The sequence below is a fragment of the Demequina pelophila genome (assembly GCF_000971175.1).
GTDB classification, from domain to species: Bacteria; Actinomycetota; Actinomycetes; order Actinomycetales; family Demequinaceae; genus Demequina; species Demequina pelophila.
This window is the reverse complement of the sequence record NZ_BBLY01000006.1, coordinates 135143-177087: the sequence shown is the minus strand read 5'-3', so window position 1 is coordinate 177087 and position 41945 is coordinate 135143. Positions and strand designations below refer to the sequence as shown.

Genomic DNA, 41945 nt, shown 5'->3' with positions numbered 1-41945 from the left:
CCGGGACCGTCGCCGCCTCCGCGACGGCGTCGGCGATGCGCACCGGGCCCGTCACGACCTCCCACTGGTGGCCGGCGGACTTGGGCTGGCGCAGCACCTCCGCGATGACCCGCGCGAGGTCCGGCCGCGGGAGGGTCGACCGCGGGACCTTCTCCGCGAGGTGGACGCGGCCGGTGCCGGGCCCGTCGCTCAGCGGGCCGGGGCGCAGGATGGTCCAGTCGAGGCCGGAGTCGCGCACCGCGTGGTCCGAGTCGCGCTTGGCCTTGACGTACGCGGCCCACACGTCGCCGCGCTCGGGGTCCGGGTCCTTGTCCACGCCGATAGCCGACACCTGAACGAGGCGCTTGATGCCCCGGAGCTTCGCGGCCTCGATGGTCATGAGCGCGCCCAGGTAGTCGACCGTGTGCTTGCGCTCGATCGAGCCGTCGGGTCCGCCGCCGGCCGCGAACACGACCGCCTGGCAGCCCGCGAGCTGGGTGGCGAGCTCGTGCGCGTCGGCCACCTCGAGGTCGAGGTGGCGCGGGATCGCGCCCATGCCGGACAGCGCGCCCAGCTGATCGTTCTTGCGCGCGAGCGCGACCACCTCCTGCCCGTGGTCGATCAGGCGCGGGATGAGCTTGCGGGCGACCTTGCCGTACCCGCCGACGATGGCGACGCGATGGGGAATGCTCATGCTTCTAGCCTGGCGCACATCGCGCCGCCCTGCCTAGTGAGCGGCGCGATGTCAGGGGTAATCCTCGCCACACCGCAGAGCGTCCGCTGACAAACGGCGCGAATCGAGCCCGGCGGCGGGGCCGCGGGGCCGCCGGCCCCCCGGTCAGCCCTTGGGGTCGGGGCCGTACTGGTTGGGACCCCGCGCGCCGGGAATGAGGCCGATGATGTTCACCGCGAGCGGGACCAGCAGCCCCAGCAGCGCGACCGGCCCCGGGATCCCCACGTCCTGGCAGCGGCGCCAGCCGAGCGCGAGCGTGGGGATGAACAGCAGCAGGCCCATGAGGCCGGCGAGGACGAGCGCGGCGATCGACAGCGCGCCGATGCTCACGTCGCCGGCGTTCGTGAGGTCCGCGGGTCCGCCGCCGGCCGCGTAGAGGATCGCGACGATGATCGCGAGCGCCCACACGGTGAGCGTGTAGCCCCAGTACTCGCGCCGGGTGGACCGGCCGGAGAACGTCGCGTACTTGCCGAGCGCCGTGGTGAATCCGTTCATGATCTCCCTCGTCTCCCCGGCGGTCGCCGGAAACTATCGGGTCGCAGGTGCCACGGACGGCGCGCCCGTGGGGTCCGGCCCGAACCGATTGGAGCCGCGCTGGCCGGGCACCAGGCACAGGACCAGCGGGACGATGCTCAGGCCCACGAGGTGGAGCAGCATCCACAGCGCGGGCATGCCGGCGTCGTGCAGGCGGCGTGCCTGCACCGCGAGCAGCGGCACGCCCAGCACCAGGAACTGCGCGAGCAGGAGCAGCAGCCCGGCCGACAGCCAGCCGGTGTTCACCACGTCGGGGTTGATCGAGGGGTCGTCGGCGGGTCCGGACAGCGAGCCGTCGAACGCCAGGCCCCACATCACGGCGAAGGCGATCGCGACCGGGATCGCGACGGCCCAGGTGAAGCCGGCGAACCACCAGAACTCGGAGCGGCGCGCGCGGCCGCCGAACGTGCCCCACTGACGCAGGCACCGCCCGATCGCGGCTCCGGGACCCATCGACCCTCCTGTTCGGCGCTTCGCGCCCCTCCGGCGCCGTGCCTGGCACGGCCTGCCCCTGGGGCACACTCTACGACGCGCCGCTCCGCACGGGAGGCCTCATCCCCAGGGTGATCGCGCATCGTCCCTTGTCACCTGGGCCCCGGGAAGGGCCCGGCCCGGGACGATGCACGCCTAGGCTGACCGCGTGAGCCTCGCCCGCGACCTCAGCCGCCTCTGGCACGCCCGGGGCTTCCGCCGCCTCACCTACGCGCGCGTGCTCGCGCAGGGCGGGGACGGGATGCTGCAGGTGGGCATCGCGACCGCCTTCTTCTTCGACCCCACCCAGGCGGCGACGCCGCGCGACATCGCCGTGGGATTTGCGGTGCTGCTCGCGCCGTTCACGCTGGTGGGGCCGTTCGTGGGGCCGCTGATCGACCGGTGGCAGCGCCAGCGGATCATCCTGGTCGCGAACCTGGTGCGCGTGGTGCTCGCCGCGATGATCATCACGGTGCTCGCCCTCGACGGGCCGCTGTGGTCGCTGTACGCGCTCGCGCTGCTCACCCTGTCCGTCAACCGCTTCCTGCTCGCCGCGATGAGCGCCGGCATCCCCAAGGTGGTGCCGGCCGACGAGCTGCTCACCGCGAACGCGATCATGCCCACGCTGGGCACCATCGCGGCCTCCGTGGGCGCGGCGATCGGCGGCGTGGTGACGTTCGTGGCCCCCACCGCGTCGGACACGAGCCTCGCGTTCGCGGCGCTGTGCTGCGCGGGCGTCGCGTTCGGGCTCAGCGCGTGGGCCGCGACGCTGCTGGGCCGTCGCGAGCTGGGTCCCGACCACCCGCTCGAGGCGCTCGCCGTGGTCGCGCAGCTGCGGGCGCTGACGGCGGAGCTCGCGAGCGGCGTGCGGTACCTCCACGCCCGGGTGACCCCGTTCCACGCGCTGGGCGTGATGTCCGCGCAACGCCTGCTCTACGGGATCATGTTCGTCGCGTCGATCCTGGTCTCGCGGCACCTGCTGGGCGATCCCGATCACCCGGAGCAGTCGCTCGGGGCGTTCACCGTGGTGCTGGGATTCGCGGCGGTGGGCTTCGGCCTCGCGGCCGTGCTGACGCCGCTGTTCCGCGAGCGCATCTCCCGCCACCGGTGGATCATCCTGTGCCTGCTCGTGGGGGCGGTGGGCCAGGGGCTGCTGGCGCTGTCCGGCGAGGTGTGGGCGCTGCTCGCCGCGGCCGTGATCGTGAGCTTCGCGGTGCAGGGCGGCAAGATCGCCGTCGACACCATCGTCCAGCGCGACACCGCCGACCACATGCGCGGCCGCGCCTTCACCCTCTACGACATGGCGTACAACGTCGCGTTCATCTCCTCCGCGGTGATCGGCGCGCTGGTGCTGCCGCCCACCGGGTACTCGACGTTCGTGATGACGGGCGTGGCCATCGCCTACCTCGCTGTCGCGGCCATCTACGCCCAGATGCCGGTGCGGCCGGCTGTGGTTGACGCGGAGCGCCCCCACCCCCCTTCTGTTCGGGACACTGAGGACCGCTGAATCGGCTGGCGCGCGCGGTTCGGGACACTGAGGACCGCTCCATTCATAGCCGCGCGGTCCGGAGTGTCCCGCAGCATACGACACGCGCGATCTGGCGGTCCTCAGTGTCCCGGGCCAAAGACGCCTCCACGGCGCCAGCCACTGCCTAGCGGGCGAAGTCGGCACGGCGCCGGGCGACCGTGGCCTCGGCGATCCGTCGGCACCACTCCGGGCGGCCGGTGGTGTCCTCGAAGGTGAAGCGCAGCGTCTGGATCCCGACCGACGCGAGGCGTGCGTCGCGCATCGAGTCCGCCCGGCGCTGCTCCGGATCGTCGTGGGAGCCGCCGTCAAACTCCAGCGCGGTGAGCGATGCGGGGTCGAAGGCGTCGAGCCGATACGGGTATCCCTCCACGACGACGCGATGCTGCCGCACCACGGATCCAAGCAAGGGCCCCTGGAGCACGTGCGCGCCGCCCTCCTCCTCGAGGAAGCTCTCGGCACCCAGGTCAGCATGCTCGAGCCTGCGCAGGAGCTCGCGCCGCCCGCGAACCTTCGCCATGCGCTCGGCCTCGTACGCAATCTGCTCCGCCGTGACCAGCCGACGACGTATGGGCCGGTAGACGGCCTCCGCTCGCGACCCGGGCGGCAGCAGAGAATGAGCAACCACGACGGCAGCCGCCGGCTCCATCGCGCGCAAGGCTCCCCGCTCGCGCATGGCCGGCAGGCGGACGAACCTGCGGACCTGCACCCATCGGGGCCCGCGCAGGCGTTGCTCCCACGGCGCGGCGACGGTGATCGGTGGCACCCGGTCGGCTCCGTCCCACAGCGCGAGCGCGCTCAGGCCCGCGAGCATCGACGTCGGCCCTGCCCAACTCGTGGCGGTCCTGGCGCGCGTCTCCCACGACTCGGCGTGGATGCCCGACACGTAGCGGTCGGGCAGCAGGCGCACGAGTCGACCGCTCGCGATCTCGCCGTCGATGGCGGTGCGCGTGGCGATCGCGAGCAGCTCCGTGCGAGTCCACGGATCGAGGCGATGCGGCAGTGCGGCACGAAGGTCGGACACGCTCATGCCGCGACGGTGGCTCGTCTCCCGGCACTGTCGCACGGATCGGGACCGCGGCTGGGGAGATCCTTCCGGTTCATGGTCGGGGGACATCGCCCTCGCCCGCAGCTCTCGCGCCCCTGAGATCCGTGTGCCCCGCCTGCGTCGTGGTCCGGGCCCCCTGTGGTCCGGGCCCCGTGTGGTCCGGGACACTGAGGACCGCCAGAGGCGCGATCTGGCGTGCTGCGGGACAATCCGGACCGCCAACCCCATACTCGTGCGGTCCTCGCTGTCCCGCAGGAAGCGACGGCGCCGATTCACCGGTCCACATTGTCCCGGACCAAAAGCGACAGGCGCGCGGCGGGGGACTCCCAGAGCCAGGCGCGATCAGCCCTGCCGGGCCTCCCACCAGGCGCGCAGTTCGGCCTCGGCGCGCTCCGGGCCCAGCGGACCGTGCTCCATGCGCAGCTCGAGCAGGTGCTTGTAGGCGACGCCCACCTCGCGGCCGGGCGCGATGCCCAGGATCGCCATGATCTGGGTGCCGTCGAGGTCGGGGCGGATCGCGTCGATCTCCTCCTGCTCGCGCAGCTCGGCGATGCGGTGCTCGAGGTCGTCGTACGCGTGGGACAGGCGGTCCGCCTTGCGCCGGTTGCGGGTGGTGACGTCCGCGCGGGTGAGGCGGTGGAGCCGCTCGAGCTCGTCGCCCGCGTCGACCACGTAGCGGCGCACGGCCGAGTCCGACCAGCGCGCGTCCGCGTACCCGTGGAAGCGCAGGTGCAGGGCCACCAGGTGGTCGACCGCCTTGATGGTGTCCTTGTCGAAGCGCAGCTCCTTGAGCCGGCGGCGCGCCATCTTCGCGCCCACGACCTCGTGGTGGTGGAAGGAGACGCCGCCGCCCGGCTCGAGCCGGCGCGTGGGCGGCTTGCCGATGTCGTGCAGCAGCGACGCCAGGCGCAGCACCAGGTCCGGGCCGGGCACGGGCCCGTCGGGGCCGGTCTCCAGGTCGATGGCCTGCTCGACCACCGTGAGCGTGTGGTCGTAGACGTCCTTGTGGTGATGGTGCTCGTCGACCTCGAGCTTGAGCGCGGGCAGCTCGGGCAGCACGTGCTCCGCGATGCCGGAGTCCACGAGCGCCGCGAGACCCGCGCGCACCCAGCCGCCCAGCAGCAGCTTGACCAGCTCGTCGCGGACGCGCTCGGCGGAGACGATCGAGATCCGCTCCGCCATCGCGGCCATGGCCGCAAAGGTCGCCGGCTCGATGTCGAAGCCCAGCTGCGACGCGAAGCGCGCGGCGCGCATCATCCGCAGGGGATCGTCCCCGAAGGACACGGCCGGGTCCACCGGGGTCCGCAGCAGCCCGCCCGCGAGATCCTCGAGCCCGCCGAACGGGTCGACGAACTCCGCCTGGGGCAGCCGCACCGCCATCGCATTGACGGTGAAGTCGCGCCGCGCGAGGTCGCCCTCGAGCGAGTCGCCGAAGGCCACCACGGGCTTGCGGGTCGCGCCGTCGTACTCGTCCGCGCGGTAGGTGGTGATCTCGACCACCAGGTCCCCGCGGCGGCCGCCGATGGTCCCGAACTCCCGCCCCATGTCCCACGTGGCGCGCGTCCACGCCTTGAGCAGGCGCTCGATGTCGTCAGGCCGCGCCGAGGTCGCGAAGTCGAGGTCCGCGCTGGAGCGCCCCAGGAACGCGTCGCGCACCGGCCCGCCGACCAGCGCCAGCTCGTGACCGGCCGCCGCGAACGCCTCCGCGAGCTCGCCCACCTCGGGCGGCAGCGCGCCCCAGAGTCCCTGCGCGCGGGCGCGCAGGACGGCGATGTCGGGCAGTTCGAGGGTGGGAGTCACGCGCTCCAGTGTCCCAGATGCCCTGGGGGACGATGCGGTGGCCGGGTCGGGCGAGCCAGGACCGGGGTCCCTCGCGCGGTCGCTAAAGTTGGCCCATGCCCAAGCCGTCCGCACCCGTCCCCGGCCCGGTGCCGCACCCCCCCACGGTGGTGCAGCCCCGGCGCAGGCGCGAGGGCTCGGGACGGACGGCGTCGCTGCCGGTGAGTAACGAGACCTCGGCCGGAGGCATCGCCATCCGGATCGAGGACGGCATCGCGTACGCCGCGTGCATCGGGCGTCGCAACCGCGCCGGCCGGCTCGAGTGGTGCCTGCCCAAGGGCCACATCGAGGAGGGCGAGACGCCGGAGATCGCGGCGGTGCGCGAGGTGGCCGAGGAGACCGGCATCGACGCGGAGATCATCCAGCCGCTGGGCGTCATCGACTACTGGTTCACGGGCGACGACCGCCGCGTGCACAAGGTGGTGCACCACTACCTCCTCGAGGCCAAGGGCGGCTACATCACCACCGAGAACGATCCCGACCACGAGGCCGAGGTCGCCCGCTGGATCCAGGTCGCGACGCTCGCGTCCGAGCTCGCGTTCCCCAACGAGCGGAAGATGGCGGTGGCGGCGGCGCGCCTGCTCGCCATCGAGTCCTGACGCGGGCACCCGTGCGAGCGATCGGAGCGCTGCTGGCGGCCGCCGTGGTCGCGGCGCCCCTCGTGGCACTCGGGCCCGCGGTCGCCCCCGCGACGGCGGCCGACGATCCCGCCGAGCCCGCGGCCACGGCCTCTCCCGCCGCACCATCGCCGGCCACCCCGTCGCCCGCCACCACCGCGGACCCGGGAGAGGACCAGGCCCAGGACCCGGCGGACGATGCGGCCGAGGACGAGGCGGTCGTCGCCGCCCAGCTGCTCGCCTACCCGGCGGCCACGGTCGGACCCCGCGACCTGCTGTCCGCGCGCGTGCGCGTCGACAACGGCGAGGACCTCCCGCTCGAGGACGCGCGCGTCCTCGTGTCGCTCACGGCCGCGCCGCTCACCACGTCCGCGCAGATCGACGCCTTCCTCGCGGCCCCGGGCGGCCGCATGCTGTCGGTCGCGAGCGCGGACGTGGGCGAGTCCATCGAGGTGCCGGTGGACGATGCGCCCGGAACCTCCGCGAGCCCCGCGCCCGAGGAGGTGCCCACCCCGGACGCGAGCGCGGCCCCCGAGGAGGAGCCCGAGACCCGGACCGTGCATCGGCTCGCCGCGGGCGCCTCGACCGTGGTCTCGGCCAACGTCCGGGGGTCGGACCTGGGACTCGGCGAGTCGTGGGGCGTGCGAGGACTGACCATCGCGCTCGAGACCGCCGACGGCACCATCCCGGTGGAGACCGGGGTCGTCACGTGGACCGGCGCGGGCATCCCCCAGATGGAGCTCGCCGCCGTCGTCAGCGCGACCGGCTCGAGCACCCGCGTGCGCACCGTGGCGGAGGCGTCCGACGCGGCCGGTGTCACGCTCCTGCTCGATGCGTCGCAGCTGGGCACGGCCGGCGCGGCGAGCATCCCCCTGGGCGACCGCGACGTGTACCGCCTCCCGGCCCAGGACCCGGACCTCGCGTCGCTCGCGCACGCCCAGGACGAGTCCCTGCTCGCCTTCGCCCTCGACCGCTCCGAGTCCACCGCGACCGGCGTGGTGCGGGCGCTCCCGTGGCTCGCGGTGTCGCCCACCCTCGACCAGGCCACCGTGGACTTCGCGGCCGCGCACGGCGCCGCGGCCATGCTGCTCGACGGCGAGGCCGCCGCGGGCGACGCGGCCCCGGACGCGGCGGTGACGCTGGCGTCCACCGGCGCCGGCACGCTCGCGGTCATCGCCCCGGACCTCGAGCTGTCGGCCGCGGTGGCGCAGGCCCGGCCCGGATCGCTCTCGGCGCCCGCGCGGGCCGTGGCGGAGGCCGCGCTGCTGGCCGAGTCCGGCACCGCCGTGGTCTCCACGGGCAGCACCTGGCTCTCGTCCGTCGGCGGTGACGCCCAGACCCTCGAGGCGGTGCTCGCGGCCCCCTTCGTGACCCCGGTGACGGTGGCGGACCTGGTGGCCGGCGCATCGTCCGAGGCCACCGTCCCCGGCGAGGCCCGCACGTCGGGCGACCTGGCCGCCGAGAGCGTCGCGGAACTAGCGAGTCGACTGACTGGGCTGGAGCGGCTCGCCACCACCGCCTCGGAGCCGGACGCGATCATGGATCCGGGCGCGGACGCGCTCCTCGCGCCGCTCGCGCGCCCCCTGCGCGCCGACCCCGACCTCCGAGCCGCGCGCCTCGGGTCCTCGCTGACGGAGCTCGACGCGACGCTGGGCGCGCTGTACCTGCCGGCCGGATCGGACATCAACCTCATCGCCGCCTCCGGGTCCGTGCCGGTGGCCGTGCGCAACGACCTGCCCGTGGAGGCGACCGTCCGGGTGGAGATGCTGTCCTTCAGCCCCAACCTCCAGGTGCGCGAGTCGCCGGTGGTGACGGTGGCGGCCGGCGCGACGCAGTCCGTGCTGGTGCCGGTGGAGGCGGTGTCGACCGCGGACGTCACCGCGGCGATCGTGCTGCGCAACGATGCGGGTGAGCCGGTGAGCGACCGGGTCACCCTCACGGTCCGCGTGCGTGCCGACTGGGGCAACGCGGTGACCGCCGTCTTCACGGTGGGACTGGTCCTGCTGCTCGTGGCCGGCGTCTACCGAACCATCCGCCGCGGCCGCAAGGACACGCGCACGGGACCTCGGCAGGGCACTGCCGCGCCGGGTCCCGGCGACAATGGCTGACATGACCGACGCCCCGCGCCCCTCCGACGACGTCTCCGGGGAGGGTGGGGAGCCGATGCCGCCGCGCAAGTCGCTGCGCCGCAACACCATGGTGATGGCGTCCGGGACGCTCGTCTCGCGCGGCCTGGGCTTCATCCGCAACGCGATGCTCGCGGCCGCGATCGGCGCCACCGGCATCGCCGCGAACTCCTACGACGTCGCCAACAAGATCCCCAACACGCTGTACGCGATCGTCGCGGCCGGCGTGCTCAACGCGGTGCTGGTCCCGCAGATCGTCCGCGCCTTCCGGCGCGCCGACGGCAAGCGGACGGTCGACCGCATCGTCACCCTCGGGGTGTTCGGCTCGCTCGCCATCACGCTGGTGTTCACGCTCGCGGCACCCGTCTTCGTCGGGATCTACACGCAGGGCTGGGGCGCGGAGCAGCGCGACCTCGCCACGGCGTTCGCGTTCTGGTGCATCCCCCAGCTGTTCTTCTACAGCGTCTACACGATCCTGGGCCAGGTGCTCAACGCGCGCGAGCAGTTCGGGCCCTACATGTGGGCGCCCGTGCTCAACAACGTCGTGTCCGTGGCCGGGCTCGCAGCCTTCCTCGCGCTGTACGGCGGCTACCGGCCCGAGATCGACCAGCCGGACTGGTGGACCCCGGGGTCCACGTGGCTCATCGCGGGCACGGCCACGCTGGGAATCGCGGCGCAGGCGCTCATCCTCGTGTGGCCGCTCATGCGCGGCGGCTACCGCTGGCGCCCGGTCTGGCGCGGCCCCAAGGGGGAGCTGTCCGGCGTCACCACCGTCGCGGGCTGGGCGCTCGGCGCCGTGCTCCTGGACCAGGTGGGCGTCATCGCGGTCACCCGCGTCGCCTCCGAGGCCGGCGCCGTGGGCCACGACCTGGGCGACGCCTCGATCGCCGGCAACGCCGCCTACTTCAACGCGATGATGCTGTACCTGCTGCCGCACTCGCTCATCATCGTGTCGCTGCTCACCGCGCTCGCCACCACCATGTCGCGCCACGCGGCCGCCCAGGACATGGCCGCGCTGCGCGCGACCGTGGCGCGCGGGATGCGCATCGTCACCGTCTTCGGGCTGTGGTCCACGGCGGTGCTCGTCGCGCTCGCGCCCATGATCGTCCGCCTCGCGCTGCCCACCGTGCCCGCCGACGTGGTCCAGTCCATCGCGTACGTGCTCATGGCGCTCGCCGTGGGCGGCGCGCCGCTGGCCTTGCTGGGCGTGTTCAAGAACGTGTTCTTCGCCCTCGAGGACGCGAAGGCGGTCTTCTACATCCAGATCCCCGTCACCCTCGTGTGGGTGCTCGGGATGCTCGGCCTCCAGCGCGTGCTCGACCCGTACTGGTGGACCGCGGGCACCGCGCTGGCGCTGTCGCTCGCGAACGTGGTCTGCGTGGTCCTGCGCGGCGTGGGCGTGCGCCGGCGCATCGGCGGCCTCGACGGACGCCGCTACCCCGCCCTCGCGGCGCGCGCGCTGCTCGCCGCGCTCGTCTCGGGCGCCGTCGGCTGGGCGCTCCTGCGCCTGGTCCCCGAGGCCGGCGGCGACGACGTGCTGCACAGCCTCATGGTCGCTGGCGTCTCGCTGGCCGTCCTGGTCCCGGTGATGGGCCTCGTGTACTGGGCGCTGCTGCGGCTCCTGCGCGTGCCCGAGGCCAACGAGCTCGTGGCCCCTGTGGTGAGCCGTCTGAGGCGCCGCGTACGATGAACCTCACATTCGAGACATCGAGGGAGGACGCGTGCACGCTGGCACGACGGTAGGCGGACGCTTCGCCCTCATCGAGTCGCTGCCTCACGACGTCCCCGGAATCGCCCGCTTCAGGGCGCACGATGCACGGCTCGGCCGGGACACGCTCGTGGACGTGGTGAGCGGGGCCAGGAGCGAGGCGGTCCGGGCGGAGGCCACGCGCGCCTCCCGGCTGCACGATCCTCGGCTCGCACGCGTCGTGGGGGTCGGCCGCCACGAGGACGCCGCGTACGTCGCGACCGAACACGTCGAGGGCGTGCGCCTCACCGACGTGCTCGCCGACCGTCGCCTGGACTCCCGCCGCGCGCTCGCCGCGGTCGGCGGCGTGGGCCGCGCGCTCGTCGCCGCCCGCACCTCCGGCCTCCACCACGGCATGCTGCGGCCCGCCGCCGTGACCATCACCCCGCGCGGACGCGTGGTCCTGTCGGGCATCGGCGTCGACGGCCCCGCCCAGGAGGACGCGGACGCTCCTCCAGCCGCGGCCGATGCGCCCACGCGGCCCGACGACGAGGCGGCGGCGATCGCCGCCCGCGCCCGCGCATCGTCCCTGGCCGAGGCCGTCGACGCGAAGGCCCTCGCCGCCCTGCTGGTGCGCTGCCTGACCGGCGGCCCGGCCGCCGACGCGACCCCGGACGACCTTCCCGAGGACCTGCCGACCCAGGCGCGCGCCCTGTGCGAGGACGTGCTGGCCGGCCACTCGCCCGAGCGGCTCGATGCGGTCGTCCGGGCGCTGAGCCCGTTCGATCCGCGTGCCCTCGCGGGCCTGAGCGAGGCCTTGGACACACTCGAGCCCAGCGTCGCCCGGGCTCGGGAGCTCGAGCACGCGCGCCGCGCCGAGCAGGAGCGCGCCGAGCGCGAGGCGCGCGAGCAGGCCGAGATCGAGGCGCGCGAGCGTGCCGCCCGTGAGGCCTGGGAGCAGGCCGCCCACGAGGAGGCGCAGCGTCAATCCCGGCTCGGTGCGGGCGCGGCCGCGGGCGCCGCGGCGGCGGGGGCGACCACCGCGGCCTCGTCCCTGGTCACGCCAGAGACGCTCGAGCACGCCCGCCACGAGGCCGACGAGGTCGCCGCGGAGGCGGTCGCGAGCCCGGACCTGCGCGAGCAGCTGCGCGAGGCGGAGGAGGAGCTCTATGAGACGCCCGCCCAGCGCGAGGCGCCGCCCGAGCCCACCGGCCCCGCGGACAAGTACGAGGCCGGCTTCGACACGCTCGAGGTCATGGTCACCGAGCAGACCGAGGCGCGCGGACCGTCGACGTGGGAGCTGGTGCTCGAGCGGCTGCACCGCCGCTGGCCCCGCTCCGTGTCCATCACGCGCAGCCTCGACCGCGCGCGCGACCGGGCCCAGAACGGCGGGCCGCTCAACGGCACCCGCCTCACGGTCGTGGTCGCGATCCTCGCGCTCATCGGCGCGGTGTGGATCGCGATGGCCGGATTCAGAGCGCCCCTGGACGACTCGATCGTGATCGAGCAGGACCCCGAGCCCACGACGTCCTCCCCGGCACCCATCGACCCCACTCCCAGCCCGGCCACCCAACCCTCGAGCTGACCGGTCCGAACAGGAACAAGTTGGCCCCCACCGGCCGTTTCCCCGTCCGGACACCCGAAGTACGCACCGCACCCGAAGGAAGCAACGTGAGCGAGACCCGCAACCTGATCATCGTCGGCTCCGGCCCCGCCGGCTACACCGCCGCCATCTACGCCGCCCGCGCCGGCCTGCAGCCGCTCGTCGTGGCGGGCTCCGTCACCGCCGGCGGCGCGCTCATGAACACGACCGAGGTGGAGAACTTCCCCGGCTTCGTCGAGGGCATCCAGGGCCCCGAGCTCATGGAGGTGCTCCAGGCGCAGGCCGAGCGCTTCGGCGCGGAGGTCATGTTCGACGATGCGACCGAGCTTGAGCTCGAGGGCGCCACCAAGCGCGTGGTCACCGGCATGGGCAAGGAGTTCACTGCCCCGGCCGTCATCCTCGCCACCGGCTCCGCGTACCGCGAGCTAGGCCTCGAGGACGAGCGCCGCCTGTCCGGCAAGGGCGTGTCCTGGTGCGCGACGTGCGACGGCTTCTTCTTCCGCGACCAGACGGTCGTCGTCGTGGGCGGCGGCGACTCCGCCGTCGAGGAGGCGACCTTCCTCACCCGCTTCGCCTCGAAGGTCTACCTGGTGCACCGCCGCGACGAGCTGCGCGCGTCGAAGATCATGGCCGACCGTGCGAAGGCCGACCCCAAGATCGAGTTCGTGTGGAACTCGCAGGTGGTGGGCCTCGACGGCGCCGACAAGCTCGCGGGCGTGCGCGTGAAGAACACCGTCTCCGGCGAGGAGTCGACGCTCGAGGCGACCGGCCTGTTCGTGGCGATCGGCCACGACCCGCGCTCGGAGCTGGTCAAGGGCGTGGTCGACACGGACGAGGCCGGCTACGTGCAGGTCATCGGCCGCACCACGGCCACCAACGTCGACGGCGTGTTCGCGTGCGGCGACCTGGTCGACTCGCGCTACCGCCAGGCGATCACCGCCGCGGGCTCGGGCTGCGCCGCCGCGCTGGACGCCCAGCACTTCCTGGACGGGCTGGCGGAGGCCGATGCGGAGGGCGCCTCCGAGGAGGCCCCGGCCGAGGCGTCGGCACCGGTCGTGCACACGGCCCCCGTCGCCGCGACGAACGACACGTTCAAGGCCGAGGTGCTCGAGGCCGACGTCCCCGTGGTCGTCGACTTCTGGGCGGCCTGGTGCGGCCCGTGCCGCGCGGTCGCGCCGCTGCTCGACGAGCTCGCGGAGCAGTACGCGGGCAGGCTCAAGGTGGTCAAGGTGGACACCGACGACAACCCCGAGCTCGCGCGCGCCTACGGCGTGACCTCGATCCCGACCATGGCGTTCTTCAAGGACGGCGAGGTCGTCAAGTCGGTGGTGGGCGCCCGTCCCAAGCCGGCCCTCACCGAACTTTTCGACGAGGCGCTCGCCTGACCCGCCCATCGTCCCCGTGCAGGCGCCCTGGCGCCTGACCCGACCGCAGCCCCCCCGCCTGACCGCGGGGGGCTGCGTCGTCGTGCGAGACTTGCCCCCATGACGGACGCCACCCCCACCCCCCGCGAGGGCACGCGGCTCGATCCCTGGTACGGCTCGTATGCGCAGCGCGCGCACCAGATGCGGGCCTCGGAGATCCGGGCGCTGTTCGCGGTGGCCAGCCGGCCCGAGGTGGTATCGCTCGCCGGGGGCATGCCGTTCATCGGCGGGCTGCCGCTCGAGCAGCTGGGCGAGATGACGCGCCGGATCATCGTCGAGCAGGGCGAGGTGGCGCTCCAGTACGGCTCCGGCCAGGGCGACCCGATGCTGCGCGAGCAGATCCTCGACGTCATGGCGCTCGAGGGGATCCGCGCGCATCCGGACGATGTGGTGGTCACCACCGGTTCGCAGCAGGCCCTCGACCTGGTCACCAACATCTTCATCGATCCGGGCGACGTGATCGTGGCCGAGGCGCCGTCCTATGTGGGCGCGCTGGGCGTGTTCCGCGCGCACGAGGCCGACGTGGTGCACGTTCCCATGGACGCGCACGGGCTCGTGCCGGAGGCGCTCGAGCGCACGCTCGCGCACCTCAAGGCGGAGGGTCGGCGGGTGAAGTTCCTCTACACGGTGCCCAACTTCCACAATCCGGGCGGCGTCACGCTGTCGCTCGAGCGGCGCCCGCGGGTGCTCGAGATCTGCGCGCGGTACGGCGTGCTGGTGCTCGAGGACAACCCGTACGGACTCTTGGGCTTCGACAAGGATCCGCTGCCGGCGATGCGCTCTATGAGCGAGGAAGGCGTCATCTACCTGGGGTCTTTCTCCAAGACGTTTGCGCCGGGATACCGCGTGGGATGGGCGGTCGCGCCGCACGCCGTGCGCGAGAAGTTGGTGCTGGCGTCCGAGGCGGCGATCCTCAGCCCGTCCAACGCGTCGCAGATGGCCATCGGCGCCTACCTGGACCAGTTCGACTGGCAGGGTCAGATCAAGAACTTCCAGGTGCAGTACAGGGAGCGGCGGGACTCGATGATCTCCGCGCTGTCCGAGCACATCCCCGACGCGACGTGGAACGTGCCCGACGGCGGCTTCTACGTCTGGGTGAGGCTGCCCGACGGCCTCGACGCCAAGTCGATGCTGCCTCGCGCCATCACGGCCCGCGTCGCGTACGTGTCCGGTTCCGCCTTCTACATCGACGGCTCGGGCACCGACCACCTGCGGCTGTCGTACTGCTTCCCCACGCCCGAGCGCATCCGGGAGGGCGTGCGGCGCCTCGCGACCGTGGTGGACGCGGAGCTCGAGACGGTGCGGATCTTCGGCACCTCCGGCGGGCGGGCCGGCACCACCGTCGACTTCCCATCCCCGGACCTGTACTGACATGGCTTCGCCTGTTCTGAGACGACCGAGAACGCCGAGGGGGCTTTCATGCACGCACTGATCCTGGCCGGCGGGCTGTCGCACGAGCGGGACGTCTCCATCCGCTCGGGGCGGCGCGTCCACGAGTTCCTGCGCGGTCGCTTTGACAAGGTCTCCCTGCTCGACGTGGACTCGGAGTTGGTGCCCACGCTGCGATTCGGCGACGTGGACGTCGTCTGGCCGCTGCTGCACGGCGCATCCGGGGAGGACGGCTCCCTTCAGGCGCTGCTCGAGCTCGTGGGCGTGCCGTTCGTGGGCACCGGGTCGAAGGAGGCGCGCGTCGCCTGGAACAAGGCCGTGGCCAAGGCGGTGCTGCTGCGCGAGGGCATCGCGACACCCGACTATGTCACGCTGCCGCAGTCGCTGTTCCGTGAGGTGGGCGCCGAGCACATCCTCGACCTCATCGTCGATCGCTTCTCGCTGCCCGTCGTGGTGAAGCCCGTCAGGGGCGGCTCGGCGCTGGGCGTGTCCGTGGTCCAGTCGCGCGAGGACCTCGCCAGCGCGATGGTGCACTGCTTCGCGTACGGCGACACCGCGCTCATCGAGAAGGCGGTCATCGGCACGGAGGTGGCGATGAGCGTACTGGGCACGGGGGACGCTGCCAGGGTGCTGCCGGCGGTCGAGATGGTGACCGACAACGGTGACTACGACTTCGATGCGCGGTACAACCCCGGCCGGGTGGAGTACTTCGCGCCGGCCCGACTGAGCGACGCTGCGAGGGAGGCGGCCGAGCGGACCGCTCTCCAGGTGCACCGCGTGATGGGCCTGCGGGACCTCAGCAGGGTGGACATCATCCTCGACGGCGAGGGCGTGCCTCAGGTCATCGATATCAACATCGTCCCTGGTATGACCGAGACTTCCCTGTTCCCGCAGGCCGCCGAGGCCGCGGGTCTCGACCTCGCTGCGGTGTACGGGGAGCTCGTCGACGAGGCCTTCGCGCGGCATTCCGCGAGGTAGTTCTCTCGGGCGCGCCATGGCTCCGTAGCGCCCCTGGAGCGCGCTGCCGCGGCGCAGGGATGCCTGACCGAGGGTCGTCGGACCGCCGGGCGTAGAATCGGAGTGTGCGGGGTTGCCGCGCGGAGGGACTGCGCGGGGCGCTGCGGTGCGGGGGTCGGTTCCCATGCGAAGGCGCGGTGCATGGTGCGGGGCCGTCACGGGACTGCTCCTGACGGCCGGCTGTGGTGCCGACAGCGACTCGTCCGGCGTGCCCAGCGCCTCCGGGGCACCGGCGGCGAGCCCCTCCGTCGAGGCTGCGGAGCCTGCCGTCACCGCTCCGATCATCACTCCCGGTCCCGCGGAGGACCCGTCCGTGCCGTCCGCAGATTCGGACGCTCCCTCGCCCGTCCCATCGACGTCGGCGTCACCGGAGGCTTCACCCTCCCCGACCGTGTCGTCTGTTCCGGACTCCGCGGATCTCCCTGGTGAGGTTGTCGCGGAGGGGCCGGCCGAGGGCGACGTTCTTGGGGTGGTGGGAATCCCTCACGACGAGGCGCTGCGGTTGCGTTCGTCGCCCGGTGGTGACGGAGTCGCCGTGGCTGAGCTCGGCCCCCTCGCCGACGACGTGATCGCGGTGGGACGCACTCGACTGGTGGACGGGTCGCTGTGGCACGAGGTGGCGGCCGGCGGCACCACGGGTTGGGCCGAGGGCTCACATCTGATGTACCTGGGCGGTGTCGACGATGCCACCTCCGCGGTCGTCGACGCGATCGGCTCCCGACCGACGGTGTCGACGATGCCCGAGTTGGGAATCCTCGTCGCACAGCAATTCGCGAGCTCAGATCCTCTCTCCGTTGTTTCCTTGACGGTGCCGGCCACCGTCGGCGACCTCGGAGAGATCACCTACGACGTGCTGGGGCTCGGCGACGACTCCGTGGGTGGCATGCGACTGCACGTCTTCGGCACGCCGAGCAATGGCGGCTTCGTGCTCATGTCCGTGGAGCGGACGGCACTGTGCCTTCGAGGCGTCGTCGACGAGGCCTGCGTCTGAGTCGAAAGCCCGCGCTTGACAGGGAGGGCCCCGCGCTAGGGTCGTTGTTCCACGTGAAACATGTGGTGGCGCTGCGCCGGCAGGGATCGTCAGGCTTGACGCGGCAGTTCGGATTGCGCCCGCATGCACACCGGCGTCCGGGTTTCACGTGAAACATCGGCGTGGGTCGCGTGTGGCGCGTCCGTCGCGTGTGCTGCGTGTGGTGCGTCGTTCTCGTGGCCCGCGGCCGCCATCGGTCATCGGTCATCCGGCATCGACCGCAGGGGTCACCAGAAGCCGCCCCTCGCATGGGCAAGGCCCGCTTGATTGGCAGATGTGAACGGATTCGACGAGGTCGCCACAGCCACCGAGCCCTAGGTGGGTCTGAAGGCTCCGTCGAGGCTCCGTCAAGGCCACGCCGGCCAGCGCGGAAGCGCACCCCGCGCCCATCCTGCGATCACGAGGACATGGAGCTTCTGTGTGCCGCACACCACGAGCGCGCGCTTGGCGGCTCGGTGAGGCGCTCGCTCGACCTGGCCCGCGGATCGCCCGGGCACCACTCCAGGGTTCAGCCGCGACGCCCCGCATGGATGGTCAACGTTTCACGTGAAACACGTGGCCACCATCCCACCCCATCCCGCTCGACGTGCAAGGACGAATGCCCGTAGCGCCCCCACTCCAGGGGATGGCCACGGGCAACTGGGCGCGTGTACCGCCGGCCTGCGCGTTCCGCGTGGGCCGGTGGGACGGTCCGCCACGCAAGTCGGCCCCGCGGGGCCCGGTACAGGTTTCACGTGAAACATCTGCGGCGGGGACATCCGCCTTCGACCGCCACCTGTCACCTCAAGAACCAAGTTCCGGTGCCGGCCGCGGGCAACCACGCACCCGCGCGCCCGGTTCGCCCGGTTGACCAAACCCACGCTCATCACCGACGCGGCACTGTTTCACGTGAAACAGCCCGCGCAGGTGGTCCTCAAGCGCGGCAGTTGAGCCTACTGCTGTGCGGGCAGCACGCCGGGATCCGCGGGATCCAGAATTCCCACGAGCCGGTTGAGGTCGTCGACCGAACCGAACTCGATCGTGATGGACCCCTTCGACCGCCCCAGTTTGACCTTCACCCGGGTGTCGAAGTGGTCGCCCAGGCGCGATCCGAGCTCGTCGAGCGCCTCGGTGCGTCCACCCGGCCGTGCGACCGGGCGGCGCTTGCGAGGTGCCTGCACGCCGACGGCGACAATCTCCTCGGTGGCGCGGACGGACAGTCCCTCCGCCACGATGCGGTTGGCAAGGTGCTCCATCTCCTCCGGAGTCTCCAGGCCCAGCAACGCGCGAGCGTGGCCGGCGGAGAGCACGCCAGCGGCAACACGCCGCTGCACGGGAGCCGGCAGGCGCAGGAGCCGGAGGGTGTTCGAGATCTGCGGGCGCGAGCGCGAGATTCGCGCGGCAAGCTGCTCGTGCGTGATCCCGAAGTCCTCGAGAAGCTGCTGGTACGCGGCCGCCTCCTCGAGGGGGTTCAGTTGGCTGCGGTGCAGGTTCTCGACGAGCGCGTCGCGAAGAAGGTCGTCGTCCTCGGTGGACCTGATGATCGCGGGAATCTCGGTGAGCCCCGCATCCTTCGACGCGCGCAGACGCCGCTCGCCCATGATGAGCTCGTAGCCCCCGCCGGCGGGGTTCGGGCGCACCACGATCGGCTGCAGGATGCCGATCTCCAGGATCGAACCCACGAGCTCCTGCATCGCCTCCTCGTCGAAGACGGTGCGGGGCTGGCGCGGGTTGGGCACCACCGCGTGAGGATCGATGTGTGCGAACGTTGCTCCGGGCACCGCCACGAGGCCCGTGTCGTCGGGGTCGCCGGCGACCGAGAGGGGGATCTCAGCGGAGACCACGTCGGCAACTGCCTCCGCGGGAGCGGTGGGAATGGCGGCCGTCGCGGTGTCCGAGAAGAACATGTGGTGAGGGCGGTCCTCCTCGTCCTTCGCCGACTGCGTAGGAATCGCCTCGGTGGGGATCAACGCGCCCAGGCCGCGTCCCAGGCCGCGCTTCGGCTTGCTCACTTCTGCTTCTCCGCTTCTGCGGCGCCGCGCACCGCGATGTCTCGTGCCACAGCCAGGTAGGCGACCGCCCCGCTCGATCGAGGATCGTGGGTGATGACGGTCTTGCCGAAGCCCGGCGCCTCCGATACACGCACCGACCTGGGCACCGTCTGCTCCAATGTCTGCGACGGGAAGTGCGTGCGCACCTCGTTCGCGACCTCACGCGCCAGGTTGGTCCGCTGGTCGTACATGGTGAGCACGATGGTCGAGATGTGCAGTTCCGGATTGAGGTGCTTGGTCACCATGTCGATGGTGTGGATCAGCTGCGTGAGTCCCTCGAGCGCGTAGTACTCGCACTGGATCGGGATCAGGACCTCCGACGCTACGACGAGGGCATTCAGCGTCAGGAGTCCAAGACTGGGAGGGCAGTCGATCAGGATGTAGTCCAGATCGTCGCCGCGGGTCTCCAACAACCGTGTGACGGCGTCGCGCAACCGGTACTCGCGACGGTTCAGGGACACCAGCTCGACGTCCGCACCCGCGAGGTCGATGGTCGCGGGGACGCACCACAACGTGGGGATGTCGGGGCAGACCTGTGCCGCATCCTCGATCGGCATGTCCTCGAGCAGCACGTCGTAGATCGACGGGGTTCCGGAACGGTGCTCCGCACCCAGCGCGGTCGAGGCATTGCCCTGAGGATCCGAGTCGATCACGAGGACATGGGCGCCTTGGCTCGCCAGCGCGGCGGCCACGTTGACCGTCGACGTGGTCTTTCCGACGCCACCCTTCTGGTTGGTGACGGCGAAGACCCTGGTCTTGCGAGGGCGGGGGAAGTCCTGACTCTCGAGCGAGCGCCGCTTGCGTTCCGTGCTGATCATCTCGGCAGCCAGTGGACTGCCCTCGTCGATCCCCAGTCCGGCGAACGCGTCGTCGGGTCCCGGGCGGAGCGGGTCGACCACGGCGTCGCGGTCCGTCGCCTGGTCGTTCTCGAGTGCCACTCGTGTCCCTTCGTCCTTCGTCCGCGCACCAGCACGGGTTCCCGGTTTCACGTGAAACCACGCTCCACTCGGCGCCATCTCGAGCACGTCGCGCGACACCCCGAGGGCCGCGACGGCGCGTCCGACTCTACCGGACCACGTTCGGGATCCGGTGGAGCGGGATGCCTGTTTGTGAAGATCGGCACGCAAAACGGGCTGTGGATAACAGTGTCGGAATCGGACGAACCACGCACGGGCCACTGTGGACAGTTGTGGGGAAATCGAGGGTGCGCCCGTGCGACCGGATACTCACGGCCGTGCGGTGCGCACGCGGGTCATGCCGGTCACCGGTGCGGGACCTGACCGGCACTGCATCCGTCGAGGCGCAGTCCTCCGGTTCAGGAACCGCTGCGAGACAGCACTACGACGGTCGTCGGTTCGACGCCCGGCAGGGTCGGAGCCTCGTGGACTTCGCCTGTGAACCGGTGCTTGCGCAGCGTGTACTTCGCGCGCTCGAGCTCATCGGGAGCGCTGCGTCCCTTGAGCAGCACCATCCGGCCCTGGGCGCTCAGCAGGGGCGAGCACCACTTCACCAGTTTGTCGATGGATGCCACCGCGCGGGCCGTGACCACGTCGGCCTCGACGGACTCGGCGACCTCCTCGGCGCGGCCGCGAACGATGCGCACGTTCTCGATGCCACAGTCACGCGCCGCCTCGAAGAGCCACTGCGTGCGCCGCTCCATGGGCTCGATGAGGATGTAGTCGCGCGCCGGGTCCATGGCCGCGAGCACCATGCCCGGAAGCCCGGCTCCGGAGCCGACGTCCGCCACCACGCCCGACGGCAGGAAGGGCGCGAGCGCGGCCGAGTTGAGGATGTGTCGCTCCCACAGGCGCGACACTTCCCGCGGGCCGATCAGGCCCCGGGTCACACCTTGGTCGGCGAGCAGCTCCGCGAACGCAAGCACGCGAGGGTAGACGTCGCCGAAGTAGGCGCGAATCTCCTCGGACCCGTGCAGCGGGTCCGAGGAGAGGGGGAGTGTCTCGTCGGTCATCGCGGTTTCACGTGAAACGTCAGGAGGGGAGCACCACGACGTAGCGCTGCGGGTCCTCGCCCTCGGACTCGGAGGCCAGGCCGGCCTCGAGCACCACGTCGTGAACCACCTTGCGCTCGAACGCATTCATGGGTGCCATCGCGAAGCGGGCGCCGGACTCGCGCACGGCGGCGATCGCCTCGCGGGCCTGCTCGGCGAGACGCTCGCGACGGCCCGCGCGGAAGTCCGCGATGTCGAGCATGAGGCGGCTGACCTCGCCGGTGTCGGACTGCACGGCCAGACGGGTCAGGTCCTGCAGTGCCTCGAGCACCTCACCATCCGGTCCCACGAGACGCTTGAGGTCCTGGCTGGGGCCGTCGGCGACGACCGCCACCTTGGCACGGCCCGCCTCGACGGAGATGTCGATGTCCCCGTCCATATCGAGAATGTCGAGCAGCTCCTCGAGGAAGTCGGCGGCGACGTCCCCCTCGGCCTCGAGCTTCTTGGCGCTATCGCTCATTGTCGTCCTTGTCCTCAGAGGCGGGGCTTTCCTGCCCCGCTGCCGGCAGACCGCGGTCGCGGCTGCCTCCACGGTTCTTGCGCTTGGGCTGCTGGCGCTGGCCGGAGCGCTTGGGCTCCTCGACCGGCTCGACGTCGATGACCTGGCCCTCACCGTCGCCCGAGCGGATGCCCTTGCGAGCGGCCTTGGCCGCCTTGCGGGCCAGGTAGGCCTTCTCTGCCTCGGAGCCAGGAGTCGGGTTGTTGCGGATCACGTAGAACTGCTGTCCCATCGTCCACACGTTGGTCGTGGTCCAGTAGATCAGCACGCCGACGGGGAAGTTCGGGCCCGTGATCACGAAGATGAACGGCAGCACGTACATGAGGATCTTCTGCTGCTGGGCCATGGGGCCCTCCAGCGCGGCGGCCGGCATGTTCTTGCGCGTGAGCTGGCGCTGCGTGAGGAACGTCGTCGACACCATGCCGATGATCAGCACGGCGGAGAGGATCTTCGCCGCGGCGCCCTCGCTGCGGAAGAAGGTGTCGGACAGCGAGGCGCCGAACAGGTTCGCGTTCTGCGCCTGCGTCGCGAGCTCATCGGTGAGCAGGCCGATGCCGCTGGTGTCGCCGCCGCCGTTGGCGTTGCCCTCGAGTCGGTAGTTGAGCACGCGGAACAGGGCGAAGAAGATGGGTGCCTGGACCAGGAGGGGAAGGCACGACGAGAACGGGTTCGTCTTGTGCTTGGAGTAGAGCTCCATCGTCTCGCGGCTCATGGCCTCGCGGGACGCCTGGTCCTTCTTGTTCTTGTACTTGTCCTGAATCTTCTTCAGGTCGGGGGAGATCAGCTGCATGGCCCGCTGCGCCTTGATCTGCTTGACGAACAGCGGGATCAGGGCCGCACGGATCGTGATCACGAGGCCGACGATGGACAGCGCCCAGGTCAGTCCGCCGGCCGGATCCATCCCGATGAATTCCAGCATAGAGTGCCAGATCACCATGACGTTGGCGACGACCCACTCGAGCGGGTAGAGAATCGTGTCGATCATTGGGAACGCTTGTCCTTAGATGGAGCGGGTGGAGGTCTGGTCCGCGATCATCGCCGCGTTGTTGCGCGCGAGTCGGAAGAGTCGGGTGCCGGGCTCGGGGACGTCATCGACCCCGCCGTGGCTCCATGGGTTGCACCGCAGCAGCCGCCACGCGGCAAGCGCCGCGCCGGTCGCCGCGCCGTGCACCTGGATCGCCTCGACGGCATAGCGCGAGCAGCTCGGGTGGTACTTGCAGCTCGGGCCCGTGAGAGGGGACACGTACCGCTGGTACAGGCGCACCAGCCCGATGAGCAACGCGCCGGGCAGGCGCCGGAGCGACGTCATCGCGCGGCCTTGGCCGCGGCCTGGGCGAGCGCGCCGCGCACGTCCCCCTCGAGTTGAGAGAAGGAGGCCGATGCGGCGGCCGGCAATGCGCGCACCACCACGGTGGTCCCGTCCGGGAGGTCGCCGAGGGCGGCCGCGACGATGGCGCGCAGGCGCCGCTTCACGCGGTTCCTGATCACGGCACCTCCCACGGCCTTGGATACGGCAAAACCGGCCATGCGCGAAGCATCGCCGGTTGTCGCCACGTACACCACCACGGTGCGCCGACCGCTACGGGCGCCCTGCCGCATGGCGGACCGGAAGTCCGCCGACGACCTCAGACGCGCATCGGCCGGCAGCAAGCCTCAGGCCGAGAGCTTGCCGCGGCCCTTGCGGCGACGGTCCGCGAGGATCGATCGACCCGCACGCGTACGCATGCGAAGACGGAAGCCGTGCGTCTTGGCACGCTTGCGGTTGTTCGGCTGGAAAGTCCGCTTGCTCACGGTAACTCCACGACGTCATAGGAAATGGTCAAAATCAGCGCACTAACGTTACGCGCTGGCGCGACTGAGGTCAAATCGTGGACCCGTCTTGGGCTGGGCCACCCCAACAGGATAGGCTCCACCATCACGGCCCGGGATCGGGGAACCGACACGCGCGTGTCCGGGTTACGAACCGGTGTCCGGTAATGCACCGACTGTGAAGAACGCTGTGGACAAGCAGCGAGGGGGTGGCACGCGTGGCTGCAGAGACGGACTCGCCGTCAGTGGAGACCGTCTGGCGCACCGCGCTCGACCACCTCGATGCCGAGGGCATGAGCGCTCAGCATCGATCCTTCCTGAGACTGGTGAAGCCCCTGGCAGTCGTCGAGGACAACGTGTTCCTCGCCGTGGCCGAGGACTACACCAAGAACTATGTTGAGACCACTCTCCGGGGGCGTGTCACCGAGGCCCTCAGCGAGGTGATCGGTCGCGACGTCCGCATCGCGGTGACCGTCGATGCGTCGGTGCGACCTCCCGAGGCGAGCGGGGACGTCGACGACGACGTGCATCGTCCCCAGGAGCTCCGCCCCGTCGCCCCTCCGCCGCCGCCCGTCGTCGAGGACCCGCATCTCAATCCGCGGTACACCTTCGACACGTTCGTCATCGGGCCCTCGAACCGGTTCGCGCACGCGGCGGCCCTCGCGGTGGCCGAGTCGCCGGGCAAGACGTACAACCCGCTGTTCATCTATGGCGGCTCGGGCCTGGGCAAGACCCACCTGCTGCACGCGATCGGTCACTACACGCGCCACCTCAAGCCGCAGACCCGCGTGCGCTACGTGAACTCCGAGGAGTTCACCAACGACTTCATCAACTCGATCCGAGACGACCGCTCGCTCAGCTTCAAGCGCCAGTACCGCGAGGTCGATGTCCTCCTCATCGACGACATCCAGTTCCTGCAGGGCAAGGAGCAGACGCTCGAGGAGTTCTTCCACACCTTCAACGCGCTGCACAACGCCGGCAAGCACGTGGTCATCACCTCCGACGTGAGCCCGCGCAACCTCGACGGCATCGAGGAGCGCATGCGCACCCGCTTCGAGTGGGGCCTCATGACGGACGTCCAGCCGCCGGATCTCGAGACGCGCATCGCGATCCTTCGCAAGAAGGCCGCGGCCGATGCGGTGCAGGCCCCCGGCGACGTCCTCGAGTACATCGGGTCCAACATCACGTCGAACATCCGCGAACTCGAGGGCGCGCTCATCCGCGTCACGGCCTTCGCGGCGCTCAACCGGCAGCCGGTCGATCTGTCGCTCGCGCAGGTGGTGCTCAAGGACCTCATCTCCGACGACGACTCGGAGATCACGGCCTCGACGATCATCGGCAAGACCGCCGACTACTTCGGCATCTCGATCGAGGAGCTCACGGGCACCTCGCGGTCGCGCGTGTTCGTCACGGCCCGCCAGATCGCCATGTACCTGTGCCGGCAGCTGACGGACCTGTCGCTGCCCAAGATCGGCGAGCACTTCGGCGGCAAGGACCACACGACGGTCATGTACGCGGTCAAGAAGGTCGAGGACCAGATCGCGCAGCGCCGGCAGATGTACAACCAGGTCAACGAGATCCACGCGCGCATCAAGCAGTCGCGGGCCTGACGCGCCAACTCCACGCGGACACTCCGCACGGATTCACGGACGACACGCCGTCGAGACGGCCGTCAGAGGGCCTCCGGGCCGGCGCGTCGGACCCGATTCCGTGCGCAGTGTCCGGGAGCGCAGTGTCCAGGAGCAGGGCGCGCTGCGCCCGGGGTGAGGCGAGACGCGCATCGTCCCCTGACGGACCGGACCCGACGCACCCTTCTCCGACGCGCCTCGAGGCCCGTTCGCACGCCTCGGCGGCCCATGTCGCGGCGCACAGCACACTCCCGAAGAGGCACCCCGGGACGAAAGTTGCGGGACTCACAATTGTGGATAAGCCTGTGGACTCCCGTGGATGACACCGGGTGACGCTGTTGACAGGTTCTGGAGAATCACAGGAATCCTGTGATTCGGAAACCGGACTACACAGCCTCGAGGCGTCGTCCACGGCCGCCGTCCGCAGGATCCGCACACGAGGATTCTTGTCATTTCCAGCGATGACACTGGATGTCCACAGTTTCCACGGCCCCTATGACCACGACTCATCTTCTTCTTCAAGGATTTCCCCAAGGACCTTCATTGGGGCTTCGCGCCCGGCCCATGTCCAACCCTCGAATCACGTGCCGGACGGCGTCGGACCTGTGGCATAGTCTCTGTCCAGAACTGAGGAGCGATTGATGAGATTCACCGTCGAGCGCGACGTCCTTGCGGACGCCGTTGCCTGGACCTCGCGCGCCGTTCCGGCCCGCCCGCCGGTGCCCGTGCTCGCGGGTGTGCGCATCACCGCGACCGACGAGGGCACCGTGCGCCTCGCGAGCTTCGACTACGAGGTCTCGGCCCGTGGTGAGTTCGAGGCGTCGGTCGAGGAGGCCGGCGAGGTGCTCGTCAGCGGCCGTCTCCTCAAGGAGATCGCCAACGCCCTCCCCCACAAGCCCGTCGACTTCACGCTCGAGGGCACCAAGGTGTCGGTGACCTGCGGCGCCTCGCGCTTCACGCTCGGCACCATGCCGGTGGACCAGTACCCGTCGCTGCCTGAGCTTCCCGAGCAGTCCGGCACCATCGACGGCTCGCTGCTGCAGCAGGCGGTCGCGCAGGTGACCTCCGCCGCGTCGCGCGACGAGACGCTCCCCATCCTCACCGGCGTCCGCGTCGAGATCGAGGGCGAGCACATCTCGCTCCTCGCGACCGACCGCTACCGCCTCGCGCTGCGCGAGCTCACCTGGGCACCCACCAAGACGGACATCTCGGCCGTGGCCCTGGTCCGTGCGAAGACGCTGTCCGACACCGCGAAGGCGCTCGGCGCCGGCGAGGTCTCGGTCGCGCTCACCACCGGCGAGGGCGTCGACCTCATCGGTTTCGAGGCCGGCGGCCTGGTCACCACGTCGCTGCTCATGGACGGCGACTACCCCGCCGTGCGCCGCTTGTTCCCCGAGTCGAGCCCCATCAAGGCCACCGTGCGGACCGCGGACCTCATCGAGGCCACGCGCCGCGTCGCGCTGGTCGCGGAGCGCAACTCCTCGGTGCGTCTCGCCTTCGCGGAGGGCGAGGTCACGCTCGACGCCGGCCAGACCGACGACGCCCAGGCATCGGAGGCGCTCACCGCGAGCCTGGACGGCGAGGCCATCACGGTCGCGTTCAACCCCACCTTCCTGCTCGACGGCCTCAACGCGCTGGGTACCGAGTTCGTGCAGCTGGGCTTCACCCAGGAGACCAAGCCGGTCGAGTTCGTCGGGCTCTCGGAGCCCGGCGGCACCCCCGCCGGCGACTTCCGCTACCTGCTGGTGCCCATCCGCATCGCCTCGTAGTGCGCGTCAGCCACCTCCAGCTCGCCGACTTCCGCTCGTACCCCGAGGCAGACGTCCAGCTGGACCCCGGCGTCACCACGTTCGTGGGCCGCAACGGGCAGGGCAAGACCAACCTGATCGAGGCGATCCGGTACCTGTCGGTCCTGGGCTCCCACCGGGTGGCGTCCGATGCGCCGCTCATCCGCTTCGGTGCGGAGAAGGCCGTGGTCCGCGCCAAGGTGGAGAAGGCGGGCCGATCGCTCGTCGTCGAGATGACCCTGCTGCCTGGCAAGGCCAACCAGGCGCGGCTCAACCGCGGCGCCGCGAAGCCGCGCGACCTCGTCGGCATCCTGCGCACGGTGCTGTTCGCCCCAGAGGATCTCGCACTGGTCAAGGGGGATCCGTCCGGCCGCCGCGCCTTCATGGACGAGCTGTGCGTCGCCCTCCAGCCCGCCTTCGCCGGAGATCTCGCGGACTACGACCGCGTGCTGCGCCAGCGCAACTCCATGCTCAAGACCTCCCGCAACGCCCGCGGCGACTTCACCATGCTCGACATCTGGGACGAGAAGCTCGCCGAGCTGGGCGGTCGCATCCTCGCCGCCCGCCTGCGGGCGGTCCGGGACCTCGCCCCCCACGTGTGGGCCGCGTACCTCGACGTCGCCCCCGACGGCGGCGACTGCCGGATCGCCTACGCGACCACGCTCGCGGAGCAGCCGCCGCTCGAGGCGACCGAGCTGGCCGAGGCGCTGCTCGCCCGCCTGCGCGAGGTCCGTCCCAAGGAGCTCGAGCGCGGCATGACGCTCGCCGGCCCGCACCGTGACGACCTCGAGGTCAGACTGGGAGACATGCCGGCGAAGGGATATGCGAGCCACGGCGAGTCGTGGTCGTGCGCACTCGCGCTGCGCCTGGGCACGTACGACCTGCTCACCTCGGACGCCGGGCCCGACTCGGACGAGGATGGCGAGCCCGTACTCATCCTCGACGACGTCTTCGCGGAACTCGACTCGACCCGCCGCGCCGCCCTCGCCACCCGCATCGCGAAGGCGAGCCAGGTGCTCATCACCGCGGCCGTCGCGGAGGACGTGCCCGGCGAGCTGGCCGGTCGTGCGATTCCCGTGGTCAAGGGTCGGGTGGGCGCCGAGGAGTCCTCGCATGAGTGATTCTCCCAGGGACGATGCTGAGGTTCCGGGCGGCCCGGACCCGGCCGGCGCATCGGCGCGCGACGCGGGAAACCTCGCCCGCGAGGCCATGGAGCGGGCACGGGCGGCGGCGCGTCAGCGCGGCGCCCGCCGCGTCAGCGCCGGCCGCGGGCGCAAGGAGCGCACCGAGAAGCGCCGCGCCAGCTCGCCCTATGGCTCGGGGCGCGACCCGCAGCCCATGGGCGCGGCCGTCGAGGCCCTCCTGTCGCGGATGGGCTGGACCGAGCAGATCGAGGTGTCGTCGGTGACCGCGCGCTGGCGCGAGGTGATCGGCGACCGCATCGCGGACCACTGCGAACCGCTGGGCTTCGAGGACGGAATCCTCACCGTGAAGGCGTCCTCGACCGCGTGGGCGACGCAGCTGCAGATGATGTCCGGGCAGATTCGCCACCGCATCAACGAGGAGTTCGGACGCGAGATCGTCAACGAGCTCAAGGTGCTGGGCCCGACGGCCAGGTCGTGGGCCAAGGGCCCGCGCCGCGTGAAGGGACGCGGTCCGCGCGACACTTACGGGTGACCACGGGTGCGGGGCAGCCCCGTTTCCGTGACGCGCAGTTCATCGAAACATTTCGACAGGTTGTGGGAACCGCCCCTGTCGCCGTGCCGTTGCCTGCCTACAGTGCTCTCGCCTGGTCACGGGCGTCGCCATTGCCGGCGGCGCCCGCGACGGGCCGAAACGGAGTATCGCGTTCGGGACACAGTGGCCCCGGGCGTGGACGCCGCACCGTATCTGTGAAGGGACCCTGACGGGAACCGGGAGCACCGACGCGCCCGAGGAGGATTGAGATGACCGAGATTCGCACGCTCGCCGTGAGCGGCCGCGAGCTCGCGGACGCCTGCCGCGAGCTCGATGTCGAGCTGCCCGGCGCCCGGCTGCGCCGCAAGGTCTCGATGCGGAGCATCGGCGCCGCCGCCGCGCTCGGACTCGCGGGCCTCTCCGGAGGTCCGGGGCTCGGCCAGGACGAGGACGCCACCGCGCTCGAGGCGTCGCTGGACGACGCGACGCCCGACGGTGACGCCGCAGCACTCGTCCCCGGACAGTCGGTCACGGACGGCGAGATCGCGGTGACCGTCGGCGAGGCCACCTGGTCGGCCGACCGCATCGTCGCCAGCGAGAACATGTTCAACGAGCCCGCCCCGAGCGGCGCCAGCTATGTGATGGTCCCCGTGACGGTCGCGAACGTGGCGGTGGACGATGCGGTGGCCCCGCGCGCCGCGGTCACGCTCAACTATGTGGCCCCCGACGGCAGCACCTACGCCCCGGCGCGGCAGGTGGTCCCGGAGGACCTCGACGAGGCCGCGGCGATCGCCGCCGGCGAGACCGTCACCGGCAACGTCCTCTTCGCGATCCCCACCGAGGCGCAGGGCGGCGGCTCGTGGCGGGTGGGCCTGGGCGACCAGCCCGCCCCGGTGACGTACGTCGCCGCCTGAGCGCCGCATCGTCCGACACCGCCGCATCGTCCCCGCCGACGTCCCCAGGCACGTGCGGACCGACGCTCTTCGCGCAAACCCCCGTGAATAGCGCCAAAAGGCCGCTCTGAGCCCCTAGAATGGCTCAGGACCAGACGCGACCTTGACTAGGCCGCGTCAGCGGCTTGAAAGGCGAATCTGTGGCGAATAGCGACGAGCGGGCGGTCGAGCCCGCCTACGGCGCCGAGAACATCACCGTCCTGGAGGGCCTCGAGGCCGTCCGCAAGCGCCCGGGCATGTACATCGGGTCGACGGGCGAGCGCGGCCTCCACCACCTGGTGTACGAGGTGGTCGACAACTCGGTCGACGAGGCCCTGGCGGGCTACTGCGACACCATCACGGTGACGCTCATGGCCGACGGCGGCGTGTCCGTGCAGGACAACGGCCGCGGCATCCCCGTGGACATGCACCCCACCGAGGGCAAGCCCACCGTCGAGGTGGTCATGACCATCCTGCACGCGGGCGGAAAGTTCGGCGGCGGCGGCTACGCGGTCTCCGGCGGCCTCCACGGCGTGGGCATCTCGGTGGTCAACGCGCTGTCGCGGCGCGTCGAGACCGAGGTGCGTCGCCAGGGTCACACCTGGCGCCAGTCCTTCGCGGACGGCGGCAAGCCGCAGGGCACGCTGGTGAAGGGCGAGGAGACCTCCGAGACCGGCACGCGCCAGACCTTCTGGGCGGACCCGGCGATCTTCGAGACCACCGAGTACGACTACGAGACGCTGCGCGCCCGCTTCCAGCAGATGGCGTTCCTCAACAAGGGCCTGTCGATCACCCTGGTCGACGAGCGCCCCGAGCACATCACGGTGGAGGACGATGCGGAGGCCGACGAGGCCCCCACGTCCCGGACCGTGACGTACAAGTACGACGGCGGCCTGGTCGACTACGTCGCCCACCTCAACGCCACCAAGAAGGCCGAGCTGGTCCACCCCGAGGTGGTCTCGCTCGAGGCCGAGGACACCGAGAAGAGCGTGTCCCTCGAGATGGCGATGCAGTGGACGTCCGCCTACTCCGAGGCGGTCTTCACCTACGCCAACACCATCGCCACCACCGAGGGCGGCACGCACGAGGAGGGCTTCCGCGCGGCGCTCACCTCGCTGGTGAACCGCTACGCGCGCGACAAGTCCATCCTCAAGGACAAGGACGACAACCTCACGGGCGACGACGTCCGCGAGGGCCTCACCGCGGTCATCTCCGTCAAGCTGGGCGAGCCCCAGTTCGAGGGCCAGACCAAGACCAAGCTGGGCAACACCGAGGCGAAGACCTTTGTCCAGCGCGTTGTCACGGAGCAGCTCACGGACTGGTTCGACTCGCACCCCAACGAGGCGAAGGACATCATCCGCAAGGCCATCCAGGCCTCGGCCGCCCGCGTCGCCGCGCGCAAGGCGCGCGAGGCGACCCGCCGCAAGGGCCTGCTCGAGTCCGGCGGCATGCCCGGCAAGCTGTCCGACTGCCAGAGCCGCAACCCCTCCGAGTGCGAGATCTTCATCGTCGAGGGCGACTCCGCCGGCGGCTCCGCCAAGGCCGGCCGCGAGCCGTACAACCAGGCGATCATGCCCATCCGCGGCAAGATCCTCAACGTCGAGCGCGTGCGCCTCGACCGCGCCCTGTCCAACCAGGAGGTCCAGGGCCTCATCACCGCGTTCGGCGCGGGCATGGGCGAGGACTTCGACATCTCCAAGGCGCGCTATCACAAGATCGTGCTGATGGCCGATGCCGACGTCGACGGCCAGCACATCCGCACCCTGCTGCTCACGCTGCTGTTCCGCTACATGCGCCCGCTCATCGAGGCCGGCTACGTGTACCTGGCGCAGCCGCCGCTGTTCAAGCTCAAGTGGACCAACTCCCCCCACGACTACGTGTACTCCGACCGGGAGCGCGACGCCGTGCTCGCGGACGGCCTGGCCAACGGCAAGCGCATTCCCAAGGAGAACGGGATCCAGCGCTACAAGGGTCTGGGCGAGATGGACCACGAGGAGCTCCGCGTCACCACGATGGACCCCGAGACCCGCACCCTGCTGCAGGTGACCATGGACGACGCCGCCCAGGCGGACGAGATCTTCTCGATCCTCATGGGCGAGGACGTCGAGTCCCGCCGCAGCTTCATCCAGCGCAACGCGAAGGACGTGAGGTTCCTTGACATCTGAGACCCCCGAGGTGTTCGGCCACGGCCGGATCGAGGCAGTCGACCTCAACACGGAGATGCAGCGGTCCTACCTGGACTACGCCATGTCCGTCATCGTGGGCCGCGCCCTGCCCGAGGTCCGCGACGGACTCAAGCCCGTGCATCGGCGCGTGCTCTACGCGATGTTCGACGGCGGCTACCGCCCCGACCGGGCCTTCTCGAAGTGCTCTCGCGTGGTGGGCGACGTCATGGGCAAGTACCACCCGCACGGTGACAGCGCCATCTACGACACGATCGTGCGCATGGTGCAGCCGTGGTCGCTGCGCTACCCGCTCATCACGGGCCAGGGCAACTTCGGCTCCGCCGGCAACGACGGCGCCGCGGCCTCGCGATACACCGAGTGCAAGATGGCGCCGCTGGCCATGGAGATGGTCCGCGACATCGACAAGTACACCGTCGAGTTCGAGGACAACTACGACGGCCGCGAGCAGGAGCCCACCATCCTGCCTGCGCGCTTCCCCAACCTGCTGGTCAACGGCTCCGCGGGCATCGCGGTCGGCATGGCCACCAACATCCCGCCGCACAACCTGCGCGAGGTGGCCGAGGGCGTTCAGTGGCACCTGGACCACCCCGACGCATCCCGCGAGGAGCTGCTCGAGGCGCTCATCCAGCGCATCAAGGGCCCCGACTTCCCCACCGGCGCGACCATCCTGGGCCGTAAGGGCATCGAGGAGGCCTACCGCACGGGCCGCGGCATCATCACCATGCGCGCCGTGGTGAACATGGAGGAGATCCAGGGCCGCATGTGCCTGGTGATCACCGAGCTGCCGTACCAGGTCAACCCCGACAACCTCGCGATCAAGATCGCGGAGCTGGTCAAGGACGGCAAGATCGCCGGCATCGCGGACATCCGCGACCAGACCTCGGGCCGCACCGGCCAGCGACTCGAGATCGTGCTCAAGCGCGACGCGGTCGCCAAGGTGGTGCTCAACAACCTCTACAAGCACACCCAGCTGCAGGAGTCGTTCGGCGCGAACATGCTCGCGATCGTCGACGGCGTGCCGCGCACCCTGTCGCTCGACGGCTTCATCCGCCACTGGACGGCCCATCAGCTCGAGGTCATCCAGCGCCGCACCGCGTACCGCCTGCGCGAGGCCGAGCGCGAGGCCCACATCTTGGAGGGCTACCTCAAGGCGCTCGACGCGCTCGACGAGGTCATCGCGCTCATCCGTCGCTCGCCCAGCGCCGACGAGGCCCGCACCGGCCTCATGCAGCTCCTCGATGTCGACGAGGTCCAGGCGACCGCGATCCTCAACCTCCAGCTGCGCCGCCTCGCGGCCTTGGAGCGCCAGAAGATCACGGATGACTACAACGCGCTCATGACCGAGATCGCGGACCTCAAGGACATCCTCGCCAACGAGGGCCGTCAGCGCACCATCATCTCCGAGGAGCTCGGGGAGATCGTCCGCAAGTACGGCGACGACCGCCGCACGGTCATCAGCCCCTTCGAGGGCGACGTGTCCATCGAGGACCTCATCGCCGAGGAGGAGATGGTCGTCACCATCACCCGCGGCGGCTACGTCAAGCGCACCCGCTCCGACCAGTACCGCGCCCAGAAGCGCGGCGGCAAGGGCATCCGCGGCGCGACCCTGCGCGGGGACGACGTGGTGGAGCACTTCTTCGTCACCACGACGCACCACTGGCTGCTGTTCTTCACCAACCTGGGCCGCGTCTACCGCGCCAAGGCCTACGAGCTGCCCGAGGGCGGCCGCGACTCCAAGGGCCAGCACGTGGCGAACCTCCTGGCGTTCCAGCCCGGCGAGGAGATCGCCCAGGTGCTCGACCTGCGCTCGTACGAGGACTCCGAGTACCTGGTCCTCGCCACGCGTCAGGGCCTGGTGAAGAAGACCGCGCTGTCGCTGTACGACTCCAACCGCACCGGCGGCCTCATCGCGATCAACCTGCGCGACGTCGAGGACGAGGAGGGCGAGGTCCGTCCCGACGAGCTCGTCTCCGCGCGCCTGGTGTCCGAGGCCGACGACCTCATGCTCGTCTCCCGCCTGGGCCAGTCCGTGCGCTTCCACGCCACCGACGACGAGCTGCGCCCCATGGGCCGCGCGACCTCCGGCGTCAAGGGCATGAAGTTCCGCGGCGGCGACGAGCTGCTCGCCATGGACGTCATCCTGGCCGGCCAGGCGGTCGCGGGCGAGGAGGACGACGAGTCCGGCGAGCCCGAGGACGATGCGACGGTCGAGTCCGGTGCCGAGCGCGCCGAGGGTGCCGAGTCGGGCGAGTCCGCCGAGGACGAGGCCCCCGCCGGCGACGGCCCCTACTCCTTCGTGGTCACCCGTCACGGGTATGCCAAGCGGACCAGCGCATCGGCCTGGGGCGTGAAGCACCGCGGCGGCCTGGGCGTCAAGGTCGCGACCCTCACCGAGGAGCGCGGCGACCTCGTGGGCGCGCTGCTGGTCGAGGACACCGACGAGGTGCTCGTGATGATGGAGTCCGGCAAGGTGGTGCGGTCCGCCGTGTCCGAGGTGCCGGTCAAGGGCAAAAACTCGATGGGCGTCATCTTCGCGAAGCCGTCGAAGGGCGATCGGATCATCGGCATCGCCCGCAACGTCGAGCGCAACCTCGACGCAGACGAGGCGGCCGAGGACGAGGAGTCCGAGGGCGTCGAGGTGTCCGAGGGCACTGAGGTGTCCGAGGCCCCGGAGACCGCCGACGCTGCCGAGACTGCCGAGCCGACCGAGCCCAACCAGGACTGACCCCCGCGGACACTCCGCACGGAATCCCAGCCGACACGCCGCATCGTCCCCCGCCGGGGCGGTGCGGCGTCGGCGTGTCGGGACCCGATCCGTGCGCAGTGTCCGCGCCTGGACTGTCCGGGGAGCAGGGCTTCCTCGTGAGTTCTCCACAGACGCGGCGCGACTACGGTCAGTCGACGGGGCCTCGGATATTCTTGAGGTACCAAACCCGCCACGCCTCTCCACGGAAGCGCATCTGGCGGGTGTTTCCTTTTCGCCGGGACGGGGGTGGCATGCGCTACGCCAAGCCTGCGCTGGCCTTTCCGGAGCAGGCAGCCCAACTCATGGGGCGCGGACTCATCGCCGATCGCGCCGCCCTGATCCGCCGCCTGGAAACCGTGAGCTACTTTCGCCTGTCCGGCTATGCGTTCGCATTCCGCACGGCCGGATCAGATCGGTTTCGCACTGGTACTCGACTAGAACACGTCTGGCTGCGCTACACATTCGATCGCGCGCTGCGCCTGTTGGTGTTGGATGCTTTGGAGCGGGTGGAGGTCGACGTGCGCACCCAGCTCGTGACGGAACTGGCGATCGGTTCCGGTCCCTTTGGCTACCTCGACCCTGCACACCTGCCGGGGCTCTCCGCACACCAGCATGGTCGTCTGCTCGACCGTGCGCGCACGGAACTGCAGAAGTCGCGCGAGGACCACGCCATGCACTTCAAGAAGAAGTACGCCGAGCACGCGCATCCTCCGATCTGGTTGATGGCCGAGCTCTCGAGTTTCGGCACGCTTCGCGAACTGTTCACAGGCGCGTCGTCCGACGTGCGCGTGACGGTCGCGGACCGCTATCAGGTCGCCCCGCACGTGCTGGACTCGTGGCTTCGGGCGCTCACCCTCGTGCGAAACATCTGTGCGCACCACGGGCGGCTGTGGAACAAACACCTTGGGCACAGCCCGGTGATACCGCGGCGAAGTTCCAAGCGCCCCATGTCCGCATCCTGGCACCACCCGATCCCAACTCCCGAAGCGCGCATCTTCCCCGTGATGTGCGCGCTCGCACATCTCATGATGGTGATCGCTCCGGAGTCCACGTGGAGGACGCGCGTGGACGACCTTGTCACAAGGCACGCGGAGATCCACCCCTCGGAAATGGGCTTCCCGGTTGGCTGGCGCCATCACGGACTGTGGAACCGCTACACGTAGTGTGATGCGCCACACCTAGCGACGCGTCAAGCAATCGGCCACCGTTTCGTCACCTTCCGTTCACCCGATGGCGACAGACTGTGCGCATGACCGCACCCTCCTCCTCGACCGCGCAGGTCGAGCGCATCATCCCGCGCAGGAACGTCACCGCCTGGGCGCTGTGGGACTGGGCGACGCAGCCCTTCAACACGGTGATCATCACGTTCGTGTTCGCGTCGCTCTACCTCACCTCGGACGCGTTCCTCGACCCGGCGATCGCCGCGCTCGGCGAGGGCAACGAGCTGTACGACGCCGCGATCGCCGAGCTCTCCCAGCACTACGGCTGGGGCCTCACGGCCGCGGGCATCCTGGTCGCCCTGTTCGCCCCCGTCCTGGGCCAGCGGGCCGATGCGGGGGGCACCCGCAAGCGCTGGATCGGCTGGATGACGCTCGTCCTGGTGGCCTGCCAGCTGGGCCTGTTCTTCGTCGAGGCGGCGCCTGACTTCTTCTGGCTGGGCGTGGGCTGCATCGCGCTCGGCTCGATCGTCGGCGAGATCGCGGGCGTGAACTACAACGCGATGATCGTGCAGGTCTCCACCAAGAAGACCATGGGCCGCGTCTCCGGCCTGGGCTGGGGCCTGGGCTACGTGGGCGGCATCGTCGCGATGGTCATCGTCGTGGTGCTCACCCAGTTCGACTGGTTCGGCATGGACACCTCGAACGGCATGGCCTACCGGATGATCGCGCTCGGCTGCGCCGTGTGGACCGTCGCCTTCGCGTGGCCGCTGCTCGTGTACGTGCCCGAGGGCGACTCGTCGGAGCGCCCCAAGGTCGGCCTGCTCGCCGGCTACGTCCAGCTCGCGAAAGACCTGGGCGGGCTGTGGCGCGACGCCCGCTCGACCCTGTGGTTCCTGCTCGCCTCCGCCGTCTACCGCGACGGCCTGGCCGGCGTGTTCACGTTCGGCGCGATCCTCGCGGCGCGCGCCTTCGGCTTCTCCACCACGGAGCTGATGTTCTTCGGCATCGCCGCCAACCTCATCGCGGGCCTCGCGACCATCGCGGCGGGCCGGCTGGACGACCGCTTCGGCCCCCGCGCCGTGATCGTCGCGTCGCTGGCGCTCATCATCGCCTCGGGCATTGGCGTGATGGTCTTCCAGGACGGCGGCACCACGGTGTTCTGGATCTTCGGCCTGGTGCTGTCCGGTTGCGTGGGCCCGGCGCAGGCCGCGTCCCGCTCGCTGCTCGCCCGCGTCGCGCCGCACGGCAAGGAGGCGGAGATCTTCGGCCTCTACGCCACGACCGGCCGCGCCGTGTCCTTCCTCGCGCCGCTCGCGTGGTCGGTGTCGCTGGGCATCTTCGGCGCGATCATCTGGGGCACCGTGGGCGTCATCTCCGTGGTCGCCCTGGGCCTCGCGATGCTCCTGCTGGTCAAGACCCCGGCCGACAAGGGGTAGTCCCCCCACCGACAGGTCACCCCTCCACACACCGGCACCGCGATCGGCGCCGTCAGGGCGGAGAATCGCGCGACACGCCGCGCGACACGCCGACCTTGTGTGGAGGGGTGACCTTTTGTGTGGAGGGGTGACGTGGGCCGGGCGAGGCCGGCCCTGTCGGGTCAGATGAACAGCGTGGTGCCCGACTCGTTAGCCTCGCCCAGGAAGGTCGCCACGCCGGCGAGCTCGACGCCGTCGAGCAGGTCCGACTGTGCCATGCCCAGCAGGTCCATCGTCATGGTGCAGCCCAGCAGGCGCGCGCCGCCGTCCTGCGCCGACTTGATGAGCTCGGGCAGCGACGGCACGTCGTTGCTCTTCATGACGTTCTTGATCATCGCGGTCCCCGCGCCGGCCATGTGCATCTGCGACAGGGTGAGCTTCTCGGCCCCCTTGGGCATCATCGCGCCGAACATCGAGTCCATCATCGACTTGTCCCGCTTGGGCGGGTCCGTCTTGCGCAGCGCGTTGAGGCCCCAGAAGGTGAAGAACATCGACACCTCGTCGCCCATCGCGACCGCGCCGTTGGCGATGATGAACGCCGCGAGCACCTTGTCCAGGTCGCCGGAGAACACGACCATCGAGGTCTTGTTCTTGGTGGACGATGCGGCGGTCGCCACCGGCGCCACGCCCCCCTTGCGGAAGGTGCCGATGAACCCCGGACCCTTCGGCTCGAGCGAGACGAGCGTGTGGCCGTTCTTCGAGGCCCACGCGGGGCCGTCGAGGGCGAAGCCCGGGTCGGACACGGTGACCGCGACCTCGTCGCCGGGGGAGGCGGCCTTCACCGCATCGGCGAGCTTCATGATGGGGCCGGGGCACGCCAGTCCGGTGCAGTCGAGCTGGACGAGGTTGCCGGTGGGCGCGGCGGGGACGTCCGCGAGGGACTTGACCTCCGCGTAGTTCTCCATGGGCGGCAGCGCCTCGTAGATGTCCTCGGGCTTCTCGTGCACGTGCTTGAACGTGGTGGAGCCGCCGGACAGGGTCGCGACGTCGGTGAAGCCGTTCTGCACGAGCGCGCGCTGCGCGAGGTACGAGCGGAATCCCACGGCGCAGTACAGGCGGATGGGCTGGTCGCGATCCCAGTCCTTCAGCTCCTCGCGGATAGTGGCCAGCGGCACGTTCTCCGCGCCGGGGATGTGCCAGATGCCGAACTCCTCGGCGGTGCGCACGTCGATGATCCGGGTGCTCTCGGTGGCCGCGGGGAAGTCCTCCGAGTACCAGAGCACCAGGTCCCCGCGGAGCACGTTCGAGGCCACGAAGCCCGCCATGTTGACGGGGTCCTTGGCCGAGCCGAACGGCGGGGCGTACGCGAGCTCCTGCTCCTCGAGGTCGTAGACCGTCATGCCGGCGCGGATGGCCATCGCGAACAGGTCGAGGCGCTTGTCCACGCCGTCGAAGCCGCACGCCTGGGCGCCCAGGATGGCGCCGTCGGCCGGGGAGAACAGCACCTTGATGTGCATCATCGCGGTGCCCGGGTAGTAGCCCGCGTGGCCGGAGGGGTGGACGTGGACGATGCGGTAGTCGACGCCCGCGGCGTCGAGCTGGCGCTTGGTGGCGCCGGTGCCGCCGGCGACCATGTCGAACACCTTCACGATGCTCGTGCCCTGGGTCGAGCGGTAGTGGGTCTCGCGGCCGCAGATGTTCTCCGCCGCGACGCGCGCCTGGCGGTTCGCGGGGCCGGCGAGCGGGGCGAGGTAGGTGCCGGGGAGGACCGGGTGGGGGGTCTCGACGGCGTCGCCCGCGGCCCAGATGTCCGGGTCGGAGGTGCGCATGCCGGTGTCGACCTTGATGCCGCCGCGCTCGCCCAGCTCGAGGCCCGCCTCGACGGCGAGGCCCACGGCGGGCTTCACGCCGGCGGCCAGGATGACCAGGTCCGCCTTGATGACGGTGCCCTCGTCGAGCTCGACGGACACGCGCTCGGCGCCGTCCGCATCGGCCAGCGGGCGGAACGCCGAGGCCTTGGTGGACAGGTGCAGGCCGATGCCGCGGGCGCGCAGATGCTGCTCGACCGGGGCGGCGATGTCGGCGTCGACCGGGGGCAGGATCTGCGGGGAGAGCTCGACCACGTCGACGCGCACGCCGCGGTGGTGGAGGTTCTCCGCCATCTCGAGGCCGATGTACCCGGCGCCCACGACCACCGCCGTGACCACGCCGCGCCTGCCGGCCTTCTGGGCCGCCAGCGCATCGTCGACCCGCGTCTTGATGCGGTCCATGTCGCCGATGCGGCGCAGGACCTCGACCGCAGGGTGGTCGATGCCGGGCAGCGGCGGGCGCACGGCCTCCGCTCCCATGCACAGCGCCAGCTTGTCGTAGGACTCGGTGGTGGTCTCGCCGGTGTCGACGTTGCGGGCCGTCACGGTCTTGGCCTCGCGGTCGATGCTCACCACCTCGGTGGCGATGCGGACGTCGAGGTTGAGCGACTCGCGCAGGCTCTCGGGGGTCTGGAGGAGCAGGCGGTCGCGCTCGGTGATGACCTCGCCCACGTGGTACGGCAGGCCGCAGTTCGCGAACGAGACGTGGTGGCCGCGCTCGAAGACGACGATCTCCGCGGACTCGTCAAGGCGCCGCGCACGGGCGGCGGTGGATGCTCCGGCGGCGACACCGCCGACGACGACCAGCTTCATTGCATGCCTCCATGGGTATCTGGGTCTGGTCACGACGATAACCCCCGGGGGTATCCGCCTGAGGGGGCCCTTGGTCCCCTCTCCTCACCCTTCCACCGGGCGCCCGGCGGCGCGCGTCGGGCGCCCGGTGAGCACCCGGTGAGCGGCGCGTCGACCGCCCGCCGGTCGCCGCATCGGCGGCCGTCGACCACCGCATCGTCCCCTTGGTCCGAAAGGTCCCTCCATTTGAACTGCTCAAAAGAAGGCGCTACCCTGGGACCTATGTCCCCCGACGACGCTCGCGTCGTGCTCCGCGAGGCCAGCATGCGTGTCACCGAGACGCGCGTGGCGGTCATCGCGGCGCTGCGCGGCCTCCCGCACGCCCCCGCCGACGCGGTCTACGGCGAGGTGTCCAAGACCCTTCCCACCACGTCGCTGCAGGCCGTGTACAACGTGCTGCACGACCTCGAGGCGCACGGCCTCGCCCGCCGCATCGAGCCCGGCGACCACCGTTCGCACTACGAGTTGCGGGTGGGCGACAACCACCACCACCTCGTGTGCACCTCCTGCGGCGCGATCGCGGACGTCGACTGCCTGGTGGGCGCCGCGCCGTGCCTCACCCCCGACGACGCGCACGGCTTCGCCGTCGCGGCGGCGGAGATCACCTTCTGGGGGGAGTGCCGCGACTGTCGGCAGTCCTCCCACGAGAAGTCCCCCACAGTTCCCACCCACACCTAAGGAGCCCTCCCATGTCGGAGAAGTTCACCACCACCAACGCCGGGGCGCCGGTGCCCTCGGACCAGCACTCGCTGACCGTCGGCAACGACGGCGTCACCGCGCTGACCGACCACTACCTGGTCGAGAAGCTCGCCCAGTTCAACCGTGAGCGCGTCCCGGAGCGCGTGGTGCACGCCAAGGGCGGCGGCGCCTTCGGCACGTTCACCACCACCAACCCGGAGATCGCGAAGTACACGCGCGCGGCCCTGTTCCAGGACGGCGTGCAGACGGAGATGCTCGCGCGCTTCTCCTCGGTCGCCGGCGAGTCGGGCTCCCCCGACACCTGGCGCGACCCCCGCGGCTTCGCGCTGAAGTTCTACACCACCGAGGGCAACTACGACCTGGTGGGCAACAACACCCCCATCTTCTTCATCCGCGACGGCATCAAGTTCCCGGACTTCATCCGCTCGCAGAAGCGACTGCCCGGCTCGCACCTGCGCGACAACGACATGCAGTGGGACTTCTGGTCGCTGCAGCCCGAGTCGGCGCACCAGGTGACGTGGCTCATGGGCGAGCGCGGCCTGCCCCGCTCGTGGCGCGAGATGAACGGCTACGGCTCGCACACCTACCAGTGGGTCAACGCCGAGGGCGAGCGCTTCTGGGTGAAGTACCACTTCATCTCCCAGCAGGGCGTGCACGGCATGAGCAACGAGAAGGCGGCGGAGCTCGCGGGCTCGGACGGCGACGTCCACATCCGCGACCTCTACGAGCACATCGAGGCCGGCGACTTCCCGCGCTGGGACCTCTCCGTGCAGGTCATGCCCTACGAGGACGCGAAGACCTACCGCTTCAACCCGTTCGACCTCACCAAGGTGTGGCCGCACGCCGACTACCCGCTCATCCCCGTGGGCGTCATGGAGCTCAACCGCAACCCGGAGAACTACTTCGCGCAGATCGAGCAGGCCACCTTCGCGCCCTCGAACTTCGTCCCCGGCATCGGCGCCTCGCCCGACAAGATGCTGATGGCGCGCATCTTCTCCTACGCGGACGCGCACCGCTACCGCGTGGGCACCAACCACGCCGACCTCCCGGTCAACGCCCCCAAGGCGGCGGACGCGAACGGCCACTCGTACTCGAAGGACGGCTCGATGCGCTACTCCTTCGCGTCGCCCGACGCCCCCGTCTACGCGCCCAACACGCGCGGCGGCGCGCACGCCGACCCGGCCCGCGCCGGCGAGGCGGGCACGTGGGAGAACGATGCGGTGATGGTCCGTGCGGCCGCCACCCTCCACCCCGAGGACGAAGACTTCGGCCAGGCCGGCACGCTCTACCGCGAGGTGTTCACCGCCGAGCAGAAGGCCGCCTTCCTCGAGACCATCACCGGTCACGTGGGCGGCGTGAAGTCCGACGAGATCCGTGAGCGCGCGATCCAGTACTGGACCAGCGTGGACGCGGACCTGGGCGCCGCGCTGCGCGCCAACCTGGCGCCGGAGCCCGTCACCGTCTGACCCTCCGTCCGACTCTCCGTCCGGTCCTCGCCCGAGGCCGGCCAGTCCGAGGCCCGGTCACCACACAGGGGTGGCCGGGCCTCGGCGCGTTCCGGGGGGCGGGGCCTCCCTTCCCCCGCCCGGGCCCCCGTCGACGCCCGGCCCCGGCCCCGGCCCCGGCC

Annotated in this window: 34 protein-coding genes; 20 read left to right on the top strand and 14 right to left on the bottom strand. The window is 70.8% G+C overall.

The window, feature by feature from the left end:
* From AOM03_RS10580 to AOM03_RS10570, 3 genes are all read right to left on the bottom strand, one after another.
* Positions 1–673: SDR family oxidoreductase (locus AOM03_RS10580; protein ID WP_062381151.1), on the bottom strand; the 673-nt coding region annotated here is incomplete at its 3' end.
* Positions 674–817: 144 nt separating this feature from the next.
* A complete protein-coding gene (locus AOM03_RS10575) occupies positions 818–1207 on the bottom strand; it encodes a DUF805 domain-containing protein (RefSeq protein WP_062381149.1) in 390 nt (129 codons plus the stop codon).
* A 33-nt stretch (positions 1208–1240) separates the two neighbouring features.
* A complete protein-coding gene (locus tag AOM03_RS10570; RefSeq protein WP_062381147.1) occupies positions 1241–1699 on the bottom strand; it encodes a DUF805 domain-containing protein in 459 nt (152 codons plus the stop codon).
* A 187-nt stretch (positions 1700–1886) separates the two neighbouring features.
* Here AOM03_RS10570 and AOM03_RS10565 point away from each other — a divergent pair, with 187 nt between their 5' ends.
* On the top strand, positions 1887–3224 hold the full coding sequence (locus AOM03_RS10565) for an MFS transporter (protein ID WP_062381146.1): 1338 nt from the start codon (positions 1887–1889) through the stop codon (positions 3222–3224).
* A 145-nt stretch (positions 3225–3369) separates the two neighbouring features.
* On the opposite strand, the gene AOM03_RS10560 is transcribed toward AOM03_RS10565, so the two are convergent.
* Positions 3370–4272, bottom strand: coding sequence for an endonuclease domain-containing protein (locus AOM03_RS10560; RefSeq protein WP_062381144.1), 903 nt, complete (start codon positions 4270–4272; stop codon positions 3370–3372).
* A 360-nt stretch (positions 4273–4632) separates the two neighbouring features.
* Complete coding sequence (locus tag AOM03_RS10555; protein ID WP_062381143.1) at positions 4633–6090, bottom strand: CCA tRNA nucleotidyltransferase; 1458 nt, start codon at positions 6088–6090, stop codon at positions 4633–4635.
* A gap of 95 nt (positions 6091–6185) precedes the next feature.
* Here AOM03_RS10555 and AOM03_RS10550 point away from each other — a divergent pair, with 95 nt between their 5' ends.
* The 8 genes from AOM03_RS10550 to AOM03_RS10515 all read left to right on the top strand — a co-directional run bounded on the left by AOM03_RS10550 (position 6186) and on the right by AOM03_RS10515 (position 16983).
* Complete coding sequence (locus AOM03_RS10550; RefSeq protein ID WP_062381141.1) at positions 6186–6728, top strand: NUDIX hydrolase; 543 nt, start codon at positions 6186–6188, stop codon at positions 6726–6728.
* Positions 6729–6739: 11 nt separating this feature from the next.
* Complete coding sequence (locus AOM03_RS10545) at positions 6740–8854, top strand: DUF6049 family protein (RefSeq protein ID WP_062381139.1); 2115 nt, start codon at positions 6740–6742, stop codon at positions 8852–8854.
* Between the two features lies 1 nt (position 8855).
* Complete coding sequence (gene murJ / locus AOM03_RS10540; protein WP_062381138.1) at positions 8856–10562, top strand: murein biosynthesis integral membrane protein MurJ; 1707 nt, start codon at positions 8856–8858, stop codon at positions 10560–10562.
* A gap of 31 nt (positions 10563–10593) precedes the next feature.
* Positions 10594–12144 carry a protein kinase family protein gene (locus tag AOM03_RS10535; protein ID WP_062381136.1) on the top strand — a complete coding sequence of 517 codons (1551 nt, stop codon included), beginning with the start codon at positions 10594–10596 and terminating at the stop codon, positions 12142–12144.
* Between the two features lie 86 nt (positions 12145–12230).
* Positions 12231–13547: a thioredoxin-disulfide reductase gene (gene trxB, locus AOM03_RS10530; RefSeq protein ID WP_062381135.1), complete on the top strand. Its 1317-nt coding sequence runs from the start codon at positions 12231–12233 to the stop codon at positions 13545–13547.
* 99 nt (positions 13548–13646) lie between these two features.
* Complete coding sequence (locus AOM03_RS10525) at positions 13647–14957, top strand: aminotransferase-like domain-containing protein (RefSeq protein WP_062381133.1); 1311 nt, start codon at positions 13647–13649, stop codon at positions 14955–14957.
* Positions 14958–15005: 48 nt separating this feature from the next.
* Positions 15006–15953 carry a D-alanine--D-alanine ligase family protein gene (locus AOM03_RS10520; protein WP_062381132.1) on the top strand — a complete coding sequence of 316 codons (948 nt, stop codon included), beginning with the start codon at positions 15006–15008 and terminating at the stop codon, positions 15951–15953.
* Positions 15954–16527: 574 nt separating this feature from the next.
* Positions 16528–16983 (top strand): hypothetical protein, encoded by a 456-nt coding sequence (locus tag AOM03_RS10515; RefSeq protein ID WP_156157714.1) that lies wholly within the window; start codon positions 16528–16530, stop codon positions 16981–16983.
* 971 nt (positions 16984–17954) lie between these two features.
* Here AOM03_RS10515 and AOM03_RS10510 read toward each other — a convergent pair.
* From AOM03_RS10510 to rpmH, 8 genes are all read right to left on the bottom strand, one after another.
* Positions 17955–19013, bottom strand: coding sequence for a ParB/RepB/Spo0J family partition protein (locus tag AOM03_RS10510; RefSeq protein ID WP_062381128.1), 1059 nt, complete (start codon positions 19011–19013; stop codon positions 17955–17957).
* Positions 19010–19990: a ParA family protein gene (locus tag AOM03_RS10505; RefSeq protein ID WP_304524058.1), complete on the bottom strand. Its 981-nt coding sequence runs from the start codon at positions 19988–19990 to the stop codon at positions 19010–19012. Before AOM03_RS10505 ends, AOM03_RS10510 begins: the two co-directional genes overlap by 4 nt.
* 377 nt (positions 19991–20367) lie before the next feature.
* The gene (gene rsmG / locus AOM03_RS10500) at positions 20368–21021 is read right to left on the bottom strand and encodes a 16S rRNA (guanine(527)-N(7))-methyltransferase RsmG (protein ID WP_062381127.1); all 654 of its coding nucleotides are present in this window, start codon (positions 21019–21021) and stop codon (positions 20368–20370) included.
* 19 nt (positions 21022–21040) lie between these two features.
* Entirely contained in the window at positions 21041–21520 is a 480-nt protein-coding gene (locus tag AOM03_RS10495; RefSeq protein WP_062381125.1) for a Jag family protein, read from the bottom strand.
* A complete protein-coding gene (gene yidC, locus AOM03_RS10490; protein ID WP_082092342.1) occupies positions 21510–22544 on the bottom strand; it encodes a membrane protein insertase YidC in 1035 nt (344 codons plus the stop codon). Before yidC ends, AOM03_RS10495 begins: the two co-directional genes overlap by 11 nt.
* A gap of 15 nt (positions 22545–22559) precedes the next feature.
* Positions 22560–22868, bottom strand: coding sequence for a membrane protein insertion efficiency factor YidD (gene yidD / locus AOM03_RS10485; RefSeq protein ID WP_174441939.1), 309 nt, complete (start codon positions 22866–22868; stop codon positions 22560–22562).
* Positions 22865–23209 carry a ribonuclease P protein component gene (rnpA, locus tag AOM03_RS10480; RefSeq protein ID WP_062381123.1) on the bottom strand — a complete coding sequence of 115 codons (345 nt, stop codon included), beginning with the start codon at positions 23207–23209 and terminating at the stop codon, positions 22865–22867. The genes yidD and rnpA overlap by 4 nt, the downstream gene beginning before the upstream one ends.
* Before the next feature lie 3 nt (positions 23210–23212).
* A complete protein-coding gene (gene rpmH, locus AOM03_RS12515) occupies positions 23213–23350 on the bottom strand; it encodes a 50S ribosomal protein L34 (RefSeq protein WP_082092341.1) in 138 nt (45 codons plus the stop codon).
* Positions 23351–23586: 236 nt separating this feature from the next.
* Between rpmH and dnaA the strand changes: the two genes are divergently transcribed.
* From dnaA to AOM03_RS10435, 9 genes are all read left to right on the top strand, one after another.
* Positions 23587–24978: a chromosomal replication initiator protein DnaA gene (gene dnaA / locus AOM03_RS10475; RefSeq protein WP_062381167.1), complete on the top strand. Its 1392-nt coding sequence runs from the start codon at positions 23587–23589 to the stop codon at positions 24976–24978.
* 659 nt (positions 24979–25637) lie between these two features.
* Complete coding sequence (dnaN, locus tag AOM03_RS10470; protein WP_062381121.1) at positions 25638–26765, top strand: DNA polymerase III subunit beta; 1128 nt, start codon at positions 25638–25640, stop codon at positions 26763–26765.
* Complete coding sequence (recF, locus tag AOM03_RS10465) at positions 26765–27904, top strand: DNA replication/repair protein RecF (protein ID WP_062381119.1); 1140 nt, start codon at positions 26765–26767, stop codon at positions 27902–27904. Before dnaN ends, recF begins: the two co-directional genes overlap by 1 nt.
* Positions 27897–28460, top strand: coding sequence for a DciA family protein (locus tag AOM03_RS10460; RefSeq protein WP_082092339.1), 564 nt, complete (start codon positions 27897–27899; stop codon positions 28458–28460). Before recF ends, AOM03_RS10460 begins: the two co-directional genes overlap by 8 nt.
* A gap of 269 nt (positions 28461–28729) precedes the next feature.
* Entirely contained in the window at positions 28730–29374 is a 645-nt protein-coding gene (locus AOM03_RS10455) for a DUF4352 domain-containing protein (protein WP_062381115.1), read from the top strand.
* A 179-nt stretch (positions 29375–29553) separates the two neighbouring features.
* Positions 29554–31557: a DNA topoisomerase (ATP-hydrolyzing) subunit B gene (gene gyrB / locus AOM03_RS10450; protein WP_062381113.1), complete on the top strand. Its 2004-nt coding sequence runs from the start codon at positions 29554–29556 to the stop codon at positions 31555–31557.
* On the top strand, positions 31547–34303 hold the full coding sequence (gyrA, locus tag AOM03_RS10445) for a DNA gyrase subunit A (RefSeq protein ID WP_062381110.1): 2757 nt from the start codon (positions 31547–31549) through the stop codon (positions 34301–34303). Before gyrB ends, gyrA begins: the two co-directional genes overlap by 11 nt.
* A 272-nt stretch (positions 34304–34575) precedes the next feature.
* Positions 34576–35487: an Abi family protein gene (locus AOM03_RS10440; protein ID WP_062381108.1), complete on the top strand. Its 912-nt coding sequence runs from the start codon at positions 34576–34578 to the stop codon at positions 35485–35487.
* Positions 35488–35573: 86 nt separating this feature from the next.
* Positions 35574–36920 carry an MFS transporter gene (locus AOM03_RS10435; RefSeq protein WP_156157712.1) on the top strand — a complete coding sequence of 449 codons (1347 nt, stop codon included), beginning with the start codon at positions 35574–35576 and terminating at the stop codon, positions 36918–36920.
* Positions 36921–37081: 161 nt separating this feature from the next.
* On the opposite strand, the gene AOM03_RS10430 is transcribed toward AOM03_RS10435, so the two are convergent.
* Positions 37082–39580 carry an FAD-dependent oxidoreductase gene (locus AOM03_RS10430; RefSeq protein ID WP_062381106.1) on the bottom strand — a complete coding sequence of 833 codons (2499 nt, stop codon included), beginning with the start codon at positions 39578–39580 and terminating at the stop codon, positions 37082–37084.
* Between the two features lie 261 nt (positions 39581–39841).
* Here AOM03_RS10430 and AOM03_RS10425 point away from each other — a divergent pair, with 261 nt between their 5' ends.
* Both AOM03_RS10425 and AOM03_RS10420 read left to right on the top strand, forming a co-directional pair.
* Positions 39842–40297, top strand: a complete 456-nt coding sequence (locus AOM03_RS10425) for a Fur family transcriptional regulator (RefSeq protein WP_062381104.1) — start codon at positions 39842–39844, stop codon at positions 40295–40297.
* Between the two features lie 11 nt (positions 40298–40308).
* The gene (locus AOM03_RS10420; RefSeq protein ID WP_062381101.1) at positions 40309–41784 is read left to right on the top strand and encodes a catalase; all 1476 of its coding nucleotides are present in this window, start codon (positions 40309–40311) and stop codon (positions 41782–41784) included.
* Positions 41785–41945 lie beyond the last annotated feature (161 nt).

What these genes read in the sequence shown, in the direction of transcription:
- AOM03_RS10575 (WP_062381149.1), bottom strand. Translation starts at nt 1,207, where the DNA reads ATGAACGGATTCACCACGGCGCTCGGCAAGTACGCGACGTTCTCCGGC.
- AOM03_RS10570 (WP_062381147.1), bottom strand. Translation starts at nt 1,699, where the DNA reads ATGGGTCCCGGAGCCGCGATCGGGCGGTGCCTGCGTCAGTGGGGCACG.
- AOM03_RS10560 (WP_062381144.1), bottom strand. Translation starts at nt 4,272, where the DNA reads ATGAGCGTGTCCGACCTTCGTGCCGCACTGCCGCATCGCCTCGATCCG.
- AOM03_RS10550 (WP_062381141.1), top strand. Translation starts at nt 6,186, where the DNA reads ATGCCCAAGCCGTCCGCACCCGTCCCCGGCCCGGTGCCGCACCCCCCC.
- murJ (WP_062381138.1), top strand. Translation starts at nt 8,856, where the DNA reads ATGACCGACGCCCCGCGCCCCTCCGACGACGTCTCCGGGGAGGGTGGG.
- AOM03_RS10525 (WP_062381133.1), top strand. Translation starts at nt 13,647, where the DNA reads ATGACGGACGCCACCCCCACCCCCCGCGAGGGCACGCGGCTCGATCCC.
- AOM03_RS10520 (WP_062381132.1), top strand. Translation starts at nt 15,006, where the DNA reads ATGCACGCACTGATCCTGGCCGGCGGGCTGTCGCACGAGCGGGACGTC.
- rsmG (WP_062381127.1), bottom strand. Translation starts at nt 21,021, where the DNA reads ATGACCGACGAGACACTCCCCCTCTCCTCGGACCCGCTGCACGGGTCC.
- AOM03_RS10495 (WP_062381125.1), bottom strand. Translation starts at nt 21,520, where the DNA reads ATGAGCGATAGCGCCAAGAAGCTCGAGGCCGAGGGGGACGTCGCCGCC.
- yidC (WP_082092342.1), bottom strand. Translation starts at nt 22,544, where the DNA reads ATGATCGACACGATTCTCTACCCGCTCGAGTGGGTCGTCGCCAACGTC.
- yidD (WP_174441939.1), bottom strand. Translation starts at nt 22,868, where the DNA reads ATGACGTCGCTCCGGCGCCTGCCCGGCGCGTTGCTCATCGGGCTGGTG.
- dnaN (WP_062381121.1), top strand. Translation starts at nt 25,638, where the DNA reads ATGAGATTCACCGTCGAGCGCGACGTCCTTGCGGACGCCGTTGCCTGG.
- AOM03_RS10460 (WP_082092339.1), top strand. Translation starts at nt 27,897, where the DNA reads ATGAGTGATTCTCCCAGGGACGATGCTGAGGTTCCGGGCGGCCCGGAC.
- AOM03_RS10455 (WP_062381115.1), top strand. Translation starts at nt 28,730, where the DNA reads ATGACCGAGATTCGCACGCTCGCCGTGAGCGGCCGCGAGCTCGCGGAC.
- AOM03_RS10440 (WP_062381108.1), top strand. Translation starts at nt 34,576, where the DNA reads ATGCGCTACGCCAAGCCTGCGCTGGCCTTTCCGGAGCAGGCAGCCCAA.
- AOM03_RS10435 (WP_156157712.1), top strand. Translation starts at nt 35,574, where the DNA reads ATGACCGCACCCTCCTCCTCGACCGCGCAGGTCGAGCGCATCATCCCG.
- AOM03_RS10430 (WP_062381106.1), bottom strand. Translation starts at nt 39,580, where the DNA reads ATGAAGCTGGTCGTCGTCGGCGGTGTCGCCGCCGGAGCATCCACCGCC.
- AOM03_RS10425 (WP_062381104.1), top strand. Translation starts at nt 39,842, where the DNA reads ATGTCCCCCGACGACGCTCGCGTCGTGCTCCGCGAGGCCAGCATGCGT.
- AOM03_RS10420 (WP_062381101.1), top strand. Translation starts at nt 40,309, where the DNA reads ATGTCGGAGAAGTTCACCACCACCAACGCCGGGGCGCCGGTGCCCTCG.